This window comes from Winkia neuii subsp. neuii DSM 8576 (assembly GCF_000420405.1).
Classification (GTDB): Bacteria; Actinomycetota; Actinomycetes; order Actinomycetales; family Actinomycetaceae; genus Winkia; species Winkia neuii.
Map to the genome: position 1 here is coordinate 1 of NZ_ATUW01000005.1, position 57,671 is coordinate 57,671.

Genomic DNA, 57,671 nt, shown 5'->3' on the forward strand with positions numbered 1-57,671 from the left:
GGTTGCGCCCTGGTTATGTTTGCGTCCCTCGCAACATGATTTTTTGCCGCCCTTGTGCGGGCCAGCAGCAATTAGGCGTCCCTTTTTGTCCTTGCGGCCTTCACAACATGATTTTTTCTTATGTTTAGAGGTCGAAGCAGAGTTCTTCTCGCCCGATTTCTTAGCGTTTGCCTCCGTCTCATGCGCCTTGCCTTTTTCTGTACCCTGAGATTTATCTGGAGCAGCTGATTTGGAATCTGTGCTCTGCTGTGACGCTGTGGCTGTGTGCCCGGCTGGACCGGAAGATGAGTCAGAAATTGAGCAGCCCGTCAGAGGCAGCACGGAAAGCAAGGCGATAGCTGCAGTTGAGGCTATCAGGCAGCGGTTAGTTTTCATGGGGATTGTCCTTTTGTAATGAGATTAGGTAGATGACAGACAAATTGAAACTGCGTCAATAGTCTCCACGTAGATTTCGAAAATGTCCGCCTTGCGAAATTAGCAGCTACAGAATTACCACAGTTATTGCCCCATTTCCAGATTAGAGGTTAAATAGGCGAAAATGTATGAGATTCGCAGGTGAATTAATAAGAAATATTTATCACTGCGTAAATATGGTAGTAGACACAATTATATCGGTTTGCAGGTAATTTCTTGAAATATATAAAAGATTTGGATCTCGGTGATTGGAAGGCGAGAGGACGCGTCGGAGCGTAGCTAAAGGCAGGCTTAATTTTTCGGAATGCGGCTGGTGCGAAGAGCGAAACTAGCTCTGGGATGTACGCCAAGATGTTCATAAGTTGAGATTGCGAAAGCTTGAGTCTGCGCGACAATCGTCACATAGGGGCTAGGGTTTCCGGCCAGACGGCAGCGCCGGATGGTTGGGGGAGGCTCGACAACGGGCGGGTGAGACAACCGAAAACGCGGCAAGGGGCCAAACAGAGTAGCTCAGGTGGGATTCGAACCCACAACATGCCGATTTTGAGTCGACCGCCTCTGCCAATTGGGCCACTGAGCCGTGGAAGAAAACTTCCTAGGAACATATTAGAGTATAAGGGTGAGTGAATCTAAATTGAAATCGGAATCTGGTAAGTCCAATGGCCGCCGCGTGCTGGTTGTTGAGGACGAGGCGCTCATTCGCCTAGATATTGTCGAGACACTGACTGACGCTGGCTACGAGGTTGTAGGCGAGGCGGCAGACGGTGAAGAGGCAGTTCAGAAGGCTTTTGAACTGGAACCTGACCTGTGCGTCATGGATGTAAAAATGCCCAAGATGGACGGCATTACGGCAGCAGAAAAGATAATGGCCGAACTTAGTTGTGCAGTGGTAATGCTCACAGCATTTTCGCAGACTGAGTTGGTTGAACGTGCGCGTGACGCTGGAGCTATGGCGTACGTTGTGAAGCCGTTCACCCCGGCTGAATTACTGCCCGCTGTCGAGATCGCATTCTCTAGGCACTCAGAGATGATGTCACTCGAAGAGGAAATCGCCGATATGAGTGAGCGTTTCGAGACTCGCAAGGCCGTGGATCGAGCTAAAGGTCTTCTGATGGACCGCATGGGCATGACTGAGCCTGAATCGTTCCGATGGATACAAAAGACCTCGATGGATAGGCGCCTGTCCATGCGCGAGGTTGCAGACGCGGTAATCGACCAGGTAGGCGAATAACTCAAAATGGGGTAGGCGGTGGCCTACCCCATTTTGTTAGTTAGGCTCAGGTATAAAGTGGCCCGTCATTCTGCCGCAGGCCGTTAAAGAGCCTTTTCCGTCGTAGACCCGCACTTGGTAAACGGCTTGGGAGCGTCCAATCCTAAGCGCCTCAGCTACTGCGCTTACTGTCTTCGTGCGAGCGGGTTTTAGATGCGAGACAGACAGCTCTGATCCCACCGCTACCATACCTTCCGGCGCTGCATAGGTTGCAGCCAAGGAGGCTGCTGTTTCGACGAGCACTGCGTTGGCTCCTCCGTGGAGGATGCCCATGGGCTGGGTGTTTCCAGCAACCTCCATTTGAATTTCGGCTCGCTCAGCAGAAAAACTTACGGCACGAATCCCCATCCGTTCCATCAAAGTTCCGCCCCAGTTGGGTTCGTCTAAATCGCTCATACCTAATAGGCTTTCATATGTGACCAAGCAACGCCTACTTCTTCTAGATGGACATTCAGTAGCATTTCGCGCCTTTTTTGCCTTGCCGGCCGAAAATTTCCAAACCGACACGGGACAATACACGAATGCGATATTCGGCTTCACCTCGATGCTGGTACGCATGCTCGAGGAAATCCAACCCGACTTTGTGGCCGTAGCCTTTGATGTTTCTCGCACGTCCTTTAGGACCCGCAAATATAAAGATTACAAAGCGGGGAGGGCAAAGACTCCCGAAGAGTTCAAGAACCAGATTCCCCTGATTAAGGAGGTTCTCGACGCGATTGGTGTCCGCTGGTTCGAAAAAGAAGATTACGAGGCCGATGACATTGTTGCTACTTTGGCCCGTATGGGCCGTGAAAACGGGCTGCAAGTACTCATATCCTCGGGTGACCGCGATGCCTTTCAGTTGATCACTGATTCGGTCACCGTGCTCTATCCAGGCAAGTCGATGTCGGACCTGCGACGCATGACTCCAGAGGCGGTCGAAGAAAAGTATGGTTTGCCGCCTCAGCGATACCCGCATCTGGCCGCGTTAGTTGGCGAAAGCGCCGACCATCTTCCCGGAGTTCCTGGAGTGGGGCCTAAGACAGCTGCCGGATGGATCAATAAGTACGATGGTCTAGAAGGAGTGCTGGCGAACGCCGACAAGATCGGTGGAAAGCGCGGCCAGGCCCTCCGCGAGCATGTCGAGGACGTGCGGCGAAATCGAGAACTCAACCAGCTCGTTGACGATTTGGATCTGCACATCGAACTATCTGAGCTGAAGCTGTCTCCAGCCAACACTGAGGAAATCGCGCGGCTGTTCGATTCTCTAGAGTTCAACCGTCTACGGCTACGTGTACTTGAGGCGATAAATGCGTCTGGGGGTAGCGCAGCTAGGGAGGCCGAAGTTGTCGCTCCTACGCAGATGCAAATCTCTACCCCCTCTGAGCTAAAGGGTGGGGTAGGGGCATGGCTTGCTGAGCTCAACGAGCGTGAACCTGTGGGCATCGCGGTGCGAGGAAGCATGCGTCCTGGCATGGGGGAGGCCGAAGAGATTAGTCTGTATCAAAGCGGGCGTGCTCTGTATTTAGAGCCAGTCGATTTGAACGAGGAAGATGCCCGTGCGCTTGCGCAGTGGTTGGAATCTCCAACTGCTCCTCTAGTCGCATCGGATGGAAAGGCGCTGGCGCACGCGCTGAAGGGCGCCGGGTTCGCCCTCGGCAGGCTTGCTTCAGACGTACAACTGGCCGCTTACCTGTGCAAACCTGATTCGCGTTCATATGAAACGTCGTTGCTCGTGGATCTGTATCTAAATCGCGAAGGGGCTGAGACTACTTCGGGGCAGGGAACTCTTCCACTACCCGGCCAGGGCGACACCTTGGCGAAGGTAGCGCGCGATATAGCTGATTTGCACCTTCCTTTGAAGGGTCAGCTTGAACAACGCAATGCACGCGAACTGATGGAGCAGATGGAGTTGCCGGTACAGCGCCTTTTGGCGCAGATGGAAGATGCTGGCATTGCAGTAGACAAGGGGGAACTGTCAACTCAGTACGAATCGCTTTCTGCTGAAGTCGAGCAGTTGGCGAACGACGCCTACACAGCTATAGGCCATGAAGTAAACCTGTCTTCCCCGAAGCAGCTTCAGGTGGTCTTATTCGACGAATTAAAAATGCCAAAGACTCGCAAGACTAAGACTGGCTACACAACAAATGCTGAGGCGTTGGCTGAGCTTTTCGCCAAAACTCAGCATCCGTTCCTAGAGGCGCTGCTTGCCCACCGCGATCGCATCAAACTCAGGCAAACCGTTGAAGGGCTCCGTAAAGCTATTCAAGATGACGGGCGGATTCACACTACGTTCCAACAGACAGTCGCGGCTACTGGCCGCCTTTCCTCAACGGATCCGAATCTGCAAAATGTGCCTGCCCGCACTCAGATGGGCATGGCAATCAGGGGCGCGTTCGTGCCAGGGGAAGAATATGACAGCCTATTAACGGCCGACTACTCGCAGATTGAGATGAGACTTATGGCTCATATGTCGGGCGACGAGGCGCTCTTGGAAGCGTTCGCAGAAGGGGAGGACATCCACGCTACGATGGCCGCGATGGTATTCGGAGTTAGCCAAGACGCGGTTACTCATTCGCAACGCTCTCAGGTGAAGGCTACTTCCTATGGGCTTGCTTACGGGCTTTCTGCATATGGGCTTTCGAGGCAACTTGGCATCCCTGTTCCTGAGGCAACGAAGTTGCGTGATCGCTATTTTGAGCGCTTTGGGGGTATTCACGATTACCTGGAATCGCTCGTGCGGGCCGCGCGCAAGGATGGGTACACTCAGACGATTATGGGCAGGCGGCGGTATCTGCCGGACCTGACTTCTTCTAATAGGCAACGCCGTGAAATGGCGGAGCGGGCGGCACTAAACGCCCCTATTCAGGGTTCCGCAGCAGACATCATAAAACTTGCAATGTTGAAGGTACACACTGCACTCGCAGCGGAAAAACTTTGTTCGCGCGTCTTATTGCAAGTTCACGACGAATTAGTAGTTGAAGTGGCAGCCGGTGAGGGCGACACAGTAGCTGAGCTGATTCGCCAGGCTATGGCTGATCCGATCAAACTTGACGTGGCCCTTGAGGTGTCTGAGGGAAGAGGAAAAAACTGGCGAGACGCAGCTCACTAGCGCGCGAGATTGACGGTGGTGCGGTAAAACATGTTACCCTGTCAAATGGTGTGTTTTCGCACCATGTCCATATTGTCAATCTGTCCATTTCGGAGTCTATAAACCATATGACTACCCCTAGCAAGCCGCAGATCGAACAGGTCGCGGTAAACGACATCGGGTCTGAAGAAGACCTACTCGCCGCTATCGACGAGACGATCAAGTACTTCAATGATGGCGATATTGTTGAAGGTACTGTTGTAAAGGTCGACCGAGACGAGGTCCTCCTCGACATCGGTTACAAGACTGAAGGCGTGATCCTTTCGCGCGAACTATCAATCAAGCATGACGTTGATCCCGATGACGTCGTTGCTGTGGGGGACCAGATTGAGGCCCTTGTTCTTCAGAAAGAAGACAAGGAAGGGCGCCTGCTTCTGTCCAAGAAGCGTGCACAGTACGAGCGTGCCTGGGGCTCCATCGAAAAGGTCAAGCAGGAAGATGGCGTGGTTACTGGCACCGTCATCGAAGTGGTCAAGGGCGGCTTGATCGTCGACATCGGTCTGCGTGGCTTCCTACCTGCTTCCTTGGTTGAAATGCGTCGTGTTCGCGATCTGCAGCCCTACGTGGGGCGCGAGATCGAGGCCAAGATCATTGAGCTAGACAAGAACCGCAACAACGTGGTGCTCTCGCGCCGCGCTTGGCTCGAGCAAACTCAGTCCGAGGTTCGTTCCTCGTTCCTGCAGACTCTGCAGAAGGGGCAGATTCGCAGCGGTGTGGTCTCCTCGATCGTCAACTTCGGTGCGTTCGTGGATCTTGGCGGCGTTGACGGCCTCGTCCACGTTTCCGAACTATCTTGGAAGCACATCGACCACCCGTCCGAAGTTGTCGAAGTTGGTCAGCAGGTCACCGTCGAGGTGCTAGACGTCGACATGGATCGCGAGCGCGTTTCCCTGTCCCTCAAGGCAACCCAGGAAGATCCGTGGCAGGCATTCGCTCGCACGCACGCGATCGGCCAGGTTGTTCCGGGCAAGGTTACCAAGCTGGTTCCGTTCGGTGCGTTCGTTCGTGTCGAGGACGGTATTGAGGGGCTTGTCCACATTTCGGAGCTTGCTGTGCGCCACGTCGACTTGCCCGATCAGGTTGTCAAGGTTGGCGAAGAGATCTTCGTCAAGGTTATCGATATCGATCTGGATCGTCGTCGTATTTCCCTGTCGCTCAAGCAGGCGAACGAGGGCGTCGACCCCAACTCTGAAGATTTCGATCCGTCGCTTTATGGCATGGCTGCCGAGTACGACGAGGAAGGCAACTACAAGTATCCCGAGGGCTTCGATCCCGAGACCAACGAGTGGCTTGAAGGTTACGAGGCTCAGCGTGAAGCTTGGGAAAACGAGTACGCTGCTGCCCAGTCCCGTTGGGAGGCCCACAAGGCACAGGTTGCCAGGGCCATCGAGGCCGATCGTGAGGCTGCCGCAGAGGCTCCGATCGAAGAGACCGCTTCCTATTCGTCCAATGCTGACGATGCGGAGCCGGCGCAGTCTGGTGGCACCTTAGCCTCCGACGAGGCGCTTGCAGCTCTCCGCGAGAAGCTGACCAATAACTAGTCATTAGTTGAAATGGCCCCGAACTTTGGTTCGGGGCCATTTTTGTACCATTACCTGAGACGATACGAATTCAATATTGAGAAGTATCTTCGGCAATAAAGGAGTTGCTGAATAAGGTTCGAAAACGGCAGAATTATGCAAAAAATATGCCGTTTTGCCGATCTCTGGACAGGGCTAGAGGAAGTTCCCTAAACGTCCTCCAGGTGATCTGTAGGTAATGCTCCTATCTTTCACTGTGTAAACTTATCGAAAAGTTATAGGCACATAAAGGTCAATACTTTTTAAAGCTGACTCGAATAGAGTTGGCTAGCCCCATATCTGATAGGACTGGACATGACCAGAACATCTGCTTTTAGGCCGGTGCAAGTAGTTGCGGGCGGCATCGCCGCAGTATCTATCTCACTGACTGGCTTAGGGGTTGCAGCCCCCGCCGTTGCTGCTGACCAGCCGATAGTCGCTGCTGCTCAAAAGGCCGAGATAGTGATGAACTATGCGGTCAATCTCGTTTCCGGAGCTAGTGCAGCCCAATTCGAGGCTGCTGCTAGCCTAGCCGGTAAACACGGTAAAGTACTCGCCAAATATCCCCAGATCGACACGTTCTTTGTGCAGTCCGCTGCAAAGGACTTTTCTGAACAATATGCGAAGGAAATTAGTGCCAAAGGAATTGGGCTGCACTCCGTTGGTCCGACCAGAACTAAGCCTGTAGAGGGCAAAGAACTCCTTGTGCATGCTTCAAGTGCAGATAGGAGCAACAGGTCGGCCTATTATTCAGCTGGAGTTGAAAACCAGCTGAATAAAGAACGAAATTTAGGGAGCGATCCCGACACGGCAAAAGCGTGGGGAATTGCTGCAACGGGGGCCGATGAGGCCGCCAAAGTTGACGTAAAGCTTGCTCCAGTTACCGTAGGTGTGATCGACTCTGGCGTAGAAGGCAACCACGAGGACCTAAAGGGGCAGATTGACCCCAGCAAGTCCGTTGGATGCGATGTTAATGGCATTGCTGACAATTCCTACGCCGCTTGGCAGCCTGACGACACCGAGGGCTCCGATCACGGTACGCACGTTGCTGGCACTATCGCAGCGGCCACTAACGGTATTGGTGTAGAAGGAGTTGCCCCGAAAGCCCGGTTGGCTGCGGTTAAAGCTGGTAATCGAGACGGCTATTTTTATCCGGAATACGTAGCTTGCGGCTTCATGTGGGCAGCCAAGCAGGGTTTCGATGTAACTAACAACTCGTACTACGTAGATCCCTGGGAATACTGGATGCCCACGGAGGGCAACCAGGCTGCTGGTCTCGAGGCTGTACGCCGTGCCGTTGAATTCGCTTCTTCTCAAGGCGTACTCAACATTTCTGCGGCGGGCAATTCCGACCAGGACCTAGACAATGTGAGCACGGATAGCTCGAGCCCTAATGACAACGGCGACGAAAATATCATTGAAAACCGGCCCGTGGCTGGGGGCGTTGACATTCCCACAATGCTTCCTGGCGTGGTAAGGGTATCCGCAGTCGGACTGGCACCGGAACCAGGCAGGCAGCGTGTAGATCTAAAGCAGGTGGATCCCAAAACCGACAAATTGAGGAGAGCCGATTTTTCTAACTATGGAAGAAAATGGGTAGATATTGCTGCTCCCGGCGTAGACATTTACTCTTCGGTCTCGTTGAAAGCCTCGGGCGGTAAAAAGTACGACGTATTTTCGGGAACTTCGATGGCCTCGCCTCACGTGGCCGGGGTGGCAGCTTTATTGCGCGCAGTCAACCCGCAACTCACTCCTGCTGAAACGACTGCTCTCTTAGAAAAGCATGCCGCGAAGCAGTTCTCGCGGCTAGAAACTCCTGCCGAGGAGCTGGCTCGCGTAAAGGCTCGCAAGCCTGGTGCTGCGACTCTCCTACAGGTTGGCCAAGAGCCGAAAGAAAAGGAGTACCGAGGCCACGGGTTCGTCAATGCGTTAGCGGCAGTGCTGGAAGACCAGCCTACTCCTACAGTAAAAGAAATCGAGTATTCCACCGATGGGAAAACTTGGGTTCCACTTGCTGGGGCGAAGATTCAGGGGGACTTTAAAGTTCGCGCACATGTAACTGGTCCCGCAACGAAGATCACAATTGGGATAGCCGGCGACAAACAGTCCACCAGTGCCGACAAAGATGGTTCTTTCGAGGGAAACTACTGGATTGACTCGGGAACCTATTCGGCTGACAGGCTGGGTCTAAAAGGGGCACGAAACGCCAAGATTCAGGTTGAGGCTTTTGGTCGGAACAACGACAAGCGCGCCGGGGACGACGTGTCCACTGAGGTTGACTTTGCCTTATTGCCGCCGGCGGAGGGGAAGCATACCGAAAAACCCGCGGGTACTTCGACACAAGTACACCCTGAGAGAAAACTGCAGACAACTCTGCGGGCACCTAACAAAAAGCAGCTAGTCTCTAAGGAACTAGGGGCAACTGGTTCTAGTGCTGAGCTGATAGGGTTCGTTTCCGCCGTAATATTATTGGTTGGTGCAAGCATATATGCAACCCGCAAGAGGCAAACAAAATAGGTAGGTGTATTTCCGGCCTACCGTTGCACCTACTAATTTGGCAATTTTTGCTAGCGGAACTAATTGTTTCGACGCTTTTGCCAATTACGCAATCAATCTATAGCAGAACCCGTGCGCTTTTGCTCGAAATAACTAAATAGTTTTATTATCACTTTTCATAGAGATTCAAGAGGAAAATATGGGTAAAAATACCGCGTCTAGATCGCTCAGTGTACTGGGCGGATCGATGGTGGCAATAAGTTTGTCCTTTGCCGCCTTAGCTCTCCCAACTTCGGCAGTAGCGGCCGAAAACCCCTCCATAGCTGCAGCTCAAAAAGCCGATATAGTCATGAACTATGCGGTAAATCTGGGCGAGCAAGCCAGTGCAGACCAATTTGCACAGGCAGTCTCCCTAGCTGGCGAAGAGGGAAAAGTTCTAAGCAAGTACCCTAATTTGAATACCTTCTTTGTGCAATCACCAAGAAAGGATTTTGCGAACGAACTGGGAGCAAAAATTCTTGGGAAAAATATCCCCCTGCATTCTCTCGGCCCTACCCGCACTAAGAATGTTAGGGACAACGAAAACCTTTTCGGTAAAATCGCTTCTGCGCGTTCTGCTCAAAGCTACAGAGGCGCTACCGAAAGTCAGTTTGGTGCCGAAAGTAATTTCGAGTCAGATCCGGATACTCCCAAGACTTGGGGAATACTTGCCCTAGGGGCAGATCAGGCTGCAAATGTCGACGTAAAACTTGCTCCGGTAACTGTTGGCGTTTTGGACTCGGGCATCGATGGAAGCCACCCAGATCTGAAGGATCAAATCGATCAGACAAAATCGGTAGGATGTGATGTCAACGGCATCCCCCATACCGGCTATAAGGACTGGCAGCCTACACATGCCCACGGTACCCACGTTGCTGGTACCATCGCCGCTGCACTGAACAACCAAGCCATACAGGGCGTTGCTCCGAAGGCAAGGCTTGCGGCTGTGCGAGTTGTAAACGAGGGCGATAACTCTATTTATCCCGAATACGCAACCTGCGGTTTCATGTGGGCTGCAGAGAAGGGATTTGAGGTTACTAACAACTCGTACTTTGTAGATCCCTGGCAGTTCTGGGTTCCAGGTGAAACCAACCAGGCTGCTGGTCTGGAGGCTGTAACCCGGGCAGTAAAGTACTCGCAGAAAGCCGGCGTCTTGAATGTTGTGGCAGCTGGCAACTCGAACCAAGATCTAGACAATCTGAAAGTTGATTCAGAAAGCCCCAACGATTCAACCTCCCCAATCCAGGATCGTAACGTCGAAACTGGCATTGAGATTCCGGCAATGGTTCCTGGCACGGTCCGAGTCTCTGCCGTAGGCCTACCAAAGACCGGCAAGCAAGTAGATCCACGGACCAGCCCACTGCAACGTGCCTACTTCTCTAACTACGGAGCTACCACGATTGACGTGGCCGCACCGGGGGTGGGTATCTACTCGACAATGCCAGGGGGAGGATACGGAAAGATGTCCGGTACCTCTATGGCAAGCCCGCATGCTGCCGGAGTTGCTGCGTTGCTACGAGCTGTCCATCCCAACCTTCCCCCTGACCAAATTCGCGAACTATTGAAAAAGCAAGCAGAAAAGGGCTTCAAGCGCCTTGAAACTCCTGAGGCCGAATTGGCTAGGGTTGAAAAACAAAATTCTGGTGCTGCTCCCTTGCTTACTGCAGGAAGCAAACCCACTGCGAGTGAATATCGGGGAAGTGGGTTTGTAAATGCTCTTAGTGCAGTTCTCGAAGATCAGCAAAGCCCGACCATAGGTGAAGCTAGCTACTCGACCGATGACGGGAAGACTTGGGAGCCCTTGCGCGGGGCGAAAATCAATTCGGATTTCAAGTTGCGCGTGCACGTTAGCGGTCCGGCCACAGCGGTTGTCGGCACAATTGGTGCAGACAAGAAAGTGCTCTCCGGACAGTATGACGGGTCCTTCGACGGCGACTATTTCGTAACATCCGGCGTGCTGAAAGTTGCAGATCTTCAAGGGCACCAGTCGCTGAAGGTACAGGCATTTGGACGCAACAATGACGCACGTGCGAAGGATGATTCGAATGACGGAATTTCCTTCGAAGTCGTTGTCAAGGCTGTCTCCGCTCCAGATCTGAACCAGAATCCCAAGCCTTCGGCTACGCAGGAACAGAGCCCCAAGCCTTCGACTACGCAGAAACAGAACCCTGTGCAAAAGAAGGTGACGACGAGCCGAACTACTAAGAATGAGGGGTCTGTCGCTGGAAATCTGGCGGCTACTGGTTCTAGTGCAGGCGAATACCTGGTATTAGGACTACTGGTAGTTGGCATTGGTGGAACCTTGCTAGCTAAAAGACAAAACTAGCGCAGTTAGAAAACTCTTCTAACCTGTGGTTGTGCCCCGGTTTTGCCGGGGCACAACCGATTTAACTGCCCGAACTGCTCTAGGAAATTGAATGGCTACAGTAGATTTCTCTTAGTTCCCCATTGCCTGAAACGTGCAGTTCCTCTTCAATTGCGAAGACAGCGCATAAGAGACCGTGGTAGTTTCGACTCTGGCCTTAGTTGGCTTTGGCTCGCTGCCGGAGTCTAAAACTATCTGGAAAGCAGGAACAATGCGCCTTGTTGCGTTCGACTTAGATGACACGTTAGCCCCCTCCAAATCTCCACTTCCCGATTTCATGGCTGCAGCGCTCACCGAGCTACTTGACCGGGTCGAAGTAGCTGTTATCTCGGGAGGACGATTTGAACAATTTCAAAAACAAGTGCTGTCTCGGCTGTCCACGAATCTAGAAAAACTGCACATACTGCCTACCTGTGGTACTAGGTATTACCGCTATGAAGGTGAGTGGAGAATGCTATATGCCAACGATCTTTCTACCGACCAGAGGCAAAGAGTATTTGTAGCAATTGAAAAACAGGCAAAAAAACTCGGTCTTTGGGAGGAAAAAACTTGGGGCAAGAAGATAGAGGACCGCGGTTCTCAAGTGACTTTTTCTGCCTTAGGGCAGCTAGCCCCTATAGAGGCTAAGCGAGCGTGGGACCCGAGTGGGCAGAAAAAAGCAAGATTGGCAGCTGCACTCGCTCCGGAACTGCCGGATTTGGAAGTACGCTCGGGTGGGTCCACCAGCGTCGACATCACTCTAAAGGGGGTTGACAAGGCCTACGGAATGAATCGGCTAGTACAAATGAGTGGGATCGGCAAAGAACAGATGGTATTTGTTGGCGATCGTCTAGACGAGGGCGGCAACGACTATCCGGTGGTATCGACCGGCATACCCTGCGTATCTGTGGCGAGTCCTGAGGAAACTGCAAAATGGATTAGTGAGTTTATTTCATCCTTCGACGCAGAGCCCACATACTGACAGCCGATGCTGCAGCGACGTTTAGCGAGTCAACTCCGTGCCCCATCGGAATACGGCACACAGTATCAGCATTTTCGATGGCCTTGCAGGTTAGACCCGTTCCTTCTGTGCCGAGTAGGATGGCCAATTTAGAATTTGGGTCTTGCACTAACTGCGAATGTTCAAGCTCGTCCAGGGGCACGGATTCATTGCTCAAAGCCATTGCTATTACGTGAAACCCGGCCTCCTTAACTTCTGCAGGGTCAGGCCAGGCCTGCCATCTGGTCCAGGGCACCTGAAAGACCGTTCCCATAGAAACTCGAACGCTACGACGGTAATAGGGGTCGGCACACGAGGGGGTAACTAAAATTGCATCTACGTTTAGAGCTGCTGCCGACCGAAACGCAGCACCTACATTGGTGTGATCTACGAGGTTTTCTAGTATTGCTATTCGGTGTGCGCCTGAGATCGTTTCCGAGACCGTCTTTAAGCTCGGGCGCCACATGGCTGCCAGGGCTCCCCGGTGGAGCCGAAAACCTGTGAGCTTGGAGGAGGTCTCTTCATCGGCTATAAAGACTGGCACGTTACCCCCATCTGCAAAACCAGTCGCTTCCTCAATAAGAGGGGTCATTGAATCTAGCCATTTTTCGGCCATTAGGAAAGAACGAGGACGGTGTCCGGTCTCGATCGCCCGAGCAATAACATTTTTGGATTCGGCCATAAATAGACCGCGCTCAGGTTCAACTTTGGAGCGCAAAGCCACGTCGGTCATGTTGGTGTAGTCGTTCAGGCGGGGGTCAGCTAGGTTCTCAACCGGAATAAACACCATACAATTCTGCCACTTATCCACAATTCCACCTATTTCGACTTTCCACATGTGTCCTCGACGGCAGTGGTACTAGGGCCTTTCGGGTGCGAGCCTTTAAAGGCGCTTACTGGAAAGGCACACATGACAGCAAAAATTGCGAATGAAGAACCTCGGCTCTATGGCGAGCGGGGGTGGACCCAGGGGAGGGTAAAGGAGCTTATTGTTGGCCGCACTCGCACGCGCCCATTTTGCATCGGTAGCGACGATTATCTGCCTTTTTTCGATATGGAGGCTGACACCGCGTACGAATTAGCGCTGGAAGTTCCAAAATCACAGTTTGAAGATAGACAGAACTATTCGCCGACTTTTTTGCAAATGGTAACGGCGGCACAAGCGCACCCGGAACAGGTGCGCTTGGACGGGTACATGATAGGGCCGGCTCGATCCGATGAGCGCGTGACTATAGAAGCTCTAACGTGGATTCTTTCTCCGAACGATCCTCCGGTTCGGCCACACGAATCACCGTGGGAATGGTTGAAGGAGGAATTGTTCGGGGACCAGCAGATTACTACCCCCGACGAGATCGCTCCCGTTTGTGCGCATAACGGGTTGGGGGGATGGTGGCTTTGGTGGGACTAGTTTAAGCTGGGAGAGTGCTTTACGAACTTCTCTACGACACGGTCTTGAAAAGGACCGATCCTGAAAAAATTCACGATCTTTCTGTGATTGCGCTGGGGGTGATTGGTTCCATTGGCCCTGGCAGGGCAGCTCTGTCTATTTTGGGGCGTGGAATTTCGGGTGGGGGCAAAAGTTTTTTGCCTCGCCCAATTCCGGGCCGGCTCGGGCTGGCTGCTGGAATGGATAAGGATGCCCAGGCGATTGAGGGGATGTGTGCACTCGGCTTCGGATTTGTCGAAATTGGGACTATTACGCCTAAGGCACAACCCGGAAACGAGGGTCCTAGGCTCTGGAGAGTCCTAGAGTCTAGGGCCATCAGGAACAGGATGGGGTTCAATAACGCTGGGGCAAAAGAAGCGGCGAAAAGGCTAAGGAAACTGCGCAGTAAACCATCTGGACGGGCGTGCATTGTGGGGGCCAATATCGGCAAAAATAAGTGGACTCCACTCGAGGACGCCCCAGAGGACTATCGCTACTGCGCCCGCGAATTGGCCCCATACGCCGATTTTTTGGTGGTAAATGTGTCGTCCCCAAATACTCCGGGCTTGCGCAGCCTGCAGGCGGTAGATTCGTTGCGTCCTATCTTGACGGCGGCTCGCGAGGGCGCTCACCAGAGCGACCAGCGAGAGTTGCCGATATTTGTGAAGATTGCGCCGGACCTAGCCGATCAAGACATAGTGGAGGTGGCTCAGCTGGTGCGCGAGCTTTCGTTGGCTGGGGTAGTTGCCACTAATACCACTATCAACCACTCGCTTGGCGAAGGCGGTCTGTCCGGGCCACCTCTAAAGGAACGTGCTCTCGAGGTCGTGCGTCTGCTCAGAAGCGAGCTTCCTAGCGATTTCACCATCATTGGTTGCGGCGGGATTTCTTCGGTTGCAGATGCCGAGCAAATGCTTGCTGCAGGAGCGGATTTTCTTGAGGGCTTCACTGCACTCATATACGGAGGTCCCGCATGGCCGGGGCGCCTTAATAGGGCTCTTAGTAGGTAGTGGTTGCAGGCGCAGTAGTATTCCCCAGGTGTTTCTGGGGAATACTACTTAGCGTATGTCTTCACCGCGTTTGATTCCTGGTTTCGGCTGTCGCCAGGGGCGCAGCTGCATCATGCGGGAGGCAACGTACATACCTTGCCCTGGCGGGATTTGCCGCCCCGGGAAGAGCTCGGCAAGTTTTGTTTTTATTTGCCTGTTAGTAATGAACATTTCCAGCATGCAGGTAAAGAAAATTGCATAGATGATACCCAGGGGGATGAAGGCTAGTTTTCCCCCGCGTGGCAAAAAGAACGTCGATATAAACGCTACGAACATGATAGGTACCAAGAACTCCGACAAACTCCAGCGCGAATCGATAAGGTCGCGGGTAGCTCGACGCAACGGCCCGCGATCCTTTTCTGGGAGGTAGCGTTCGGGAGCCTTGCCATCCATAGCCAGGCGCTGCTTGGTTATGGCCTCATTGCGCTTTTTCTTGCGCTCTGCCTTTTCCTCTTTGGTCAGCTTCCGCTTCCCAACTACTAGGGGACGTCCATTGCGCTTCTCGGCGTCGCGGCGCTTGGGCGTGGGCTTCGATTTCTGCCTCGCCTCAGATTTGCCGGCTGGCTCCGATTTGGATTCATTGTCAATATTTCGCTCACTCACATACTGAAGACTATAGGAGGAAGGCTTAGAACCAAAAAGCCTTCCGCGCTAAGCTTGTGCCATGATCAAGACAACTACCGCACGCGAGCGTGTCGACAACATATTTCCTGAGTTGGTCGAAACATTAAAGAAAATTATTTCCATTCCTTCAGTAAGTTCAGATCTGCAGAAGCAAAATAAGGTCTTAGAAAGTGCAAACTTTGTGAAGGACCAGCTAGAGAAGGCTGGGCTTGAGGCTGAAATTTGTTATGCCAACTACGACGATGGCACGCAGGGGCGCCCGGCCGTGCTGGCACACAAGCAGGTTGACGAAAAGGCTCCCACGGTTTTGCTTTATGCCCATCACGACGTTCAGCCTGTAGGCGAGGTAGACCGCTGGTCGACCGATCCATTCACGCCGGTACAAAAAGGCGATCGTCTGTATGGGCGAGGAGCAGCTGACGATGGGGCTGGCATCATCGCCCATATTGGTGCTTTGCGCGCCTTGGGCGATGATCTGCCTGTGAACGTCACTGTATATGTTGAGGGCGAAGAAGAAATTGGGTCTGGTTCGTTCCGGAATTTCCTTGAAAAGTACAAAGATAGGCTGCGCGCCGATCGCATTATTGTGGCTGACTCCGGAAACTGGAAGGTGGGTGTGCCTGCGGTAACTTCTACGCTACGCGGGGTTATTCAGTCAGATGTCACCGTGTCCGTGGCTAAACATGCCTCTCATTCCGGGCAATTTGGCGGGCCGATATTGGACGCCGTAACTCTGGCTTCCCTATTGATTTCTTCCCTGTTTGACAAGAACGGAGACGTCGCAGTTGAAGGTTTAGGGGGCTCGAACAAGGCTGACGTGGTCTACGAAGAGGATGATTTTAGGTCCGATGCCGGACTGCTGGAGGGCGTAAAGCTTGCAGGTACCGGTGATTTGGCTGCCCGCCTTTGGACGAAACCAGCAATTTCTATTATTGGTTGGGATGTTCGTCCGCTCGAGACTGCCTCAAACACCTTGGCTCCCACCACAACCTTCCGCATTTCTATGCGAACGGTTCCGGGCGTGCCTTCTGAAGAAGCTAATCGGGCCCTCGAAAAGCATTTGCGCGAACACGCTCCATTCGGTGCTCATATTGAGATCACCCGAAACGAGATGGGGCCGTCTTATAAGGCTGGCCAAACCCAAGCGATAAAAGATTTGCACTGGGCACTCGACGAGGCCTGGCAAACCGATTCTGTAAACATTGGGCAGGGTGGATCGATTCCGTTTATCGCGGATTTCGCTACAGTATTTCCAGAGGCAGACGTGCTTGTAACTGGGGTTGAAGACCCTGAATCTCACGCCCACTCCGAGGACGAATCAGTACACCTTGGCGATCTACACAATGCCGTGTTGGCAGAGGCTCTGTTACTAGCCAAAACAGGCAAGTGAAAATAGCTCTTTTTTGCGCTGATTATGAAGGCGACCCGTCTGCAGGATTTACCAGGCGGGTCGCCTCGGGCTGGCAAGAGTTCGCAAAAACGGATCGGTTTGATTTTTTTGTTGGCGGTCCTAGCGGCGGTCTACTACGCGAAGGTCTTCTCCAGCAGGGCTGGATGGATGGCGGCGAGCTGGTTGCCACAAATTTTCTGGATAGAGAAGTTGGAGCTCCCTGCTTGGTTAAAAGCGGCGAGCTGTTCGTAGATGCTTCTGCGATTACCGATCCGGATGGACAGGCCCCAGAAGGGGCGATTTGCGAGGGGCAGGGCTCTAAAGGACTAGGCAGCATCTTGGCACAGGCCCTCGCTAGCCAACACGAAACGATCTACGTGGCACTCGGAGGTGCCTGTGCGGTCGATTTGGGACAGGCTGCATTCGCGGAGCTAGCTGCATCTGGCATTGATAGCTTCTCGAAGCGGGTGGTTGTATTGGTGGAAGAGCAACGTCCGCTGCTGGGGCTTTCGGGGACTGCAACTGACTACCGCGGAAGCAGCCGCGAAGAGGCCGCCGCTTTGCAAAAGCACTTGCTTGAAGGAAGTGCCTTCCTTAGGTCGCTCGAAGCCGAGCGGGAGAGGGCGAAACTCATCTCGACTGTAGGTACTTGTGCCGGGTCAGGCTCTGGCGGCGGAGCAGGCGAAGTATTTCGTTTGCTAGGAGCAGAGCTAAGAGCTGCTTCCTCGTGGATTATGGAGCGGGCAGGCGCGAGTACGGGGTTAGCTGAGGCTGATTTGGCAGTGGTTTTTGACGGTAAGATTCATTCGCAGACTATGCGTGATTCTCTGTCGGCTTGGGTAGGTGAGAAGGCTACCGAGAACGCTATTGCTACGGTGCTAGCACCCCGGGAGTGCTCGCTGTCAAGGGCAGAGGTCGCCCATTTTGGCATTAACGCAATATTCTTTCATCCGGAACTTTCCCCGGAGCAAATTGGCCTACGCTTAGCGCGTACCTGGTCACATATGTAGCGACATTCTTGGCGTGAGGCCGTAGGGTAATGGGGTAAGAATGCACAAGTCGAACGTGGAGGATCACATGAGCCAGAGCACAACTGAGGCTCCCACTCACGAAGTAACATTGACTGACGCTGCCGCCCAGAAAGTACGCTCTCTCTTGGAGCAGGAGGGCCGGGATGATCTGAGGCTGCGCGTTGCAGTACAGCCCGGAGGGTGCTCGGGCCTTATCTATCAGCTCTTTTTTGACGAGCGTCTGCTAGATGGGGACGCTGTTGCGGACTTTGGGGGAGTAGAGGTAGTAGTCGACAAGATGTCAGTACCATACCTTGCGGGCGCGACTATCGACTTTGCCGACACGATTGAGCGGCAGGGCTTCACAATTGACAATCCGAATGCAGGGAACTCTTGTGCCTGCGGGCAGTCCTTCCACTAACCACTAAAAGACTAGGAAATATGCGCTACAAAACCCTCGCCGGCACTAGCCGGCTGCTGGCGATCCTCGCCATTTTTTCGATTATTGTTTTTGCTCTGAGCGCGTGCTCCTCGCAGAGCAGTTCGCAGTCCGAGAAGGGCTTTCCCGCCGTTAGCGGCAAAGAGGGACAAAAGCCCACTATTGCGAAGGGCGTAGGGACGGCCCCCAAGGAGCTGAAGACCCGAGTGCTGAAGAAGGGGAGCGGCCACAAAGTTGGCGCAAAAGATACAGTCTTGGCCTCCTACAGCGGGCAATTGTGGAACGGCAAGGTTTTCGACTCCACTTGGGAAAATAACCGTGGTCCGGCGGCGTTCGGGCTAAATCAGGTAATCCCTGGCTGGAAAGAGGGATTAGCAGGCAAACACGTCGGCGACCGCGTACAGCTGGTTATCCCCCCGGACAAGGGGTATGGGGCAAAAGAGAATGGTCCTATTCCTGCCAATTCAACACTGGTGTTCGTAGTAGACATCAAGGATTCGGCGAATATGGCCGATACCTCAATTTTGAACAAGGCGAAGGCCACTGGGGCATCTTTGCCGGAGGGCCTCTCAGTTGCTGGAAAACCCGGTGCCAAGCCCGAGCTGAAGATCGAAAAGAACTTTGCTGCTCCCTCCGAGTTCAAGGCCATAGTTTTGAGCGAAGGTACTGGCGAGCCTGTGCAAGCTGACGACATAGTCGGCTACCACATCACTGCCCAGTTGGTGAGCTCTGATGGGCCAAAGGACTCTCCACAATCCTCCTGGGATATGGGCGGCGTACAAACTACTCCGCAGTCGATAGGCTCAAACGGCGAAGTAATGAAGCTGTTTCTTGGGCAAAAGGTAGGCTCTAGGGTACTTTTGCTGATGCCTGCCTCTAAAGGGGCGAGCGGTAACCCGATTGATGCGAGGGTCGTGATATTAGATATCACCGGTAAGTTAGCAACCAAGTAGCGTTAAATAGTTTTGGGAGGCACCTAGGTGCCTCCCAAAACTATTTAACGAACTGCCTTCAGGCGATCACTAGCCCACCGAAGTTCTGCTTGGCCGACTCGAATCGTTTCGCAACGTTCTGCCAGTTGACTATGTTCCAGAAAGCTTTCACATAGTCTCCCTTGACATTTTGATAATCGAGGTAGAAGGCGTGTTCCCACATGTCTAGCATCAATAGCGGCACTGTAGCTACAGGCACATTGCCCTGCTGATCGTAGAGCTGGAAGGTGACTAAGCGCTGGCCGATAGTGTCGAATGCTAGCACTGCCCAGCCAGACCCTTGGATGCCGGTGGCAGCAGCAGTGAACTGTGCCTTGAATTTGTCAAAGGAACCAAAAAATTCCTTAATTGCATCTGCCAGCTCACCCTCGGGCTGATCTCCGCCATCTGGGCTTAGGTTGGTCCAGAAGATGGAGTGGTTGGTGTGTCCACCTAAGTTGAATGCCAGATCCTTTTCGAACTGGTTAATTGCTGCCAGATCGCCTGCCTCACGGGCTTCTGCAAGCTTTTCTAGGGCGGAGTTTGCGCCTTTTACGTAAGTGGCGTGGTGCTTGTCGTGGTGTAGTTCCATGATCTTGCCTGAAATATGCGGCTCTAAGGCAGCGTAGTCATAGGGAAGATCCGGCAATGTGTATTCGGCCATTCTTGCCTCCTTAGTGTTTAGTGAAGTACCGGAATGTACCGGTGGGTCAAAAGACCCTTGTGTTAAACCTTAGTCGTGATCAGCACTTTTCGCCTGAGCAGAGGAACAAACTCAGACAGGTGAGCGTTCCCTGGACATTTTTGACTATCATGTTGCTTACGGGCGTCTGCCTGTAAACGTTGTATTCGAGAGGAAGAAAATGGCTAGCGAACAGAACCCGGTAGAGCTGTTGGTTTACTCCGACGACAAGGAAACCCGCGAAACCATCATCCGGGCCGTTGGAAATAGACCAGGTAAAGGGCTACCAGAGGTTCGATGGCATGAGGTAGCTACTCCCGCTGCAGCGCTAGAGGCAGTCGAAGAAAAAGTGTTCCCCTTGGCGGTGCTGGACGGAGAGGCCGCAAAGAGCTCGGGATTGGTCGTTGCTAGAACGATTGCAGATACTATTTCACAGGATCATATTCCGGCCTTTGTCTTTACGATTGCCCGCCCCCAGGATCAATGGCTGGCGAACTTTTCTAAAGCAGCGGCATGCGTGCCATTTCCAATTGATCCTAAACAGATGCAAGAAGCAATAGCAGAAGTACTGAGACAGAAACAATGAACGTTAACAAATGGCCAGAAATTCTGGCAACTACGGTTGCAGGGAAAGATCTAACTTACGAACAGTCCAGCTGGGTTATGGACCAGGTGATGACCGGTGAAGCCGGGGATGCTAGGTTAGCTGGATTCTTGACCTCGCTAGCAGCCAAAGGGGCAACTGTCGACGAAATTCGTGGCCTGGCCGACTCAATGCAGTCCCATGCGGTTTCCTTAGACGTGCCCACCGATGTGCTGGATATTGTGGGTACGGGCGGAGACGGTGCCCATACGGTAAATATTTCTACGATGGCCTCCTTGATCATTGCGGCCGCCGGCGTTCCCGTTGTAAAACATGGAAACCGGGCGTCTACGTCCTCTTGCGGCGCAGCAGATGTAATCGAGGAGTTGGGAGTCAACCTAAACCTTCAACCCGCTAAAGTGGCCGAGGTTTTCCACAAGATCGGGATTACCTTCTGTTTTGCAAATCTATTCCATCCATCCATGCGCTTCGCAGCACCGGTACGAAAGGTCCTCGGCATCCCCACGGCGTTTAACGTTCTGGGCCCGTTGACCAACCCGGCTGCACCGGAAGCTTGTGCAGTGGGCGTGGCTAGCGAAAAGAATGCCCCACTAGTTGCCGGCGTGTTTGTGGCCCGTGGCATGCGCGGTTTGGTGTTTCGTGGAATCCACAGGGGGCTCGACGAGCTTTCTGCAATCGAGCCAAATCAGATCTGGGACATTCGCGATGGCGAGGTTACCTACCACGAGGTAGACGCCACCCAACTGGGATTGCCGAAAGCAACGTTAGAGGACCTGCGCGGGGGAGACCCAAGGCACAATGCGCAGGTATTCAGGCGCATCATCGACGGGGAGACAGGGCCCATCCACGATGCCGTACTGCTCAACGCGGCTGGGGGGATCGTGGCATACGGCAAACATCCCGAGCTCAGCGACGGAAATCTCCTCACCCGGTTGGAGCATGGTCTGCAGATAGCGAAAGATACGTTGCAGTCGGGCAGGCCAGCCGAGTTACTGCAAAGCTGGATCGAACTTACGAAGTAGCCAGTTTGAGCTTGTTGTAGAGATCCAGATATCTGCCGACCCCGTCCACATGCCATGCGGCGGGGTCGGTTTGTGTACCCTGCCAAACAATGATTCTTGTGGGTGCACTAAGTAACCATTTGGAATTCGCTATGAGCTCCTCCCTAGAAAACGCTCTACAGCTTGGCACATCCGGCCAGCATTCTTCGAGTGTTTCGATGGTAGGAAGAGGACTGGCTGCGGGGGCGCTCTGTGCAGTTGCAACTACCATTCCGTAGCTCAACCCAAGTATTTCCCAACCTCCCTTTGGTAGCTTTCGAGCCGCAATAATTTTTGGGCAAACGCGCACTGGGCGAGTCCATAAATCGGCGAAAGCCCCATCCAGAAGTGCTTTCAAATGGTCGCGCTCCAGAGCCGCAGCCTCAAACTCCTCGGCTGCAGAAAGATCACCTATTGTTTCTAAACTCGCCTCTACCAAACTAGCGAGATGGCCATTTAGTAGCTCCTTAGCATCAGCACAGGCAATTTCATCGGCCTCGGTAAAGCCATGGCAGGGTGCACTGCAACCGCCCGTCTGGGCAAGATAACAGTCCTTGTGATAAGGCGTATCTACCTTCCGCAGCGGCAAGGCACACTGCCTTATGCGGGAAGCTCGACAGATGGCTAAGGCACTCGCACTAGCGCGTTTTTTAGACGAAAATGGGCCGAGCCGAACTCCCTTGGGCACTCGCGTAACTTTGAGGCGTGGAACGGCCTCTTGCGTAAGTTCTACCCACCAATGACGTTTTTGGTTCCTGGAAGCTCTGTTGTATGGCGGTTTATAGCGATCTATTTCCTCCAGTTCTAGTATTCGTGCCTGGTGCTCAGAAACGGTTGGGGTGTAGGTGAGTGAAGCCGCGATATCTAGCATCTCGCGTATTCGGCCTCGCCCTTCTGAAGCAGTGAAGTAACTGCGGGTGCGAGCTCTCAGGTTTTTCGAGGAGCCAATGTACAGCACGTCGCCGTTTTGGGCGCGAAAGTAGTAGACTCCTGCCCTAGCTGGAATGTCCTTGGTAAGTCTTACTTTGCGCCTGCGTTTTAGTGGAATCGGAGCCGAAAAAGTGGCTATATCTTCTAGGTGAGTAAGACCCGCAGGGGCCGCCTTTTCGAGTAATCCGTACAGGACGTCAACGGTAGCACGAGCGTCGGTTAGAGCTCTATGATCCGGGGGAGCAGCTTTAGAAAACAGCCCGGCTAGCGTCGAGAGTTTGTGGTTTTTTACCTGAGGGCGAGGCAGCAGCATGCGGGCCAGAGCAAGAGTGTCCAAAACTAGCGGGTTTGGCCAAGCGTATCCCAACTGGGCTGCTGCCCTCTTTAGAAACCCGACGTCGAAAGAAGCATTGTGGGCAACCAACACCGTGGAGCTAGAAAGTCCGGCAAACTCCAGAAACGCCCCAAATGCTTCTGCCAGTCTTGGTGCACGCGCCACTGCGGCATTAGTAATGCCCGTCAGAGCCGTAATTTTGGGCGGAATGAACTGGGCAGGATTTACCAGCGTGGAAAATTCGCCCTCGACTGCTCCTGAGAGTACTTTCACGGCCCCTATTTCCGTGATGGCGGCACCGGCTCCCATTCCGGTGGTCTCGAGGTCCACAACAACAAATGTAGCCTCACTTAGGGGAGTGCCCATCTGCGCGAAAGAGCTCTGTACGCATTGTGTTCCATCCAGCGAATCTAGCTGACGAACTCTAGCTAGCTTCGCAGCCAAACTACTTGCCATTGCGCTCAGAACGCAGCCCAATTGTGAGCGGAATGGGGGTAGCTAAGGCGATAACTATAAGTGCTCCCCCTAGAAGAGGGGGCATGGTGCGGCCTATAAAAAAGTAAACGCAACTTGTGATAATAACCACAGCCCACATGCAGATAAAAGCCACCATAGGCCACGAAGGCATCAGTTTCCCAGATGGCCTTTCGGGAACAAAATTCTGCTCGGCCAGTGAGTAGTCGCGCGGCCCTCGGCCGGCCATTGCACCTGGAGAAGGTGTTGCTTTGTCCATGCGCACCCCCATCCCGGCGGCACTGGACATGTCGACGTCTCCAACAATGTCGGCAAACCTACGATCTATTTCGCTTTTTGACATATCTTCCGGCTCGCCGCGCCCCGAGTTCTGCTTTCCCGTCATACGATGAAGACTAGCGCCTTGCACCCACAGGTGAAAGCTGGCGCAAGGCAATTTCGAAGGGAAAGACGTGTTTTATCGACTGCTGAAGGCTATTTTGGGCCCGATTTTGAAGATTGTCTATAAACCGTGGATTGAAGGGGCTCACAACATTCCGCAGGAGGGCCCTGCGATTCTTGCCTCTAATCACCTGGCAGTTATAGATTCTTTTTTCCTGCCGTTGATGATTGAACGTGAAGTAGTTTTTATGGGCAAAGCCGACTATTTCACCGGCACGGGCATAAAGGGCAAACTGGTCGCTAAGTTTATGCGCGCTGTAGGTACAATCCCGGTCGATAGAACCGGCGGTAAGAAGAGTCAGGCGGCTTTGCGCACCGGTCTGCGCCGGCTAGCGGAGGGCGGTTTATTCGGCATTTACCCCGAGGGGACACGTAGCCCTGACGGAAGGCTCTACAGGGGTAAAACTGGGGTGGCGCGAATGGCTTTAGAGTCTGGAGCGCCCGTAGTGCCCGTAGCTATGATCGGCACAAACGTCGCCCAACCTATTGGCACCGTTATTCCTCGTCCTCATAGGGTTGGCATCAAAGTGGGTGCTGCCCTCGACTTCTCGCGTTACCGAGGCCTAGAAAACGACCGCTTCGTCTTGCGTGCCATAACCGACGAGATCATGTACTCGTTGATGTCACTTTCTGAACAGGAATATGTCGACAAGTATGCTGCTGACGTGAAGCGTAAGCTTTCTGAGGAGGGCAAGTTTGCCGGTCCTGTCCCAGGTGAGAAGTAAAGGGTGGGAAACTGGGGCGGTGTGCGCTAGCCTACACAAAACCCGTACAATGGGCCCTGACATAGAAGATATTTTTCTTGGAAGGAATTGATGACTATGCGTCGCGTGGCCCTGTTAACTGCCGGTGGTTTCGCACCCTGTCTGTCTGCCTCTGTTGGGTACTTGATCGACAATTACACTAAGTCGGATCCGGACGTCGAGATTATCGCTTATCAGAATGGCTACCACGGTTTGCTAACGGGTAATTACATCGTGGTGGACGAGGCAGCCCGCAAGAATGCGCTGAACCTGACCGAGTTCGGGGGCTCGCCCATTGGCAATTCGCGCGTAAAGCTCACTAACAAGGAAGATCTGCTTAAGCGCGGTCTTATTCCAGAGGGCGTAGACCCCTTAGGATATGCGGCCGACAAGCTCAAAGAGGACCATGTAGACGTCTTGCACACTATCGGTGGCGACGATACGAATACCACTGCTGCGGATCTGGCCCAGTATTTGCACGAGCACAACTACGAACTAACGGTGGTGGGGCTCCCCAAAACCATCGACAACGACGTGTACCCCATTCGCCAGTCGCTGGGGGCGTGGACAGCAGCAGAGCAGGGGGCTACCTTCGCCGCCAACATAATTGGCGAACACAGGGTAAGCCCGCGCATGCTAATTGTCCACGAGGTAATGGGGCGGAACTGTGGTTACCTTACAGCCCAGACTGCGAAGGTGTACCGGGAACGGCTGAATGAGCGCAACTGGGTTCCTTCAATTGGCCTTTCTAAGGAACGCTGGGATATTCATGCGGTTTACATCCCTGAAGAGTCCATCGATATCGAGGCTGAATCTAAGCGTTTAAAGGCGATCATGGACGAGCTCGGCAATGTGAACATCTTCCTTTCAGAGGGAGCTGGCGTTGATGACATAGTCCGCGAAATGGAAGAGGCCGGCGAAGAGGTCCAAAAGGATGCTTTCGGTCACGTTAAGCTAGACACTATTAACCCCGGAAATTGGTTCGCTGGCCAGTTTGCAAAGCGCATTGGTGCCGAGAAGGTTATGGTGCAAAAGTCCGGGTATTTCGCGCGTTCTGCGGCTGCGAATAAGGAAGATTTGGAGCTCATCAAGTCTATGTGTGATCTGGCGGTAGAATCTGCACACGCAGGGAAGCCTGGCGTCATCGGTCAAGACGAAGATAATGGCGACAAGCTGTCGGTAATCGACTTTGCCCGCATCAAGGGGGGCAAGCCCTTTGATGTTGACACTGACTGGTTTGCCCAGATGCTCGAGCAGATCGGTCAACCACGCGGGAAGGCTCTCGCGAAATAATTAGCGAGTATTTGCTCACGCACGCCCGCTTTTCGGAATCCACCGCGAAGATGGGCGTGCGCCCTCTATTATATTTTGCATGCTTAGCGAAGATCCCAGACAGTCGTGGCGGAGGTTTCCTGCCCTCCAGCAGCCTACTTACCCCGATGAGCAGGCCCTGCGTACGGTGGTTGCCGATCTGGAGCAACGTCCTCCGCTTGTATTTGCCGGGGAAGTCGACAAGCTAAAATCTCAGATAGCCGAAGCCGGGCGCGGAGAGGCTTTCGTGCTAATGGGGGGCGATTGTGCCGAAACGTTCGCCGAATCTACTGCTGACCATGTGCGTCTAAAAATCCAAACCATCTTGCAGATGGCTATAGTCCTAACCTACGCAGGCGGTATCCCGGTAGTAAAAATTGGGCGAATGGCGGGCCAATACGCCAAGCCCCGCTCAAGTGACGTGGAAGTCCGCGACGGAATCACGCTGCCCTCTTACAGGGGCGACTCGGTAAATTCTCACGAATTTACTGAGTCGGCCCGGGTGCCGGATCCTACCAGGCTTTTGGGAGCGTACACGCGCTCGGGGACCACTTTCAATCTAATACGTGCTTTTACTCAGGGCGGTTACGCCGATCTTCGCGAGGTACACGCTTGGAACCGTGGCTTTACTTCAAACCCGGCGTACAAGAAGTTTGAGCAGCTAGCTGCTCAAATAGATCATGCGCTGCGCTTTATGAAAGCTTGCGGGGTGGATTTCGACGCTTTGCAATACGTTGACTTCTACAGCGCTCATGAGGCACTGTTGCTCGAATACGAGGCTGCCCTCACGCGGGTTGATTCGCGCACAAACGATCTGTACAACACCTCGGCGCACATGGTGTGGATTGGCGAGCGCACCCGGGATCCAAACGGAGCGCACGTGGAACTACTGAGCAAGGTGAAAAATCCAATTGGAATTAAGATCGGGGCTAATGCCCGCCCCGACGACATTTTCGCCCTCCTTGACAAGCTCAATCCCAATGGTGAGGAAGGGCGCATAAGCCTTATTACTCGTATGGGGGCAGCAAATATTAGAGAGCGCTTGCCGCATCTGGTTGAAGCTGTAAAGGCTGACGGCCGGCCGATTACCTGGCTGACTGACCCAATGCACGGCAATACGATTACCTCGGGGGGCTATAAGACCCGTCGCTTTGACACGATTTTGGACGAGGTGCGCGGATTCTTTGAAGTTCACCGTGAGGCCGGCACAGTTCCTGGAGGAATTCACGTTGAACTCACTGGCGACGATGTAACCGAGGTAATTGGAGGTTCAGAACCCATCTGCGAAGCCGATCTGGGCTCCCGATATGAAACGCTTGTAGATCCCCGCCTAAATCACCAGCAATCGCTCGAAATGGCGTTCCAAGTAGCTTCGTTGCTAAACGGATAGGGGCGGGTAAGCCATCGCTGCGTATGCGCTTAGCGGAGGTGACGGTTGCCCACACAAAAACCATTTTGGCGAGTGAAGGGGAACCCATACCTGCTTTTGCCCAGCTAAAAGAATAATCTGATCTGGGCTTCAATCCGCAGACAGAACCTGAGTATATGCGATTTCGAGGGCGTTACCGCTGTGGTTCCAGGTAGAGTATTTCGCCACGAACTGAAGAGGCAATCGCTAATTAGAGTAATTGGCAAAAGTAACTCTTTGAGCTCAAATTCCCGGATCTAAACATGTATCAAAATCACAGTAGAGCCCACTTTTGCCTTTTGACCAGCCTTTGGAGTTTGGTCATAAACGTGGTGTGGATCTATGCCTAGAAGCTTACTTTGCACATTCACCTTGAATCCTAGTTTTTCCAACTCAGCCTTAGCATCTTCCATTTTGCGTCCGCGTAGATTCGGCACCTCTTTCTCTTCTGGCCCGAGCGAAATTACATAGGAAATTGGGTCACGCCTGAATCCATCGGTCGGACCTTTCGGATCCTGCCGGATGATTTTGTCTTTTTCTACCTCGTTGGAGTATTCTTCCGTCACCGTAGCGCGTAGCCCTAGATCAGCTGCTATTTTATTGGCCTCGGAGGCAGTTTTCCCAGTGAGGTCGGGAATCTTTACCGGTTCGCGCCCCTTAGAGACCACCAGTGCGATCTTAGTGTGATGACGCAGAGACTGGGGGGCAGTAGGCGTAGTAGAAACTACCTTATTTTTTGGAATTGAATCCGAATACTCCTCACTTACCTTGCCTATCGATAGGGGAGCCTTCCTCAAAGTGGCAAGTGCCTGCTCTTTATCCATTCCCACTACATCAGGTAGTGAAACCATATGCACGCCCTTCGAAACTACCAGCCGAATCTTTGTGTGCAGTTTCACCTTTTTCTTGGCGGAGGGAGAAGATGAGACTACGATGCCCTTCGGGACCGTGTCCGAATACTCCAGCTTCTTGTCGAGGGTGAGCTCGGCATCCTGTACCAATTTTTCGGCAGTCTGGGCCTGTAGCCCCACCACGTCGGGTACTGTAACGTGCCTGCCTGGCCCGTATACGAAATACCAAACACCTCCAATTACCAGGGTGGCCACGATAATTGCTACGCCGATGAGCGCAGGCCAATTCTTGGTGGGGCGGGCCTTCTTAGGTGAGTCGATTGCCCCCAGAGGCAACGCGGAAGTTCCTGAGCCGTAGTCTAGCGCGGCGGTTGACGATGACTTAGCGATTTGCGCAGGTTCTACCTCTGCGGGCTCTTCCGCGGGGGCTACCTCTGCTCGCCGTTCAAGAGTCTTGGGATCCAGGGTGGCAAGTACTTCGCGCACGTAGCGTGCGGCAGAGGCCCCATCTTGAGGACGATCGTCGCCTTCACGTGCAGCCATAGCGCAGATTAGGTCGTCTACCTCGGAGGGAATCCATGGAAGCGAGGTGGACAGACGAGGTACATCCTCGTGGACGTGCGACCAGGCGACCGCTATAGGTGAAGAGGCTTCGTAGGGAGGATGGCCGGCAATCAGTTCATAAGCCATAATGCCGACCGAATAAATGTCGGAGCGGGCATCAGCTTCCCCAGAGGTTACGAGCTCAGGCGGGATATATGCCACTGTTCCCAAAACTGAGCCTGTAGTAGCCATCGTAGCGTCGGAGACGGCCCTAGCTAGACCAAAATCAGCAACTTTCACCCCACCTGCGGCAGGAAGCAGGACATTTTCAGGTTTTACGTCGCGGTGAATGAGACCAGATCTGTGGGCGGGGGCCAGTGCCTCTAGAACGGACGCGATTATGGAAAGACTTTCCCCAAGAGGTAGTGCGCCTTCTTTGCGTAGGCGTTCGCGGAGGTTTGTGCCGTTGACGAGCTCCATAACTAGATAGCCAGCCCCGTTTACAATTCCCTGATCGAAAACTGCCACTACGGAGGGATGATTTATTCGAGCGGTGGCTCGGGCTTCGCGGCGGAAACGTGCAACCAAATCTGCCGAACCTGAAAGGTGTGGGTGCATAACCTTCAGGGCGACGGGCCGGTCCAGCCGTTCATCCCGAGCTTTATATACGGTGGCCATTCCCCCCGAGGCGATTTTGCTTAGGACCAGGTAGCGCCCGTCAACGAGTTTTCCTAATAACGGATCGACAGTGGTTGTACTAGCCTCAGCACTGTCGGGTAAGGGTTTCGTGTCGGTGACCTTGGGTTTTTTAAATGGAAAGTGGACTGTGCGGGCCCCCTTGGCCTTCTTTTGCGGCATAGGTCTTTCCATGGTCGTATTCTATGGCTATAGCGCCTCTGGCTAGTTTACACACGCCAATGCCCTCAATGTAGGCTTAAGCGCATGAGCGAAAAATTACTTGTTCTTCCAGACGTTGCTGAGCGTCTTGCAATTCCGTATTCGAAGCTGCGTTCCGCAGTGCGCGAGGGAAAGATTGGATCCCTAAGGAACGCGCAGGGGATTTTGTGTATCCCTGAGGATTTTTTAGTGCACGCCGAGGGCGGGTATGCGTTGGTAGACGGTCTTGAAGGGACGATGACTGTGCTGCAGGACTCCGGAATGAGTGCTGCTGAGGCAACCTCGTGGCTGTTAGAAGGCGATGACACTTTTGAAGGCCGCCCGATTGACGCGCTCCGCCAGGGTAGGAAGAAGCAGGTCAACTCCTACGCCAGTGCTCTTGCATTTTAGGATTTTCTGTTTATCAACAAATCGCGAAAATCTTCTAATGCCTGCTTGTGCGCCTGGTCGATTTGCAGGTTGCGAAGATGGGCGTTGCCTCGCTCCAAGAGCTGGGTTATAAGTTCTTCGTGGTCTTCGTAGGCCCCGCACCTTTTTATGGTGGCCTGCATATGTTTAACCTGCTCACTTGTAAGGTCTGTGCCAAGGTGAGCTAGGAATTCACCGGCTGAATCCTGTAGGCGGCGAATGGTGAGGGCAACTAGAACAGTGCGTTTGCCCTCGCGCAAATCGCCCCCGGTAACTTTGCCAGTCAGGGAATCGTCCCCGAACGTGCCGAGTTGGTCGTCGCGCAGTTGGAAGGCACATCCCCACGGCTCGAGGATTTGTTCTAGAACTTGCCTCACTTGGGGCTGAACCCCTGCTAATTGCGCGCCGAAAACGACCGGAAGACAAACCGAGTATCGGGCCGCCTTATGCTTTATAACTTCGAGCGCGGTTTGCAGGGCTAGTTCAGGATCGTCCATGAGCGGTGCATCTTCTAAAGCGCAGTCCAAAAACTGTCCCATGGCCACTTCGGCAGTCATCTGCACGAAAGTATCTCGGGGCTGGTTTGTGGGGGCTAGGTCAGAGGCCTCATTTGCTAGTTCTTGTGAAAGCGAAAGTAGTAGATCCCCGGCTAAGAGAGCCGAATTTTTTCCGAATGCCTCGCGGTTGCCGCGGAAGTTGGAGGCGGCATGGAAGTACTCGTAAAAACGGTGTAGGGAAGCGGCTCCGCGGCGCTTATCTGCGTTGTCTACTATGTCATCGTGAGCTAAAGCGCTGCCCTGGTATATTTCAACTGCCGCCTGTCCTAGCAGTGAGGCTCGAGCAGGGGTGGTCGAATCGGCCACCAGCGAAAAGCCAAGTTCGACTCCGCGGGCTCTGAGTCTTTTTCCGCCCTTGGTGTAATGGCGAAGTCCGTCACGGAGGGCATCTAACAGTGCCGAGGACGGCCATTTGGCCCGCCAGGTGGCCAAATAGTGGTCCAAAAAGGCATCTAATTCTTGGCTGTTAAAAGTCACAATCCTCAGCCTATCGCACCCTCAGCTAGGGTTCTTGGAGGGACAAAGAGGTTTTCGTTGTTATAATTGTGCTTAGTACGCCGCATGGCGAGACGATAGACGATTTGATCCGCACAGCGGAAACTGGTTTACGAAAGGGCATTCGTGTCAACTTCGCGTTCTAAGAACACCGCTTCCAAGGCAGCAGCCAAAGTAAATGCTACCAGTAAAACTAGCGGAAACAAGGCCTCTTCGGCAAAAAGTTCCGGAGCAAAGAAGAAGACCGGGGATGTGGCTGAGGCTGCTGAGCTGACTCATTCGACTTCGAGTGGGCGTCGCTCACGTGGAACAGGTACCCATCCCAGGGGGAAAGCAGCTTTAAAGGGCCATCACAGGCGCGGACGTCGAAACGAGAAGTCTGGCTTCACAATTTCAGAAAAGGACGAGGCCGACGAGCCGGCACAGCAGGTAACCGTAGCCGGTGCCACCGCGGATCCGGTAAAGGACTACCTGAAACAGATCGGTAAGGTACCTCTGCTAAATGCGGAAGAAGAGGTGGATTTGGCCAGGCGCATCGAGGCCGGTCTTTACGCTGACTACAAGATGAAGCAAGATGCGCAGACCATGACTTCTAAGGAAATGCGTGACCTGCGGGCAATTAGCATTGATGGCCAGCACGCCAAGAATCACTTACTCGAAGCGAATTTGCGTCTAGTGGTGTCCTTAGCTAAGCGGTACACAGGTAGAGGAATGCTTTTCTTGGATCTGATTCAGGAGGGCAACCTTGGGCTAATTCGCGCGGTCGAGAAATTCGATTACGCGAAGGGCTACAAGTTCTCAACCTATGCAACCTGGTGGATTCGCCAAGCTATAACTAGGGCAATGGCCGACCAGGCTCGTACAATCCGCATTCCGGTACATATGGTCGAGGTCATCAATAAGCTAGCCAGAGTGCAGCGGCAGATGCTACAGGATCTGGGACGCGAACCCACTCCCGAGGAACTTGCCAAGGAGCTGGATATGACTCCCGAGAAAGTCGTCGAGGTGCAAAAGTACGGTCGCGAGCCAATCTCGTTGCACACTCCGCTTGGGGAAGACGGAGATTCTGAATTTGGCGACCTGATCGAAGATTCCGAGGCCGTGGTCCCCGCGGACGCGGTTTCCTTTACGCTTCTGCAGGAACAGTTGCACAGGGTACTGGATACGCTCTCAGAACGTGAGGCCGGGGTGGTGTCGATGCGGTTTGGCCTTGGCGACGGTCAGCCGAAGACCTTGGACGAGATCGGCAAAGTTTACGGAGTTACGCGCGAGCGCATTCGCCAGATCGAATCTAAAACTATGTCGAAGCTCCGCCATCCCTCCAGGTCTCAGGTTCTTCGCGACTACTTGGACTGAGCAGCATTTATAACAGTGCCGGGGCCCGTTGCACGGGCCCCGGCACTAAGTCTGTGTAGCCTAGTTAGGCTTTTAGTAGATGTTCTGGGTCGTCGAGTGAAACCGCCTGCTGGCGCAGCTTCGCCTCGAACTTGCGGGCATGGTGGCCGCAGAAAAGTAGCTGCCCTGAGATGAGGTTTGCGCGGACTAGGGCCGGGGCGCCACAGGCATCGCAACGATCAGCAGCCGTGAAAGTCTGTGTCTGTTCGGTTCTTTCGATAGTCGTTTCCATATCCCTATTGTGGACGTTAAAACGCTCTCTAGGCTATTCTAAGTGGCTATTTACGCCAGGGGCGCAATGGGTTAGGGGCCCGCTCGAGTCGCTACGGAAGTTGGAGTGAATTGCTAATAGAATGTCCAGGTGAGTGCCTCCCAGAAGAAGAAACAGGAATATAATGCCCAGCACCTCACGGTGCTGGAAGGCCTCGATGCGGTACGCAAGCGTCCCGGCATGTACATCGGTTCAACCGACAGGCGTGGGCTTATGCATTGCGTTTGGGAGATCGTGGACAATGCCGTCGACGAGGCCGTTGAAGGTTACTGCGACAAGATTGTGGTTACTTTACACCCAGATCATTCAGTCTCAGTCAGCGACAACGGTCGAGGTATCCCCGTCGACAATGTGCGGGGCACCGGTAAAAGCGGCGTCGAGGTGGTTTACACAAAACTGCATGCGGGCGGCAAATTTGATTCTGGGAACTACGCGGCTGCAGGCGGGCTGCACGGGGTCGGGGCCTCGGTAGTAAACGCCTTGTCTGCCAGATTGGATGTGCAGGTTGACAGGGGCGGTAAAACATATCAAATGTGTTTTAAACGAGGGCAGGCCGGAATCTTTGACGATTCTAGCGGGCGCACCCCAGAATCTCCTTTCACTCCTTTCGGGGAAAAATCTGAGCTGGCCGTGGTTGGGAAAACCAAAAAAACACTGAGTGGCACTCGAGTTAGGTTTTGGGATGATTTTCAAATCTTTCCGCCAACTGAATCATTCGATTGGGAATTGCTGCTTGCTAGAGCTCGACAAACCTGTTTTTTGGTGCCTACGGTCACGATCGAGTGTCGCGACGAGCGCGGAGCCGATCCTCTCGTAGAGACTTTCCATTTTTCTGGCGGTATTGCTGATTTTGTCGAATTTAATGCCAAAGATAACGCCGCCAGTGACACTTGGTCGATCGAGGGCGACTACCCCTACAAAGAAATGGTTCAGGAGATCAGTCCCGAAACCGGTCATCTTGCTCCCGTGGAACGCGAGCGCAACTGCCACGTTTCTGTAGCCTTACGTTGGGGGACAGGTTACGAAACTGACATCCGAGGTTTCGTAAATATTATTGCTACGCCCAAGGGCGGCACCCATATAACTGGTTTTGAGCAGGCTGTGGTGAAGGTGGTGCGCGCCCAGATCGAGAAATCTGCGCGCAAATTGAAGGTAGGTTCACGCGACGGCAAAATAGAAAAAGATGATGTCCTCGCCGGGCTTACTGCGGTGGTTACCGTCTCGCTGCCTGAACCCCAGTTTGAAGGGCAAACTAAGGAAATACTTGGCACCGTGCAGGCGCGCCAGGCCGTAAACAAGATAGTTACCGAGGGCCTGAAGAAACGTTTTACGTCAAGTAATCGCGAGGATAAGTCGCAGACCTTCACGATTCTCGAGAAGGTAGTAGGCGAGATGCGAGCACGCGTTTCTGCCCGCGTCTCAAAAGAGATTTCTCGCCGCAAGAATGCGTTGGAGACCTCCTCGCTGCCCGCGAAGTTAGCGGATTGCCGCACTAACGAAGTCTCTCGCTCGGAGCTGTTTATTGTAGAGGGCGATTCCGCCCTAGGAACGGCAAAGGTAGCTAGAAATAGCGAATTTCAGGCATTATTTCCCATCCGTGGAAAGATCTTAAATGTTCAAAAATCGTCTACCTCCGACATGCTGTCGAATGCCGAGTGCTCGGCAATTATCCAGGTTGTAGGAGCCGGATCCGGGCGTAGCTTTGACATCGACGCCGCTCGCTATTCAAAAATCGTGATGATGACCGACGCGGACGTGGATGGAGCGCACATCAGGACCTTGTTGCTAACGCTTTTCTTCCGTTACATGCGTCCGCTAATCGAGCAGGGGCGGGTCTATGCTGCGGTACCTCCGCTTCACCGCATTGAGGTAGCCGCCAAGGGACGAAAGCCACGGGAGTACATCTACACCTACTCGGAGGCTGAATTGCATCAAAAATTAGCCGAATTGAAAAAGGCAGGCAGGACATATAAGGAGCCAATCCAACGCTATAAAGGGCTTGGCGAGATGGATGCTGACCAGCTTGCCGAAACCACTATGGAACCGCAACATCGCACGTTGCGTAGGGTTACATTGGAGGACGAGGCGGCCTTGCAAAAGGCCGAGGAAGTATTCGAACTACTCATGGGGTCTACAGTCCCTCCCAGGCGTGATTTCATCGTGGCAGGGTCGCACGAATTCGACCGCGAGCGCATTGATGCCTAGCTGAGACCAGTTACCGTGAAAGACTAAAGACCTATTACAATGAGAAACGTGTCCGAACCATTAGTTAACCGTGTGCATCCGCCGTTTCGGGCTGCCTTGCCTGGCCCACACCTGGGATTGACGTGGCGTTTTTCTTCTGCAAGCGACCTGCCGGCGCTCTCCAGGTTCGTTTACTATTGCGAAAATCACGATAGGGTTGTGCGGCCTACCCCTTCATCCCGCCTGGAACGGTTAGTTGAGCCAGATCAATTCCAGGATGCAATAGTCGGGCAAGATGCTCGTGGAGACATTGCTGCCTTCGCAGCCGTAACGCTAATTAACCAGGATCAGCTGCCTGCGCGGGCAGAGCTGTTTGCAGTTACCTCGCCGACGTGGCGGGGGCGTGGAATTGGCAGGGCCCTGCTCGCATGGCAGGATGCTCGCGCGCGCCAGTTGCTCGTCCAGGTATTTGGTGACCTATCTGAGGTGCCTGCCTCGATCCTGAACGTAGTAGATGTGAAATTACAAGATCGCAGGCGAATGTATATCGCCGGCGGCTTTTCTGCCAAGTCGACTCTACTTTGTCTGTCCCGCTCTTTAGCTGACGTCCCCTGTGACTTTGCCCGGTCTCAAGGTAGGGTTGTGCCCGCCTCAGATATAGACCGGGGCGAATTGATGGATTTTGTGATCTCTGAACGCACCTCCCTGGGAGCTACTGCAGACCAGGTACGTGGGTGGGCCGAGGACGTTCTTGAGCGTATGGATCCGGATCTTTCTTTGGCGCTCTTGCAAGCTGAAAAGTTGAAGGCAGTGGTTTTAGTAACTCGCGAAGAGGGGCTTCGCTTAGGGCAAGAAGATGCCGACGTACAGTGTCAGGTTACAGCCGCTCGCAAGCCGCATCGTGGCGATGCGCTTGCGCAGCTGCTATCTGTTATCTGTCAAAAGGCTGCCTGCCAGGGCGGCAGGCGCATAGCTCTCGAATTGGACGAAGCCTCAAAATGGGCGTTAGACCCGATTTTGCAGGAGTTGGAATTCGAAAAAGTCGGTGCCCGCAAGGTCTATTCAATAGAGTTGTGACATGAATGTGCAGTGGAGGAAGCTATCTCGCGCAGACTCGGCGCTCGTAGCAGAGCTGACCGAGCGGATACAGCGTGTAGACAATCCCCCTTACCGCACATCTAGAGCCGAAATAGAAGCGGATTTTTCTGCTGACCAGCGTTGGCGCTCTTTTGGTGCCTTTGTGCAAGGAAAACTCATTGCGTACGGACATGCGCTGTTTAGGCCTTCCGATCCTGCCCGAGTTATCTGCATCGGGGGAGTAGATCCCCACTTCCGTCGCCAGAAACTCGGGGGGCACATAGTCGACTTGCAGGTTCAGGCCGCACAAGAATTGCTAGGTGCTAGCCAGGGTGAGGTCATAATGCACGTAGATGAGGGCATGGCCGAATTGGTAGAAGTGCTGCGTTCTAGAGGATTTTCCTGGACAAAAACTTACTATGAGTTGAGGGCCCCGCTGCATTCACTTGGCGCTGTTCCCGCCGATCCGTTTATTACGATCGTTCCGTGGAGCGTGGATCTAGACGACGAGCTGCGCTTAGCGATAAATGCGATAACTGAACAGACCTGGGGATCTACGCCCCTTAGCGCACAGGAGTGGGCTCAGGGGCGACCGCATTTTTCCGCCCAAAACTCGTTTATTGCTCTGGACAAGTCCACTGATCGCACCCAGATAGCCGGTCTAGCCATGTGTTCACTCTATCGGCAAGACTGGCAGGCTCTAGGGGTGCGCGAATGCTACATAGATATCTTTGCTGTGGGGGAACCCTGGAGGGAAACTCACGTGGGCAGAAGGCTGCTTGCTGCAGTAATGGAAAAAGGAGCTGCCGACGGTTTGGAGGCAATCGGAGCCGGGATAAGCTCTCTGAACGATTCAGGGGCACTGGACCTTTACCATTCACTCGGATTTAGAACCGTCGCCCGGACTCGCTCGTATTCGATGCAACTACCCAATTGAGTGAATCTGCCCGGCAACTGGGGTGCCGGAGGCATCGCGTTTCGGATTGGGATCCGGAAGATCAATGCTGACCCCGCCAGAGTCAACTGCCCGCGGGGAAGGCGCGATACCGGCCACCTCTAGGCGATCCTCTCCCTTTAAGAACCGTTGCGCACGTACACCCTGCCCGCCGCGTCCCTTTCGGGGGAACTCTGCTAGAGCGGTAACCTTCACTGACGTCTGTCCCGTGCCCTCCAGAGCGCTAGAGTCGCAAGCGACGGTAACTACTTCGTCGGCCTCATTGGCGGTGAAACCGCCTGCCAAAACATGTGCCCCGTCTGGCAGGGACATACCCGCTACGCCGTGTCCTGCGGGGCCTTGCGGACGAATTTTTCCGGCGGGCGTGCGCAGCAAAGAACCTGCTGAAGAAATTAGTACGGCGTCGGCCTCGTCAGGGGCGGTGCAGAGGCAAACTACCGCATCGCCTTGGGCAAGCCCCATATAGGTCCACTCATCTTTGCTCACTGGATAGTCAGGGCGAATGCGTTTCACCATGCCCTCTCGAGATATAGCGCCCATCACTGGCGAGCCCGGATCCAAGCTGGCAAAGCCAATTACGCGTTCGCCCTGATCTAGAGACACCAGCGCACTTGCCTTAGCGCCCCCCTCAAGGGACGGGGCATTCTCGGTTCTTGGCAAAGCGGGAACGTCTAGTACGTCGAAGCGCAACATCCGCCCCGCCGAGGTCGCAAGTCCCACCTGCGCTCGAGCGGTAGTTGCTAGCGAAGCTGCGACGGCGTCGTGGGGGCTGCGCCCGCCGGTTCGCGGGATTTTCTCGGCGCCTCCGAAACGCGCCACCCTGCCGGTAGTAGATAACACTAGCTGACAGGGGTCGTCGGCGACCTCTAAATCTAACTTCCCCCTTGCCGAAGCAGTGGGAACTAACGATCCAGCATCCTCTAAAAGAAGCGTGCGTCTGGGAGTGGAGAGGCGCTCAGAGACTTCCGCTAACTCTTTGGACACCAGGTCCTTGCGCACCTGCTCATCCTCGATTATCTGTAGCAGTTGCCCGATAGTACGCGTCAGTTCGTCGCGTTCAGACTCAAGCTCGAGGCGCGAGAACTTGGTAAGACGCCGCAACCGGAGAGCCAGGATGTGATCGGCCTGAGCTTCGTCGAGGTCAAATGCCGTTTTCAGACGCTCGCGCGCTGTAGCCACGTCCTCGGAAGAACGAATGATGGCAATCACATCGTCTATATCCAGAACTGCCACTAGTAGGCCCTCCACCAGGTGCAGTCGCTCCTGGGCCTTTTTCAGGCGAAAATTAGAGCGCCGCAAAACCACGTCCATGCGGTGGTCCAAAAAGACCTGCAGCATCTTCTTTAGTCCCAGCCTCTGCGGCTGACCGTTTACCAAAGCAACCGCATTAATACCAAAGGAGTCTTCCATAGGGGTGTGGCGGAAAAGCTGGGACAATACGGCTTCGGGTTTGAACCCGTTCTTCACTTCGATTACCAGTCGGAGACCGTGATTGCGATCGGTAAGATCCGAGACATTAGAAAGACCTTTGAGGCGCCCGCGTTTGACTCCCTCCTTAATTTTTTCAATGACTCTTTCAGGACCAACCATGTACGGTAGCTCAGTTACAACTATTCCGTGCTTGCGAGCGCTTACACGTTCTATAGAAGTCTTGGCACGAGTCTTGAATACCCCGCGGCCAGTTTCGTAGGCCTCCTTTATCCCATCGAGCCCTACAATTATGCCCCCGCAAGGTAGGTCGGGGCCGGGAATAAAGCGCATCAAATCTTCGGTAGTGGCATCGGGATTGGCAAGTAGATACCGAGCTCCGGCGGTTACTTCGCCTAGGTTGTGCGGAGCAATATTGGTGGCCATGCCGACCGCAATACCGGATGCGCCATTCACCAAGAGGTTGGGAAATCCAGCCGGCAGCACAGTTGGTTGCATAAGAGTGGAGTCGTAGTTCGGCTCCATCTGGACCGTGTCCTCGTCAATGTTGGCTACCATGTCCAAGGAGCCTTCAGCCATCCGCACCTCGGTATAACGCGAGGCCGCGGGTCCGTCGTCGAGCGAACCAAAGTTTCCGTGTCCGTCTGCTAAGGGCAAACGCATAGTGAAATCCTGCGCCAAACGTACGATCGCGTCGTAGATTGCAGAATCTCCATGGGGATGAAGTTTGCCCATTACCTCGCCTACGACGCGTGAAGACTTAACGTGTCCTTTAGAAGGCAGTAGGCCCATATTCGACATGGTGTACAGGATTCGCCTCTGCACTGGTTTTAGACCGTCGCGTGCATCCGGCAAAGCACGGGTGTAAATGACCGAGTAGGCATATTCCAGAAATGACGTCTGCATTTCTTCAGAGACGTCGATATCTACTACGGTGTCGGTGTTTGCGTGCTCGGACGAGGTCATGGGCTTATTATCGGAAATATCTGTAAATTGGGCCCGCTCACACGCCGGAAAGGACTGCGAAATGACCATTTCCACTTCGGTACAAGGTGCCGCCTGGACTGGAATGCCTCCCCGAAGGCGCATCTACCAGATTTTTCCGGCTCTGATGGAGTCCTTGCAAGCTAGTGACAATTGGCTGCTCCCAGGATGCCAACAGGTGTTGGTTTTCCTTGTCGACGGGCTGGGGAAGCTCCAGCTTGACCGTTACCGTGCTCATGCGCGCAGATTAGCTTCGCTCGAGCAGATAGAAGGGGTGCAAACTTGTGTCCCTTCCACTACGGCCGCGGCTATAACGTCTTTTGCAACAGGACTCTTACCTGGGCAAACGCGAATGGTCGGCTACGAAGTTGCGGGGCGCAATTGGCGTGAAAACCTCATAACTTTTGCCAACGGCACTAGGGCCGAGAAGTGGCAGGACCAGCCAACTTGTTTCGAGGTACTTGCCGAACGGGAAAAACGAGCCGCCTTCGTAGGGAAGCCTAAATTCGACAATTCTGGCCTTACTCGCGCCGCCTTGCGAGGTAGCCAGTTCATAGGTGCCCGCTCGCTTTCTGAAACTGCTGCCGAGGCTTTAAAAGCTCTCGAGGATGGTTTTGATTTTGTTTACATGTACTGGTCTGAGCTAGACCATGCGGGCCACAGCCACGGGGTGGGTTCAGAACAGTGGATCGGCCAGCTTGAGGAAGTTGACGGGGCAATATCCCAGCTGCGAGACGGATTGCCACAAGGGGCAGCGCTGGTAGTTACGGCAGACCACGGCATGGTCAACACTGATGAAGAACACGTGTTTGAAGTCGGGGCAGATTCACTCGAGGGCGTTTACGCGGTCGGGGGTGAACCGCGCGCGTTGCACCTTCACTGCGAAAATGCTGCCGAAGTCGCGAGGCGGTGGCAGCGGATGGTAGGTGAGCGAGCACTCGTTACCTTAGCTAAGGATTCCCCGCTCGGAGCTGTCCGCGACCAGGCGGCAGGGCAGGTCCAGGTTTGGATGCGCGGGCGCTGGGTTTGTTATGTCGAGGGCGTGCACTCTGCAGGAGCAAGGTCGTTGGTGGGAGTGCACGGTTCGCTCACGGAGGCAGAGATGTCTATCCCGCTACTGCGAACGTACTAGCGAGTTAGGACTTCGCCCCGAAGACTATTTCGTCCCACGACGGCATGGATTTGCGCCCCTTCTTCTTGGCGGGCTTCGGTTCGGGCTTTTCTATAGGCTCGATGTGCTCCATTCCTGGCAGCGCATCGGTATCTTCGTCCTCGGTCCCCGTAGCGACTTCAACCCTGTGTCCACGTCTGGCGTTGAGCTCGTCGAGCAGCGCTTCGGTGCCGGCAGCCTCCCGGGGGCTTTCTTCTTCAGGTTCGGGCGCGGGGTGCAAAGGGATTGCTCCGCGTTCGGGGCCGGCGGGGGTTGTGGTTTCGGTAAGCCAGGTAGCTTCCTGGTCTATTGCCTCTACGGAATGGGCATTCGCGTCGAGTTTCCACGTTGCAATATGTTCGGTGGCGTCTTGTACAAAGGTGACGTGTACGTGCCAGTCTTCGCCTGGGCTGCGTGTTGCATCCCATTTGGTGAGTTCGGGATCGACGCCCCGAGCCGCGAGTCGGTTAACCACCAATTCGCCCAAGGTGGGGGCAGTGGCGTCCCTGGAAATTCGGGCGTTGCGCCCCTGCTCTGCAGCAAAGTCGCGTTCGGCAACAATTGGGCTTTCGAAGCGTTGTAAGGATTCAAGGTCCATGTCATGACTGGAAGCAATCTCGGCTGCGGTGGCTCCAGCTCGCATTAGGGTTTGAATTTCCTTTGGGCGAATTTTCTTGTCGGGCGAAATACCTGCGCCGGCGTTTGCGTCTGCTAGAGGGCGGCGCACAGCTATACGCAAGTCGTCGGTGATCGGTAAGGCGTATCGGGCGCCGTCACTGTCGGTTAGAATAACGGCCGTTCCGTCGGGAGTAGCGCCCAAAACTTCCAAATCAACCATTGCCAAATCCGTCCTACTATGTGAGTCCAACCTATGGTCCGACAACCATGATGTTGCCACAGTTTAGAGGCATTTTTTCCTTAGGGGCCGGCGAGTCTGAAGCCGTATCAAAAAAATGGAGTAGATTAGCTCAACAATAGGTGCTAATATCCCGGCGCACCCATTAAATTGACGGCGGACCGAAAGGACCCTTCATGGCAACTGACTACGACAGCCCTCGCAAGCGCGATGACGAGAATAACGAGGACTCCATTGAGGAGTTGAAAGCGCGCCGCGCTGATGCTGCCGGTTCTTCTGAGGTTGAACAAGACGAGAATGAAGCTGCGGAGTCGTTCGAGCTTCCTGGTGCAGATCTTTCTGGCGAGGAACTCTCGGTGCGTGTTGTGCCGCGCCAGGACGACGAGTTTACCTGCTCGATTTGCTTTTTGGTTCACCACACTTCGCAGCTAGCATATGAAGAGGACGGACAGCCCGTCTGTACTGATTGTGCAGATTAACGCGAAGAGAGAAGTAAATGGGCCTTTTTTCTAGAAGGAAAAAGAAACAGGGACTTGCTGAGGAGCCGGTTGCCGACAAGGCGGCGGAGGCCGAGGCACTATCTGCCGAAGTCGAGCGGCCACACGTGGGCCCGTTTGATATTTCGCAGGTCGATGATTCTGTTCAGCTAATAGATTTTGGGCCCATCAAGTTACCCTACGTGCAGGGTATGCAAATTAACCCCTTGCCTCACGAAAACCAACTTATTGGCTTGCGCGTAATCTTGGGGACCGCAGCCTTTGAGCTGGGGGCGTTTGCGGCACCCCGATCGGGTGGGGCCTGGGCCGCTTCGGCGCCGGCTATGCTTGAAGGTTTTACCCAGATGGGCTGGCATGCCGAAAAAGTCTCGTTGGCTGAGGGGGACGCCGTCCTAGCGCGCCCGCCCAAAGGCGAGGAGCAACTGCCTTCTCTTACTGTGGGTGTTGAAGGTCCTCGCTGGTTATTACGCGTTTGTTACCTGGGCTCGGCGGCGTTAGAAGAATCTGCCCGGCGTTCTTTAGATCCTGTGCTCACTGGAATTGTGATCGACCGGGGTAGTGAGCCCAAGGCACCTGGCGACCGCCTGCTTCTAACCCTGCCTCCCGAATTAGCGGAGCAGATTGCCGAGCAGAACGAGCAGGCATAGTGTCTCGTCTAATACGTCTGGTTCGCACGGCTCTGGCCTCTCTTTGGCTTTCTCGTGGTGACATAGGTGCGGCTGACGAAAAAGCTTTTTCTGAACGAGTCGGAACCCAACCAATAAGTCAGGTTAGCGAGCGCAAGGAAATAAAGATTGCAGGCGTAATAACGTCTGTAACCTACCCTGCGCGTACCGGCCTGGCTGATTTGAGCGCCACCCTCTCTGACGGCAGTGCCACCATTGAATTGGTCTGGATGGGCAGGCACGATATTCCTGGCATAGTTCCCGGGGCACGTTTGCTGCTCAGCGGAACTGCCAGCCTGCACCGGGATCATCTGCGCGTGGTGAACCCTGACTATTCGCTATTGGCCCACATGCTATGAGCGCTAAGATTCCCGGCCTTACCCCCGGTGGTTCTTTTTCGATTCTGCAGGCCATGGGCGGTGTTAGGGGAGCGGTAGAGTCTATAGCCCCCGGCCTAGTGTTTGTTATCGTCTATGTGATCACCTTCTCGCTAAAGCCGCCGCTTCTAGCAGCGGGTATTTGCGCTGGTCTCGCACTAGTTTCGCGCCTAATTCAACGCCAGTCGGTCAAACAGGCCCTGGTGGGTGTGGCCGGTGTAGCCATCGGACTGATCTGGGCCCTTCTAACAGGTAATCCGAAGGACTTTTTCGCCTTTGGCCTGTGGCTCAACTTCATTTATGGAGCTATCTTTTTAGGGTCGATTCTAGTTAGGCGGCCGCTCTTTACGATTGCTACATGCCTTTACCGCGGTCAGTCCATCTCGGCCGCTTCCGGGCAACTGCGCAAAGCTGGGCTAGCAGCTACTTGGCTCTGGGTGGGGCTTTTTGTATTGCGCCTAGGTGCTGAAGCTCCACTTTACTTAGCAAATAGGGTGGCAGCCCTGGGAAGCGTGCGCCTCGCCCTCGGACTGCCACCCTACGTGGCAATTGCTTACGTCAGCTGGCGTCTTCTGGCTCCTCATCTGCAACGGGAGAGGCAACCAGAGCGCTAACCTCGGCCAACACGTCCGGGCCCTGCCTGTCGCCGAAGAGTAGGAGCAGTTCGTCCCCGGCTTCCACAGTGTCGTCGTCAGTCGGATTGAAGGGACGTTCGTCGCGCAAGATAGCAGCTAAGACCACATCGGGGGGGAGTGCTATGCTGCCGCAACGCTTACCGTGAATTGGAGCGTCCTTTGGGATAGTGACTGAATACATTGAAGTGGTGGATTCGTGGAACCAAAATATTCTTACTAGTGATCCTACGGCCACAGCCTCTTCTACCAGCGCCGTCATCATCCGCGGGGTAGAAACAGACACATCTACGCCCCACGTTTTGTCAAACATCCACTCGTTTTTGGGGTTATTCACCCTAGCGATCGTGCGGGGCACCCCGAATTCCGATTTTGCAAGCAACGAGATGACCAGGTTTGCCTTGTCGTCTCCGGTCGCTGCAACCATGAAGTCGCATTCGTCAGCCTTAGCCTGTGCTAGGGCGTCAGGGGAGCAGGCATCTGCCAAAATCCAGTCAGCTTCAGCCACAGAGGCCACTCGCATCTTGTCTGAGGATTTATCCATCAGAGTGATCTGGTGTCCGTGCGAAAGAAGTTCAGCTGCGATAGAACGTCCGACTGATCCGGCACCAGCAATAACTATCCGCATCTACTTCTCCTCGCTCTGGCCGTTCGCCAACTGGTGCGAAACATTGGCGAGCTCACTGTGGGGCACCGCTAGAAATAACTCGTCATTTTCCTGAACCACGTACTCCGGACGCGCCAGGATTGGCTTTCCAAGCCTCGATAGGTAGGCAACTCTAACGCCGAGGGCGTCCTCGAGTTCCGAGAATGGACGGGTTAGCCACATCTTGGCCGGGCGCGCCCTCAAGAGCTCGATGCCATTAGTTTGATCGGCAAAGATAACCTCGGAATTGTCGGGCAGCATGCGCCGCAACATTGCACGCGTGGTCCACTTTACAGGCCCCACGGTAGCAATCCCTAGGCGCTGATATAGCTCGGCGCGGCGAGGATCGTAAATCCTTGCAACTACTCGTTTTACTCCAAAGGTCTCGCGAGCTACCCGAGCTGAAAGAATATTGGAGTTGTCGCCGTTAGAAACAGCCGCAAAGGCATAGGCATCTTCGATACCGGCTTGCCGCAAGGTGTCGCGATCAAAACCGACCCCCTTTACCTTCTGCCCCGAAAAGTCCTTTTTTAGGCGGCGAAATGCCGCGGGATTTTGGTCTACTACGGCAACGGAGTGACCTTGCCGGTCCAACTCAATCGCCATGGCCGCCCCAACACGGCCGGATCCCATGATCACAAAATGCACGGCTCTAACCTACCGCGGCGCAGAAAAAAACGAAAGCAAGGCGCTGCGTTGTTTCGCTTCGGCGGCAAAGAGGGTAGATTATCGGCGTGACTGAATACTTAGACGGGATCAAGCGCGTTCTACTTGGCAGGCCAATGCGTTCAGATGCGCTTGGCAACACACTTTTGCCAAAACGGATCGCTTTACCCGTATTTGCCTCTGACGCGCTGTCGTCCGTAGCTTACGCCCCCGACGAGATTCTGCTTACGCTTTCGTTCGCAGGTTTAGCTGTAACTGCACTGTCTCCGTGGGTGGGGCTCGCTGTGGTGGTACTACTAGTTGTAGTTGTAGCAAGCTACAGGCAGACAGTGAAGGCTTACCCATCAGGAGGCGGCGACTACGAAGTAGCCACTAAGAATTTGGGAGGCACTGCGGGTCTAGTGGTGGCTTCAGCATTGTTAGTCGACTATGTGCTGACCGTTGCGGTGTCGATTTCGTCTGGGGCGCAGTACCTTTCTGCTACCTTCCCAGCACTCATTGGAAAAGAAGCTCTCATAGGGGCATCAATCATTGCCATATTGGCGTTGCTGAACCTGCGCGGTATGAGGGAATCAGGGAAGGCTTTCGCTATTCCCACCTACCTTTATTTGATAGCTGTTGGGGCAATGATACTTACCGGCTTCTACCAGTGGGCGACCGGTTCGCTAGGGCAGGCTCCCACTGCTGCCTACGACGTTGCCGCCAAGGGGCAGTACTCCGCGGGTCTTGTAGGTGTGGCCGGATTCATATTGATCTTGCGAGCTTTTTCCTCTGGATGTGCAGCACTCACCGGGGTGGAGGCAATTGCTAACGGAGTGCCGGCGTTTCGCAAGCCGAAATCAAAAAATGCCGCCACGACGCTAGCCTTGCTTGGTACTATCTCGGCAGTAATGCTTATGTCCATCCTGTTTCTAGCCGGGAGGACAGGAGTCCGCTCTGTCGAGAATCCAGCTACGGACTTGCTTTTACACGGCAAACCAGTTGGGGGAGCAATTACTGTTGATCCCGTAATCGGACAGCTCGCAGCAACTATTTTTGCCAACGCAAAACCCATGTTCTACCTAGTGACCATTGTTACTGGGCTGATTCTAGTTCTTGCCGCGAACACGGCTTTTAACGGTTTCCCGCAACTGGCTCAAGTTCTCGCCCGCGATTCCTTTTTGCCGCACCAGCTTTATAACCGAGGGGATCGTCTCTCTTATTCAAACGGCATCTTGGTATTGGCAATCGGAGCAATAGTTTTGGTCTTGTCGTTCGACGCGCAGGTGACTAGGTTGATCCAGCTCTACATCGTCGGAGTCTTTATTGCCTTCACCACCTCTCAGCTAGGTATGGTCGTGCACTGGACCCGTTCGTTAGGGGTATCTACGGACGCCAACGAGCGGCGAGCAATGAAACGTTCGCGCGTGGTAAACGTGATTGGATTTCTAATCTCTGGATCCGTGCTGATTATTGTGATGGCTACAAAATTCATCCACGGAGCCTGGATGGCTCTGCTGCTCATGGCGCTGGTATTCGTTGTCATGATGGGAATCCGCAAGCATTACCGCAGTGCCAAAAAGGAGCTTGAAGTACCCGACTTCCAAAGGGCACTAGCGCTGCCCTCGCGCGTGCACGCGATCGTTTTAGTCTCGAGCTTGCACCAGCCTGCAATGCGAGCAATTTCCTATGCCCGTGCAACTTCGCCTTCTACTCTCGAACTAGTGACTGTAGACATAGATGCCGACGGCACTCGTGACCTCAAGCAACAGTGGCGGCAGTCGGGCGTGCCGGTACCGCTAACCGTCTTAGACTCGCCTTTCCGCGACATCACTGGTCCGGTTGTAAAATACGTACGAAATCTTCGCAAATCCAGCCCGCGCGATTTGGTTGTGGTCTATATTCCCGAATATTTAGTGGCACATTGGTGGGAGGCCGCACTGCACAACCACTCTGCCACTAGGCTGCGCGTTAGACTTCAATTCGTACCCGGCGTGGTTATGGCAACCGTGCCCTGGCAATTAACCGGGGCCTACGACCACGTTGCCAAGCCCGGAGCAAACGCCAAGATCAAACCTCCAGAACAACCGAAGAAAGAATTCTGATGGGCGAAATCGTCGAACTAAATATTGAAAGCCCAGCTCACGGCGGGGAGTGTATCGGGAGGCTGGGCGGCAAGGTTGTGTTGGTCTCGGGCGCTATCCCCGGAGAGACGGTGAAGGCAGAAATATACAAGTCGAAAAAAACCTTGGCGTGGGCTAAAACTATTGAGGTTCTGCACCCGGCCGGCGAACGCATCGCTCATATTTGGCCTCTAGCTGAAAAAGAAGGTATTGGAGGGGTTGAACTTGGCCACGTTTCGCTACGGGGTGGCCTAGATTGGAAGCGTGCGGTTATCTTGGATCAGACCAGGCGCATAGGCGGAGGTGAGACTGCTGAGGCTCTCGCCGGCCTCGGCTTAGAGGTCAAGAGTGGTGCAGAAACTGGTTTGCACCAGCGTATTCGTGTCGAGTTTGAAGTAAATGAACAGGGGCTTGCCTCGATGTATAGGGCAGGTAGCCACGAGCTGGTCCCTATCGACTCCATGCCACTTGCGTGCGAGCAGATAAATTCTTTGGGGCTGTTTGGAACTAACACGTGGCAATTTACTCCGGGCGACCGTGTTCGAGTGGTAGCTTCCGGTAGTGGGGAAACAAAAGTTGTTGTAGCTGGCAAGGCCTTCGATTCCGATCGCCAGCCTGCCTCAAAAACAGTTCACTATCCCCTGACCGGCTATATTTTCCCTAATTCACCACAGCAAATAACCCTTGCTGCGAAGGCAACAGATTTTTGGCAGACCCATAAGAATGCGCCAAATATCTTGTTTGGCGAAGTGATGGCGGCTCTTGGCGACGACATTGGCAATACAGTTGAGCTGTTTGCGGGCTCGGGGTTATTTAGCGTGGGATTAGCTACCCGCGCCTCCAGGCTCGAGACATTCGAGGGGGGAACCTCGGCAACAAATTCGGCAAAGAAAAATCTAACCGCCTTAGGCCTAAACGCTAGGGTCCACCAAGGCCGCATCGGTCCCAAGACCCTAGAGGGAAAAAGATTAGATACGGTGGTGCTGGACCCGCCTCGCTCGGGAGCCGGAAGAAAGCTGGTTGAGTCGATAGCGGCCACTGGCGCCAATAAAGTGCTACATATAGCTTGCGATATTGCCGCTTTAGCGCGCGACGCCAGCTATTACCTAGCTCAGGGCTATAAGTGGCGCAGAATTAGGGCTTTCGACCTCTTCCCATACACCTCTCACGTAGAGCAGGTGGCCCTTTTCGAGCGGTGAGTAATTCCCTTCGACTTGCTGGCCGAGGGCGTTAAATATATCTTGATATCAAGATATCAGCGCATCTTTCGAAGGAGGCCGCCGTGAAATCTCTAGATAGTTTTCAGGCTAAGCAAGAGCTGAAGGTCGGAGGAAAACGTTACCAAATCTTTTCTCTGAATAGTGTCCCTGGCCTCGAAAAGCTGCCGTTTTGTCTGAAAATTCTAGCCGAGAATCTGCTGCGAAACGAAGATGGGGAAAATGTTAGCGCCGACCAAATTGCTCGCCTGGCAAATTGGCAGCCTGGCGCGGGTGACAAAACCGAGGTTCAATTTACCCCTGCGAGAGTGTTGATGCAGGATTTCACTGGAGTGCCTTGCATAGTGGATCTGGCGACTATGCGCGAGGCGGTTCAGGAGCTGGGTGGCGATCCTGAGCGTATAAACCCCCAGGTACCTGCCGAGATGGTGATCGACCACTCAGTCATAATTGATTCTTTTGGAAGCTCGCAGTCGTTCGAACACAACGTTGACGCCGAGTACGAACGCAACCGCGAGCGCTATCAGTTTTTGCGTTGGGGGCAAGGTGCGTTTGCCAATTTCAAGGTGGTTCCGCCAGGGACCGGCATCGTTCACCAGGTAAATATTGAGTATTTGGCTAGGGGAGTGTTCACCGACACGGTAGATGGGCAGGTGCTGGCGTATCCGGACACGTGTGTTGGTACCGATTCACACACCACCATGGTTAACGGCCTTGGGGTGTTGGGCTGGGGAGTTGGCGGTATTGAGGCAGAAGCGGCAATGCTCGGTCAGCCCGTGTCGATGCTGATACCGCCGGTTGTTGGCTTCAAGCTCAAAGGTGCTATACCGCCCGGGGCTACTGCGACGGATGTGGTCTTGACTATAACGCAGATGTTGCGTGAACACGGCGTGGTGGGGAAGTTTGTCGAGTTTTACGGAGAGGGGGTAAGTTCTGTGCCCTTAGCAAATAGGGCCACTATAGGCAATATGTCCCCGGAATTTGGCTCTACGGCTGCAATATTCCCAATAGATCGGGTTACGGTTGACTACCTGCGGATAACTGGCCGGAGCGAAGAGACAGTCGACTTGGTAGAGGCCTACGCTAAAGCACAGGGGCTTTGGCACGATCCCCAAAGGCAGGTGCAGTATTCGGAATATTTAGAGTTAGACCTAGCCACCGTAGTCCCTTCGATTGCAGGACCTAAGCGCCCCCAGGATCGAATTGAACTACGTAGGGCAAAGCAGGCCTTCAAACAAGTTCTAACTCCCACATATACCGCAACGGCCGACCAACCTACTGAAATCGACCTCGGAGGGAAGAAATACACTCTAAATAACGGTGCAGTAGCTATAGCCTCGATTACTTCTTGCACAAATACTTCGAATCCGTCAGTTATGGTAGCGGCCGGCCTACTTGCAAAAAATGCAGTCGAAGCAGGTCTGACTTCTAAGCCGTGGGTAAAAACAACTATGGCTCCGGGCTCAAAGGTAGTTACCGACTACTATCGCGAGGCCGGCTTGTGGAAATATTTGGACGCTCTTGGATTCAATCTGGTGGGTTACGGTTGCACTACCTGTATTGGGAATTCTGGGCCGCTGCTACCAGAGGTTTCACAGGCTGTTTCCGAACGTGATCTAGCGGTGGTTTCAGTACTTTCCGGAAACCGTAATTTCGAAGGAAGAATTAACCCCGATGTAAAGATGAACTATTTGGCTTCTCCACCGCTGGTAATTGCCTATGCTCTGGCGGGAACCATGGATTTCGACTTCGCTAAAGATCCCCTGGGAACGCGTCCAGACGGTACCAAGATCTTCCTAACTGACATTTGGCCTAGCGCATCCCAGGTGGAAAAGGTGGTCGCCACCAGCATTGACAGGTCTATGTATGTCTCCGACTACGCAGACGTTTTTAGTGGGGATGAAAGATGGCGAAACCTTGAGGTAGAAAGTGGGAAATTATTTTCCTGGGATCCGGAGTCGACCTATATACGCAAGCCCCATTTCTTTGCGGATATGGACCGCCAACCAGCCGACGTCGAAGACATTGAGGGGGCTCGAGTTTTGCTGAAATTGGGCGATTTTGTGACTACCGATCATATTTCGCCGGCGGGGCAATTTGCGTCTTCCTCCCCAGCGGGAAAGTATTTGCTTTCGCATGGATTGCGACGGACGGAGTTTAACTCCTACGGTTCGAGGCGCGGCAACCATGAGGTTATGATGCGGGGTACCTTTGCCAATATCCGTATAAAAAATCAGCTTTTAGACGGGGTAGAGGGAGGTTTCACGCGCGACTTTACTCGTCCAGGCGGGCCTCAGGAAAGTATCTTCGAGGCCTCCCAACACTACCGGGAGGCGGGAGTTCCCTTAGTAATTTTAGGAGGACGAGAATACGGCTCCGGGTCCTCTAGAGACTGGGCGGCAAAGGGCACTTTGCTCCTTGGTGTAAAGGCTGTGATTGCAGCCTCTTACGAACGCATCCACCGGTCTAATCTGATTGGTATGGGAGTGCTTCCCTTGCAGTTTCCAAGTGGGCAGACTGCGGACAGCTTGGGCCTAACCGGCAACGAAAGGTTCGATATAACAGGGCTCGAGGCGCTAAATCGGACCATTCCGCGCACAGTTACGGTTACAGCTAATAGGGGAACGCTAAAGCCAATCACCTTCGAGGCGATTGTTAGAATTGACACTCCCGGGGAAGCCAAATATTACCGCAACGGGGGCATACTGCCCTACGTGCTTCGGAAGCTCACTAGCTAATCATTTGAAATACCGCTTGGCGCCGGGATGCTTTTCTAGCCATCGAGACCCCCAGGAGGATTGCTTGCCCGCGGCTATTGCGCGCCGCTGTTCGCGGTACATGCGCGAGACAAGCGCCCTCTGCGATATCCACCCTATGGCCCGCCCATCTTCAATTACAGGCAGGGCATCCATGCGTGAGCTCAACAGTACGGAGAGAACTTCAGAGGGCAAATCGCCCGCTAAGACGTGGGAAGTATCTAAACTGGCATCCCCGACGTGGGCGTCGCGGTCCAGACCATGGACGGCGCTGAGCGCTAGGGGAGTTGCCAGTCCAACGAAACCTCCGTGGTTATCTTCTACCAGGGCAGTAGATTCACCGGTGCGGTGAAGTTGCCTTAGCGCACTGGTAGCCGAGTCTGCCGCCGCGAGAGTTAGAGGTACCGGTTCCATCAGCTCGCGCGCACTGTGCCTGCCTACGAGCGTGTGATCTACGGGCTCATCTAGGGTGTCCCCGCGGCGAATCAGCTTTGCCGTGTAAATCGTTTCTCGGGTCAAAAAGCGCGAGATCCCAACGGCAATAACAACTGCTAACATAACCGGCAAGATTAGGTCGTATTGGCCAGTCATTTCGACGATTATTAGAGTTGCGGTTATGGGAGCGCGCGCCGCACCCGCGAACGCCGCACCCATGCCGATTACCCCCAATGTGCCAATAAATAGCGGATCCTCCGGCGAAATTACCTGGCCCACTATAGCCCCGGTTACTGCGCCGACAAATAGAGAGGGGGCGAACACGCCGCCCGAACCGCCATTTGCGATGGTATAAGAGGTAAAGAATATGCGTGCCAGCAGCAGCGCAATCAGCAGGGGAATGGTGTACTTGCCAGTTAGGGCGGAAACTTGAATGGGATAGCCCGAGCCATACATATAAGGGAAGAAAAATAGCCCAACTCCAAGCAGGATAGAGCCGAGTGCAGGGCGCGCCCATTCAGGACCCCTGTAGGCCCAATTCACCACGTCCTCAAGAGAGTACAGAATCTTAGAAAAGGCAAGTCCCGCGAGGCCTGCCAGTATCCCCACTACAGCTGCGGGAGCTAGGGCTATGTCACTTTCCCAAGATAGATTTTGCGGTAACGCAACAACTGGTGCGTTACCAATGAAATAGTGCGAGACGATCGAGGCGGCCACTGAGGCGACTACTGCCATCCCAAACGTTTCGGCAGAAAATTTCACCAAAATAACTTCTAGGGCAAACATTGCGCCGGCCAGAGGAGCGTTGAATGTAGCTGCGATGCCCGCACCTGCCCCGACTCCTGCCAACAGGATAATGCGCTGTGTGGGAAGCCCGGTAGCAGTGGCGAGTTTCGACCCTATAGCGGCACCTACTTGGGCGATAGGACCTTCTCGGCCTACCGAGCCGCCGCCTCCTAACGTCAGCGCTGAGGCCACGATTTTTACTATGGCGACGCGCCCGGGAATTACTCCGCCTTTGCGTCTTACCGCAAGCATTATCTCGGGAATACCGTGCCCCCGCGCTGTAGGGGCCCATTTTTGGATGAGTGGCCCGTAGGCTATGGCCGAGATAATTGGAACTAGGAGCAAGAACCATTTGGATACTCCTAGCAAACCATGCGGCTCACCCAGGTGGGTTGTGTAGTCCGTATAGCCTGTCATTAGGTAGGTCCATCCGGCTATACACCAGTGGAATATTATCGAAGCAAGCCCACAGATCAGCCCTACAACGGCCGCCATTAGTGCCAGTGCAAATCTATGATCCCGAATTAGTGTGGAAAGCGAATTTCTTACAAACCCAAGACGGGGTGCTTTCATGCTTCCTTGACTCCCCAGACTTCGCGGTAGAAGGCGAGCTCGGAATCCAGTGCCTTGCGAATTGCTGCGGCGGATTTAAGCACATGGCCCTCGTTCTCAAATTCTAGAACCGTAACAGCACCGTTCTTATTCAGTGCCTTTGCCATTGCGTCCGTCTGTTCGGCCGGCACGATTTGGTCTGCGCGTCCCTGCACGAAGAAAGCAGGGGCGTGGATTTGTTCAGCGTGGCTCAGGGGAGAACGTTCCTCCCAGCGGGGATCGTTGGTGGAATCTGCTCCCAGAAGTCGCCCTAAGTATTCAGACTCGAATTTGTGCAACTTTGTACTTAGTGCCTTTAGATCTGTGATGCCGTGGCGGGAGCACACGGCGGTAAAAACATCGGACTTAGCGGCCGCCAGCAGAGCTGTCATGCCCCCCGCGCTGGAACCGCGGATAGCAATTTTCTTGGGGTCTACCTTCCCTTGATCAATTAGGCTCTTAGCGCCGGCAATACAGTCGTCAACGTCGTATACGCCCCAGTTGCCCAGGAGTGAGTCGCGGTAAGCTCGCCCGTATCCGGTAGAGCCCCGGTAGTTGACATCGAGGATAGCAAAGCCCCGGTTAGTCCAAAATTGCCTCGCCAAATTTAGGCCTGGCCGGTGGGCACTGGTGGGGCCGTCGTGAACTGTGACGATGAGTGGCGGCTTGTCGCGTTTCGGCCCCTTGTAGGTTGCCGAGGTGGGAGCAAAGAAATACCCGTGACACAGTGCTCCGTCGGATGTGGACCAGGTTAAGGTTTCCGCGCGCGAAATGTCGCCCTTGGGGAGCGGCGACTCGATTGCCCGCCTAATCACTTGGGCTTTCGCATGTCGAATCTGTACGATGGAGGCCGGCTCGTAGGCGGAGTCTGCCAACATAACTACCCGACCGTTGTCGCAACAGACGTTGCCGGCGGGGCTCCAGCCTGTTTCCCAAGTCTCGAGTTGGCCATTGTCGAGGCGTATCGCTCCGAGGGCGAAGTTGCCGTCTTCACTCCACCCAGCTACCAGGTGATCGTGGTCGAGATTGTCGTAAGAGTGCAAGCCTAATCGCCATTGCGGCGCCGAGAAAGCTTTGGTGGCCGGGTGCAATGCCCTAGTGCGCAGTTGCTCCTTCCAGAGGCCGCGAGAGACATTTTCGCTCGTATTGGCGCCACGAAATCCCTCGGTGCGGTAGAGGTTGGCCCACCCTGAGGAATCGTCGACGTGGATTAGATCGTCTTTTAGGGACCAGCGCGGCTGCGTTATGGACACCTTAGGATCGTCCAAAAGTACGGTGTGGTCGGCGAAGTCGCCCTCGAAAGTAAGAGGCGCCACATGGAGGGCAGACTGGTTCCAGTTCATTTGCGGGTGATTCCAGGTGATAAAAGCCAAAAAATCGCCGGCATTTGAAAGGGCAGGGGAGGCCACAAAATCATCCTTGTCCCAGAGCACCTTGATGTTGGAGGCCTCGCGGGCTGCTGTCCCATCGAGGGGAACTGCAACTAGTTTGTTGGCTACTCTTTGAGAATCAGTGTGATCTTCCATTACTGCAAAAACAATGCCGCGCACGGGATCTACTGTCATGTCCGCAAAACGGTAGGCCACCTTAGGGGTCAAACGGCGCAGACCGGCAGAGGGGTTTTCCAGATCGTACTTGTAGAGGCAGCCGTCGCCTCCGTGGGAGGCAACAATCAGATTATCTACAACGGTGTAGGCCTTGCCGCCGTGTTCGTGGACTCGGGTCCGTACATCCATCAGTTCGGAGTCGGCAGTCATGGGAAGAATTTCTTCGGTTCGCCCATCCAGTTGCCTACGAAGAAGTACATTGCGGCCTTCTTGGGCAGAGCGGGTTTCCACCCAATAAGTGTCATTGCCGCAAACTCGCACCTGCGAGAGGCGGAAGGAGCGCCTAGTTAGCACGTCGGTGGTTAGATCAGAGGGCCAAGATCCGTATGGGGCCACTTGCAATGTTTCTTCGCTCATACCACTAGTTTAGAGCTCATTTAGAAATTTTGGCTCGCGAGGTTTACTGCCGCCAAAAGGTGGAAGAAAAATCTACTATTGCATGGGTGTGCATTTTACGCAGTTAGCGCCTGCGTTTAGACTGGAGTGCCTAGGTAGTCGGAGGAAACGTGAGTGAACATCTAAAACACATCAAGTCTCCCGCAGATTTGAAACGCTTGAACTCAGCCCAAGCAGTCGAGCTGGCAGCAGAAATACGGCACTTTTTAGTCCAGTCCGTATCGAAAACTGGCGGGCACCTCGGCCCCAATTTGGGCGTAGTTGAGCTTACTATCGCTCTGCATCGACAGTTCAATTCCCCGAGCGACCTTATTGTCTTTGACACCGGGCACCAGGCGTACGTGCACAAGCTGCTCACAGGCAGGCAAGATTTTTCGCACCTGCGCCAACGAGGGGGACTGTCCGGCTACCCGTCCCGCTCGGAGTCTGCTCACGACGTTGTGGAAAACTCACATGCCTCCACCGCCCTGTCGTGGGCGGAGGGAATTTCCAGAGCGCGAAAAATTGACGGCAACGCAAACTGGGTTGTGGCTGTTATTGGCGATGGCGCACTCACGGGGGGAATGGCTTGGGAAGCTCTAGACACTATCGCTGAGGAGGCAGGGGGACGGCTAATTGTCGTTGTAAACGACAATGGCCGCTCTTACGCCCCTACCATTGGTGGGCTTGCCCACCACCTAGATGCAATTCGCACCAATCCACGCTACGAGAAAGCTCTCAATTGGGGAAAGAAACACCTCCGCTCTAAGGGCATGCCCGGCGAACTTGCTTACGATGCTTTGCACGGGCTGAAAGCCGGGGTGAAGGATGTACTGGTTCCCGACATGATGTTCGAAAACTTGGGGATCAAATACACCGGGCCTGTAAATGGGCATGACATTTCTGCTCTCGAATTTGCTTTTGCTAGGGCCAAAGAATACGGCGCTCCGGTTATTGTGCACACGATCACCGAAAAGGGACGCGGCTATACTCCGGCCGAACAGGATATTGCCGACCGTTTCCACGCAGTCGGCAAGATACATCCCGAAACAGGTTTGCCAATCGCGCCGGCTAGATTCGGGTGGACCGCAGTATTTGCCGACGAAATCGTGAAGATCGCTCGCGAAGACGAGAAAATAGTTGGAGTGGTTGCCGCCATGATGCAGCCCGTCGGACTGCTTCCCATGCACAAAGAGTTTCCCGAGCGAGTCATCGACGTGGGGATTGCCGAGCAGAATGCGCTGACCATGTCCGCCGGTCTGTCATACGGGGGCAAGCACCCGGTGGTAGCGCTTTACTCCACATTTCTAAATAGGGCCTTCGATCAGCTTTTGATGGACGTGGCGCTACACAAAGAAGCCGTGACGGTAGTGCTAGATAGAGCTGGTATTACGGGCTCAGACGGGCCTTCGCACAATGGCATGTGGGATCTCTCCATCGGTGCAATTGTGCCCGGTCTGGCCGTGGCAGCGCCGCGCGACGAAGTGCGCGTACGCCAGTGCCTTCGCGAGGCCACGTCGTGGCAAGACGGCCCTACGCTGCTGCGCTATCCCAAAGGCTCGATTGGTGCCGACATTGATTCTTTAGGTGATCTGGAGGGGGAAGCGTGCGGAAAGTGGGCGGCTCACGCCAGCGCCCCACAGGTCGTTGCCGAGACAGGCACAAACGGACCAAAGATCTTGATCATCGCCCTCGGAGCCTTGGTTGGAACGGGGATTGAGGTTTCCCGCCAGCTCGCCGATATTGCCTCTGTTCGAGTGGTAGATCCAGTTTGGGCAATGCCCTTGGATACACGACTCGGGGAGGCCACCAGAGACGCTGATCTAGTAGTCACTTTGGAAGACGGGCTTGCCCAATCAGGATTTGCCGCCGTCTTAGCCTCTTGGATGCAAGAACACAATTGCTTCACACCGGTGAAGAATTTTGGTATCTCGAAGCAGTTCCTGCAGCACGCCTCCCGAGACCAGCTACTAGTCGAGCAAGAACTTACCCCACCCCAAGTTGTGAGCGTCATAACCGGGGCGCTCAAGAGTCTAAAGAGTAGCTAAGGCCTCATCTAGCAGGCTCGCTATGGTTTCGACCTGCCAAGGCCGGGCGCCGGCATGCTCTAAGATCTCGGCAACGTCCTTGCTCTCGTTGTAGGCCCAGGCCAGCTCCTTCTGAGCTGCCGGCGCGAGCAGTTTTTCCTGCCAGATGTTCAGGTGGTCGGCGAGCGAATGCACACAAAAGCGGACTATCTCGAGCCGTTCTGACGAACCGGGGCGCAACTTTGCCCACTGCCTGCGTCCTGGAAGCCCCTTACCTGAGCTATGTTTCTTTTTAGGCAGGGCTGATTCTGCCGTGCGCCCAGCCGCCCGCGCCGCCCGCGCCCAAATGGCTATGCGCGTGCGGGCGCGCTTTTCCCGGAATGCTCCTATAGAAAGGAGCTGCCGCCGGGAGGTCGCTTCAGCCTGGCTGGCAGCCACCATCGCTTGGTTTCGCAATATCTTGGTAGGGGCGATATTGAGTTCGCGGGCTACCTCGTCGCGCTCGACCCACAGCTGTCGGAGGACCTCCAAACCGCGGGGAGTGCGCACTTTACCGGCCCCAGGGACCTTCCGCCAAGGCTCCGCCGGGGCTTCTTTTGGGGGAGCAGTACGGATCGCCTCCATCTCTTGGCGGGCCCAATGAGCCTTGCCAGCAAGTTGGAGTGCCCTCGAGAGTTTGTTGCGCAATGGAATAAGTAGCTCCACGTCGAGGGCGGCGTAGCGCAGCCAGTCTTTGGGGAGGGGACGCTTCGACCAGTCGTCGGCCTGATGATCTTTGAGCAATGACTTACCTAGAGCGTATTCGCAAACTGCTGCGAGCCCAATATGGTCGAGCCCTAACAACTGGGCGGCAACTTCTGTATCGAAGAGCTGATCCGGAAGCATCCCAACTTGGGCCAGACACGGCAAATCTTGGTCGGCCGCATGCAGAATCCATTCAGCTCCCTGACAGGCCGAATCTATGGGGGAGAGATCCCCAGAGCGAACGGGATCAACCAAAAAAGAGCCCGCGCCCTCGCGCCTAATTTGTACCAGATATGCCCGTTGAGAATAAGTAAACCCCGAGGCACGTTCGGCGTCAAAGGCAACAGGACCACGCCCCTTTGCCAGCCT

Annotated in this window: 48 protein-coding genes and 1 tRNA gene (1 of these 49 running past the window's edge); 31 read left to right on the plus strand and 18 right to left on the minus strand. The window is 54.2% G+C overall.

Annotated features, from left to right (window positions below; translation table 11 throughout):
* Nucleotides 1-375: hypothetical protein (locus G437_RS10555; RefSeq protein ID WP_034490325.1), on the minus strand; the 375-nt coding region annotated here is incomplete at its 3' end.
* A 545-nt stretch (nt 376-920) separates the two neighbouring features.
* Nucleotides 921-994, minus strand: a tRNA-Leu gene (locus G437_RS0105705).
* A 39-nt stretch (nt 995-1,033) separates the two neighbouring features.
* Between G437_RS0105705 and G437_RS0105710 the strand changes: the two genes are divergently transcribed.
* Nucleotides 1,034-1,645, plus strand: a complete 612-nt coding sequence (locus G437_RS0105710; protein ID WP_231782375.1) for an ANTAR domain-containing response regulator — start codon at nt 1,034-1,036, stop codon at nt 1,643-1,645.
* 36 nt (nt 1,646-1,681) lie between these two features.
* Here the strand turns inward: G437_RS0105710 and G437_RS0105715 are convergent, their stop codons facing one another.
* Entirely contained in the window at nt 1,682-2,080 is a 399-nt protein-coding gene (locus tag G437_RS0105715) for a PaaI family thioesterase (protein ID WP_024331615.1), read from the minus strand.
* A gap of 19 nt (nt 2,081-2,099) precedes the next feature.
* Here G437_RS0105715 and polA point away from each other — a divergent pair, with 19 nt between their 5' ends.
* The 5 genes from polA (at nt 2,100) to G437_RS0105740 (ending at nt 12,234) form a co-directional block, all read left to right on the plus strand.
* Complete coding sequence (gene polA / locus G437_RS0105720) at nt 2,100-4,775, plus strand: DNA polymerase I (RefSeq protein WP_024331616.1); 2,676 nt, start codon at nt 2,100-2,102, stop codon at nt 4,773-4,775.
* Nucleotides 4,776-4,882: 107 nt separating this feature from the next.
* Nucleotides 4,883-6,355 (plus strand): 30S ribosomal protein S1, encoded by a 1,473-nt coding sequence (gene rpsA / locus G437_RS0105725; RefSeq protein ID WP_024331617.1) that lies wholly within the window; start codon nt 4,883-4,885, stop codon nt 6,353-6,355.
* Nucleotides 6,356-6,688: 333 nt separating this feature from the next.
* Nucleotides 6,689-8,890 (plus strand): S8 family peptidase, encoded by a 2,202-nt coding sequence (locus G437_RS0105730; protein ID WP_024331618.1) that lies wholly within the window; start codon nt 6,689-6,691, stop codon nt 8,888-8,890.
* Nucleotides 8,891-9,068: 178 nt separating this feature from the next.
* The gene (locus G437_RS0105735; protein ID WP_024331619.1) at nt 9,069-11,234 is read left to right on the plus strand and encodes a S8 family peptidase; all 2,166 of its coding nucleotides are present in this window, start codon (nt 9,069-9,071) and stop codon (nt 11,232-11,234) included.
* Nucleotides 11,235-11,484: 250 nt separating this feature from the next.
* The gene (locus G437_RS0105740; protein WP_024331620.1) at nt 11,485-12,234 is read left to right on the plus strand and encodes an HAD-IIB family hydrolase; all 750 of its coding nucleotides are present in this window, start codon (nt 11,485-11,487) and stop codon (nt 12,232-12,234) included.
* Here G437_RS0105740 and G437_RS0105745 read toward each other — a convergent pair.
* Nucleotides 12,200-13,042 (minus strand): TrmH family RNA methyltransferase, encoded by an 843-nt coding sequence (locus G437_RS0105745; protein ID WP_029769350.1) that lies wholly within the window; start codon nt 13,040-13,042, stop codon nt 12,200-12,202. The genes G437_RS0105740 and G437_RS0105745 overlap by 35 nt on opposite strands.
* A gap of 120 nt (nt 13,043-13,162) precedes the next feature.
* Here G437_RS0105745 and G437_RS0105750 point away from each other — a divergent pair, with 120 nt between their 5' ends.
* Both G437_RS0105750 and G437_RS0105755 read left to right on the plus strand, forming a co-directional pair.
* Nucleotides 13,163-13,660 (plus strand): hypothetical protein, encoded by a 498-nt coding sequence (locus G437_RS0105750; protein WP_024331622.1) that lies wholly within the window; start codon nt 13,163-13,165, stop codon nt 13,658-13,660.
* A 14-nt stretch (nt 13,661-13,674) separates the two neighbouring features.
* Nucleotides 13,675-14,688 carry a quinone-dependent dihydroorotate dehydrogenase gene (locus G437_RS0105755; RefSeq protein WP_024331623.1) on the plus strand — a complete coding sequence of 338 codons (1,014 nt, stop codon included), beginning with the start codon at nt 13,675-13,677 and terminating at the stop codon, nt 14,686-14,688.
* Nucleotides 14,689-14,736: 48 nt separating this feature from the next.
* Here G437_RS0105755 and G437_RS0105760 read toward each other — a convergent pair whose 3' ends face one another.
* Entirely contained in the window at nt 14,737-15,330 is a 594-nt protein-coding gene (locus tag G437_RS0105760; protein WP_024331624.1) for a DUF3043 domain-containing protein, read from the minus strand.
* 61 nt (nt 15,331-15,391) lie between these two features.
* On the opposite strand from G437_RS0105760, the gene G437_RS0105765 reads away from it, so the two are divergent.
* From G437_RS0105765 to G437_RS0105780, 4 genes are all read left to right on the plus strand, one after another.
* Nucleotides 15,392-16,741, plus strand: coding sequence for a M20/M25/M40 family metallo-hydrolase (locus G437_RS0105765; RefSeq protein WP_024331625.1), 1,350 nt, complete (start codon nt 15,392-15,394; stop codon nt 16,739-16,741).
* Nucleotides 16,738-17,751 (plus strand): glycerate kinase, encoded by a 1,014-nt coding sequence (locus G437_RS0105770; RefSeq protein WP_024331626.1) that lies wholly within the window; start codon nt 16,738-16,740, stop codon nt 17,749-17,751. Before G437_RS0105765 ends, G437_RS0105770 begins: the two co-directional genes overlap by 4 nt.
* Nucleotides 17,752-17,818: 67 nt before the next feature.
* A complete protein-coding gene (erpA, locus tag G437_RS0105775; RefSeq protein WP_024331627.1) occupies nt 17,819-18,172 on the plus strand; it encodes an iron-sulfur cluster insertion protein ErpA in 354 nt (117 codons plus the stop codon).
* 20 nt (nt 18,173-18,192) lie between these two features.
* Nucleotides 18,193-19,143 (plus strand): FKBP-type peptidyl-prolyl cis-trans isomerase, encoded by a 951-nt coding sequence (locus G437_RS0105780; protein ID WP_024331628.1) that lies wholly within the window; start codon nt 18,193-18,195, stop codon nt 19,141-19,143.
* A gap of 58 nt (nt 19,144-19,201) precedes the next feature.
* On the opposite strand, the gene G437_RS0105785 is transcribed toward G437_RS0105780, so the two are convergent.
* The gene (locus tag G437_RS0105785) at nt 19,202-19,825 is read right to left on the minus strand and encodes a superoxide dismutase (RefSeq protein ID WP_024331629.1); all 624 of its coding nucleotides are present in this window, start codon (nt 19,823-19,825) and stop codon (nt 19,202-19,204) included.
* 199 nt (nt 19,826-20,024) lie between these two features.
* Between G437_RS0105785 and G437_RS0105790 the strand changes: the two genes are divergently transcribed.
* Both G437_RS0105790 and trpD read left to right on the plus strand, forming a co-directional pair.
* Nucleotides 20,025-20,429 (plus strand): response regulator, encoded by a 405-nt coding sequence (locus G437_RS0105790; protein ID WP_024331630.1) that lies wholly within the window; start codon nt 20,025-20,027, stop codon nt 20,427-20,429.
* Nucleotides 20,426-21,469, plus strand: coding sequence for an anthranilate phosphoribosyltransferase (gene trpD / locus G437_RS0105795; protein WP_024331631.1), 1,044 nt, complete (start codon nt 20,426-20,428; stop codon nt 21,467-21,469). Before G437_RS0105790 ends, trpD begins: the two co-directional genes overlap by 4 nt.
* On the opposite strand, the gene G437_RS10560 is transcribed toward trpD, so the two are convergent.
* Together G437_RS10560 and G437_RS0105805 are read right to left on the minus strand one after the other, a co-directional pair.
* On the minus strand, nt 21,459-23,207 hold the full coding sequence (locus tag G437_RS10560) for a DEDD exonuclease domain-containing protein (protein ID WP_081638917.1): 1,749 nt from the start codon (nt 23,205-23,207) through the stop codon (nt 21,459-21,461). The genes trpD and G437_RS10560 overlap by 11 nt on opposite strands.
* Complete coding sequence (locus tag G437_RS0105805; protein ID WP_024331633.1) at nt 23,197-23,610, minus strand: hypothetical protein; 414 nt, start codon at nt 23,608-23,610, stop codon at nt 23,197-23,199. Before G437_RS0105805 ends, G437_RS10560 begins: the two co-directional genes overlap by 11 nt.
* A 67-nt stretch (nt 23,611-23,677) precedes the next feature.
* Here G437_RS0105805 and G437_RS0105810 point away from each other — a divergent pair, with 67 nt between their 5' ends.
* The 3 genes from G437_RS0105810 to G437_RS0105820 all read left to right on the plus strand — a co-directional run bounded on the left by G437_RS0105810 (nt 23,678) and on the right by G437_RS0105820 (nt 27,110).
* Nucleotides 23,678-24,391, plus strand: coding sequence for a lysophospholipid acyltransferase family protein (locus G437_RS0105810; RefSeq protein ID WP_024331634.1), 714 nt, complete (start codon nt 23,678-23,680; stop codon nt 24,389-24,391).
* Nucleotides 24,392-24,481: 90 nt separating this feature from the next.
* Nucleotides 24,482-25,702, plus strand: a complete 1,221-nt coding sequence (locus tag G437_RS0105815) for a pyrophosphate--fructose-6-phosphate 1-phosphotransferase (RefSeq protein WP_024331635.1) — start codon at nt 24,482-24,484, stop codon at nt 25,700-25,702.
* A gap of 79 nt (nt 25,703-25,781) precedes the next feature.
* Nucleotides 25,782-27,110, plus strand: a complete 1,329-nt coding sequence (locus G437_RS0105820) for a class II 3-deoxy-7-phosphoheptulonate synthase (RefSeq protein ID WP_029769355.1) — start codon at nt 25,782-25,784, stop codon at nt 27,108-27,110.
* 275 nt (nt 27,111-27,385) lie between these two features.
* Here the strand turns inward: G437_RS0105820 and pknB are convergent, their stop codons facing one another.
* Entirely contained in the window at nt 27,386-29,392 is a 2,007-nt protein-coding gene (gene pknB / locus G437_RS0105825) for a Stk1 family PASTA domain-containing Ser/Thr kinase (RefSeq protein WP_081638918.1), read from the minus strand.
* A 72-nt stretch (nt 29,393-29,464) separates the two neighbouring features.
* On the opposite strand from pknB, the gene G437_RS0105830 reads away from it, so the two are divergent.
* A complete protein-coding gene (locus G437_RS0105830) occupies nt 29,465-29,809 on the plus strand; it encodes an Rv2175c family DNA-binding protein (RefSeq protein ID WP_024331638.1) in 345 nt (114 codons plus the stop codon).
* Here the strand turns inward: G437_RS0105830 and G437_RS0105835 are convergent.
* Nucleotides 29,806-30,861, minus strand: a complete 1,056-nt coding sequence (locus G437_RS0105835; RefSeq protein ID WP_024331639.1) for a polyprenyl synthetase family protein — start codon at nt 30,859-30,861, stop codon at nt 29,806-29,808. The two genes, G437_RS0105830 and G437_RS0105835, sit on opposite strands and share 4 nt — an antisense overlap.
* A gap of 144 nt (nt 30,862-31,005) precedes the next feature.
* Between G437_RS0105835 and G437_RS0105840 the strand changes: the two genes are divergently transcribed.
* Nucleotides 31,006-32,235: an RNA polymerase sigma factor gene (locus G437_RS0105840; RefSeq protein WP_024331640.1), complete on the plus strand. Its 1,230-nt coding sequence runs from the start codon at nt 31,006-31,008 to the stop codon at nt 32,233-32,235.
* A gap of 64 nt (nt 32,236-32,299) precedes the next feature.
* On the opposite strand, the gene G437_RS0105845 is transcribed toward G437_RS0105840, so the two are convergent.
* Entirely contained in the window at nt 32,300-32,506 is a 207-nt protein-coding gene (locus G437_RS0105845) for a DUF7455 domain-containing protein (protein ID WP_024331641.1), read from the minus strand.
* Between the two features lie 129 nt (nt 32,507-32,635).
* Between G437_RS0105845 and G437_RS0105850 the strand changes: the two genes are divergently transcribed.
* The 3 genes from G437_RS0105850 to G437_RS0105860 are packed head-to-tail and all read left to right on the plus strand — an operon-like array spanning nt 32,636 to nt 36,743.
* A complete protein-coding gene (locus G437_RS0105850) occupies nt 32,636-34,750 on the plus strand; it encodes a DNA gyrase/topoisomerase IV subunit B (protein WP_024331642.1) in 2,115 nt (704 codons plus the stop codon).
* A gap of 48 nt (nt 34,751-34,798) precedes the next feature.
* Nucleotides 34,799-35,806: a GNAT family N-acetyltransferase gene (locus tag G437_RS10930; protein ID WP_101590572.1), complete on the plus strand. Its 1,008-nt coding sequence runs from the start codon at nt 34,799-34,801 to the stop codon at nt 35,804-35,806.
* A gap of 1 nt (nt 35,807) precedes the next feature.
* Nucleotides 35,808-36,743, plus strand: a complete 936-nt coding sequence (locus G437_RS0105860) for a GNAT family N-acetyltransferase (protein ID WP_024331644.1) — start codon at nt 35,808-35,810, stop codon at nt 36,741-36,743.
* On the opposite strand, the gene G437_RS0105865 is transcribed toward G437_RS0105860, so the two are convergent.
* The gene (locus G437_RS0105865; RefSeq protein WP_024331645.1) at nt 36,732-39,155 is read right to left on the minus strand and encodes a DNA gyrase/topoisomerase IV subunit A; all 2,424 of its coding nucleotides are present in this window, start codon (nt 39,153-39,155) and stop codon (nt 36,732-36,734) included. The two genes, G437_RS0105860 and G437_RS0105865, sit on opposite strands and share 12 nt — an antisense overlap.
* Nucleotides 39,156-39,216: 61 nt before the next feature.
* Here G437_RS0105865 and G437_RS0105870 point away from each other — a divergent pair, with 61 nt between their 5' ends.
* Nucleotides 39,217-40,305: an alkaline phosphatase family protein gene (locus G437_RS0105870; RefSeq protein ID WP_024331646.1), complete on the plus strand. Its 1,089-nt coding sequence runs from the start codon at nt 39,217-39,219 to the stop codon at nt 40,303-40,305.
* A 4-nt stretch (nt 40,306-40,309) separates the two neighbouring features.
* Here the strand turns inward: G437_RS0105870 and sepH are convergent, their stop codons facing one another.
* Nucleotides 40,310-41,161, minus strand: a complete 852-nt coding sequence (gene sepH, locus G437_RS0105875; protein WP_024331647.1) for a septation protein SepH — start codon at nt 41,159-41,161, stop codon at nt 40,310-40,312.
* Nucleotides 41,162-41,355: 194 nt separating this feature from the next.
* Between sepH and G437_RS0105880 the strand changes: the two genes are divergently transcribed.
* The 4 genes from G437_RS0105880 to G437_RS0105895 are packed head-to-tail and all read left to right on the plus strand — an operon-like array spanning nt 41,356 to nt 43,332.
* Nucleotides 41,356-41,658: a DUF4193 domain-containing protein gene (locus tag G437_RS0105880; RefSeq protein WP_024331648.1), complete on the plus strand. Its 303-nt coding sequence runs from the start codon at nt 41,356-41,358 to the stop codon at nt 41,656-41,658.
* 17 nt (nt 41,659-41,675) lie between these two features.
* The gene (locus G437_RS0105885) at nt 41,676-42,323 is read left to right on the plus strand and encodes a DUF3710 domain-containing protein (RefSeq protein WP_024331649.1); all 648 of its coding nucleotides are present in this window, start codon (nt 41,676-41,678) and stop codon (nt 42,321-42,323) included.
* Nucleotides 42,323-42,700, plus strand: a complete 378-nt coding sequence (locus G437_RS10565) for an OB-fold nucleic acid binding domain-containing protein (protein ID WP_024331650.1) — start codon at nt 42,323-42,325, stop codon at nt 42,698-42,700. Before G437_RS0105885 ends, G437_RS10565 begins: the two co-directional genes overlap by 1 nt.
* Nucleotides 42,697-43,332, plus strand: a complete 636-nt coding sequence (locus G437_RS0105895) for a DUF3159 domain-containing protein (protein ID WP_024331651.1) — start codon at nt 42,697-42,699, stop codon at nt 43,330-43,332. Before G437_RS10565 ends, G437_RS0105895 begins: the two co-directional genes overlap by 4 nt.
* Here the strand turns inward: G437_RS0105895 and G437_RS0105900 are convergent.
* Complete coding sequence (locus tag G437_RS0105900; RefSeq protein WP_024331652.1) at nt 43,277-43,978, minus strand: potassium channel family protein; 702 nt, start codon at nt 43,976-43,978, stop codon at nt 43,277-43,279. The two genes, G437_RS0105895 and G437_RS0105900, sit on opposite strands and share 56 nt — an antisense overlap.
* Nucleotides 43,979-44,644, minus strand: coding sequence for a potassium channel family protein (locus G437_RS0105905; RefSeq protein WP_024331653.1), 666 nt, complete (start codon nt 44,642-44,644; stop codon nt 43,979-43,981). It abuts the gene before it with no gap.
* A gap of 86 nt (nt 44,645-44,730) precedes the next feature.
* On the opposite strand from G437_RS0105905, the gene G437_RS0105910 reads away from it, so the two are divergent.
* The 3 genes from G437_RS0105910 (at nt 44,731) to acnA (ending at nt 50,719) form a co-directional block, all read left to right on the plus strand.
* On the plus strand, nt 44,731-46,746 hold the full coding sequence (locus tag G437_RS0105910) for an APC family permease (protein ID WP_081638921.1): 2,016 nt from the start codon (nt 44,731-44,733) through the stop codon (nt 46,744-46,746).
* Nucleotides 46,746-47,963: a class I SAM-dependent RNA methyltransferase gene (locus G437_RS0105915; RefSeq protein ID WP_029769367.1), complete on the plus strand. Its 1,218-nt coding sequence runs from the start codon at nt 46,746-46,748 to the stop codon at nt 47,961-47,963. The genes G437_RS0105910 and G437_RS0105915 overlap by 1 nt, the downstream gene beginning before the upstream one ends.
* A gap of 83 nt (nt 47,964-48,046) precedes the next feature.
* Nucleotides 48,047-50,719 (plus strand): aconitate hydratase AcnA, encoded by a 2,673-nt coding sequence (gene acnA / locus G437_RS0105920; protein ID WP_024331654.1) that lies wholly within the window; start codon nt 48,047-48,049, stop codon nt 50,717-50,719.
* Here acnA and G437_RS0105925 read toward each other — a convergent pair whose 3' ends face one another.
* Nucleotides 50,720-52,453, minus strand: coding sequence for a chloride channel protein (locus G437_RS0105925; protein WP_024331655.1), 1,734 nt, complete (start codon nt 52,451-52,453; stop codon nt 50,720-50,722).
* Nucleotides 52,454-52,527: 74 nt separating this feature from the next.
* Entirely contained in the window at nt 52,528-54,513 is a 1,986-nt protein-coding gene (locus G437_RS0105930) for an alpha/beta hydrolase family protein (RefSeq protein ID WP_029769369.1), read from the minus strand.
* Between the two features lie 149 nt (nt 54,514-54,662).
* Here G437_RS0105930 and dxs point away from each other — a divergent pair, with 149 nt between their 5' ends.
* Entirely contained in the window at nt 54,663-56,579 is a 1,917-nt protein-coding gene (dxs, locus tag G437_RS0105935) for a 1-deoxy-D-xylulose-5-phosphate synthase (RefSeq protein WP_024331656.1), read from the plus strand.
* On the opposite strand, the gene G437_RS0105940 is transcribed toward dxs, so the two are convergent.
* Nucleotides 56,565-57,671, minus strand: partial view of an HRDC domain-containing protein gene (locus G437_RS0105940; RefSeq protein WP_024331657.1) — the 3' portion only. The gene runs 180 nt beyond the window's last position; only the last 1,107 of its 1,287 coding nucleotides appear in the window; its start codon lies beyond the right edge, outside the window; its stop codon occupies nt 56,565-56,567. The genes dxs and G437_RS0105940 overlap by 15 nt on opposite strands.

What these genes read in the sequence shown, in the direction of transcription:
- rpsA (WP_024331617.1), top strand. Translation starts at nt 4,883, where the DNA reads ATGACTACCCCTAGCAAGCCGCAGATCGAACAGGTCGCGGTAAACGAC.
- G437_RS0105880 (WP_024331648.1), top strand. Translation starts at nt 41,356, where the DNA reads ATGGCAACTGACTACGACAGCCCTCGCAAGCGCGATGACGAGAATAAC.
- G437_RS0105765 (WP_024331625.1), top strand. Translation starts at nt 15,392, where the DNA reads ATGATCAAGACAACTACCGCACGCGAGCGTGTCGACAACATATTTCCT.
- trpD (WP_024331631.1), top strand. Translation starts at nt 20,426, where the DNA reads ATGAACGTTAACAAATGGCCAGAAATTCTGGCAACTACGGTTGCAGGG.
- sepH (WP_024331647.1), bottom strand. Translation starts at nt 41,161, where the DNA reads ATGGTTGATTTGGAAGTTTTGGGCGCTACTCCCGACGGAACGGCCGTT.
- G437_RS0105895 (WP_024331651.1), top strand. Translation starts at nt 42,697, where the DNA reads ATGAGCGCTAAGATTCCCGGCCTTACCCCCGGTGGTTCTTTTTCGATT.
- G437_RS0105915 (WP_029769367.1), top strand. Translation starts at nt 46,746, where the DNA reads ATGGGCGAAATCGTCGAACTAAATATTGAAAGCCCAGCTCACGGCGGG.
- G437_RS0105780 (WP_024331628.1), top strand. Translation starts at nt 18,193, where the DNA reads ATGCGCTACAAAACCCTCGCCGGCACTAGCCGGCTGCTGGCGATCCTC.
- G437_RS0105730 (WP_024331618.1), top strand. Translation starts at nt 6,689, where the DNA reads ATGACCAGAACATCTGCTTTTAGGCCGGTGCAAGTAGTTGCGGGCGGC.
- G437_RS0105745 (WP_029769350.1), bottom strand. Translation starts at nt 13,042, where the DNA reads ATGGTGTTTATTCCGGTTGAGAACCTAGCTGACCCCCGCCTGAACGAC.
- G437_RS0105740 (WP_024331620.1), top strand. Translation starts at nt 11,485, where the DNA reads ATGCGCCTTGTTGCGTTCGACTTAGATGACACGTTAGCCCCCTCCAAA.
- G437_RS0105860 (WP_024331644.1), top strand. Translation starts at nt 35,808, where the DNA reads ATGAATGTGCAGTGGAGGAAGCTATCTCGCGCAGACTCGGCGCTCGTA.
- G437_RS0105735 (WP_024331619.1), top strand. Translation starts at nt 9,069, where the DNA reads ATGGGTAAAAATACCGCGTCTAGATCGCTCAGTGTACTGGGCGGATCG.
- G437_RS0105900 (WP_024331652.1), bottom strand. Translation starts at nt 43,978, where the DNA reads ATGCGGATAGTTATTGCTGGTGCCGGATCAGTCGGACGTTCTATCGCA.
- G437_RS0105715 (WP_024331615.1), bottom strand. Translation starts at nt 2,080, where the DNA reads ATGAGCGATTTAGACGAACCCAACTGGGGCGGAACTTTGATGGAACGG.
- G437_RS0105785 (WP_024331629.1), bottom strand. Translation starts at nt 19,825, where the DNA reads ATGGCCGAATACACATTGCCGGATCTTCCCTATGACTACGCTGCCTTA.
- G437_RS0105885 (WP_024331649.1), top strand. Translation starts at nt 41,676, where the DNA reads ATGGGCCTTTTTTCTAGAAGGAAAAAGAAACAGGGACTTGCTGAGGAG.
- G437_RS0105830 (WP_024331638.1), top strand. Translation starts at nt 29,465, where the DNA reads ATGAGCGAAAAATTACTTGTTCTTCCAGACGTTGCTGAGCGTCTTGCA.
- G437_RS0105930 (WP_029769369.1), bottom strand. Translation starts at nt 54,513, where the DNA reads ATGAGCGAAGAAACATTGCAAGTGGCCCCATACGGATCTTGGCCCTCT.
- G437_RS0105865 (WP_024331645.1), bottom strand. Translation starts at nt 39,155, where the DNA reads ATGACCTCGTCCGAGCACGCAAACACCGACACCGTAGTAGATATCGAC.
- G437_RS0105870 (WP_024331646.1), top strand. Translation starts at nt 39,217, where the DNA reads ATGACCATTTCCACTTCGGTACAAGGTGCCGCCTGGACTGGAATGCCT.
- G437_RS0105820 (WP_029769355.1), top strand. Translation starts at nt 25,782, where the DNA reads ATGCTTAGCGAAGATCCCAGACAGTCGTGGCGGAGGTTTCCTGCCCTC.
- erpA (WP_024331627.1), top strand. Translation starts at nt 17,819, where the DNA reads ATGAGCCAGAGCACAACTGAGGCTCCCACTCACGAAGTAACATTGACT.
- G437_RS10560 (WP_081638917.1), bottom strand. Translation starts at nt 23,207, where the DNA reads ATGGCAAGTAGTTTGGCTGCGAAGCTAGCTAGAGTTCGTCAGCTAGAT.
- G437_RS0105925 (WP_024331655.1), bottom strand. Translation starts at nt 52,453, where the DNA reads ATGGCGGCCGTTGTAGGGCTGATCTGTGGGCTTGCTTCGATAATATTC.
- G437_RS0105750 (WP_024331622.1), top strand. Translation starts at nt 13,163, where the DNA reads ATGACAGCAAAAATTGCGAATGAAGAACCTCGGCTCTATGGCGAGCGG.
- G437_RS0105815 (WP_024331635.1), top strand. Translation starts at nt 24,482, where the DNA reads ATGACTATGCGTCGCGTGGCCCTGTTAACTGCCGGTGGTTTCGCACCC.
- G437_RS0105790 (WP_024331630.1), top strand. Translation starts at nt 20,025, where the DNA reads ATGGCTAGCGAACAGAACCCGGTAGAGCTGTTGGTTTACTCCGACGAC.
- G437_RS0105845 (WP_024331641.1), bottom strand. Translation starts at nt 32,506, where the DNA reads ATGGAAACGACTATCGAAAGAACCGAACAGACACAGACTTTCACGGCT.
- pknB (WP_081638918.1), bottom strand. Translation starts at nt 29,392, where the DNA reads ATGGAAAGACCTATGCCGCAAAAGAAGGCCAAGGGGGCCCGCACAGTC.
- G437_RS0105805 (WP_024331633.1), bottom strand. Translation starts at nt 23,610, where the DNA reads ATGACGGGAAAGCAGAACTCGGGGCGCGGCGAGCCGGAAGATATGTCA.